This is a genomic window from Sphingorhabdus sp. 109, from assembly GCF_902506555.1.
GTDB lineage: Bacteria > Pseudomonadota > Alphaproteobacteria > Sphingomonadales > Sphingomonadaceae > Parasphingorhabdus.
In genome coordinates this window covers 2069290-2126820 of record NZ_LR732707.1, presented here as the reverse complement: position 1 = coordinate 2126820, position 57531 = coordinate 2069290, and the positions used below count along the sequence as shown (strand labels likewise).

The 57531-nt window shown below is 54.7% G+C and carries 53 protein-coding genes (1 of these 53 only partly in view); 23 read left to right on the top strand and 30 right to left on the bottom strand.

What is annotated here, in order from left to right:
- The 12 genes from dmeF to BOSE62_RS09955 all read right to left on the bottom strand — a co-directional run.
- On the bottom strand, positions 1 to 951 hold the 5' portion of the coding sequence (gene dmeF / locus BOSE62_RS10005; RefSeq protein ID WP_159645586.1) for a CDF family Co(II)/Ni(II) efflux transporter DmeF. 9 nt of this gene lie to the left of the window's left edge; 951 of the gene's 960 nt are visible here — the first part of the coding sequence; its start codon is at positions 949 to 951; the stop codon falls past the left edge of the window.
- A complete protein-coding gene (locus tag BOSE62_RS10000) occupies positions 948 to 1223 on the bottom strand; it encodes a metal/formaldehyde-sensitive transcriptional repressor (RefSeq protein WP_159645583.1) in 276 nt (91 codons plus the stop codon). Before BOSE62_RS10000 ends, dmeF begins: the two co-directional genes overlap by 4 nt.
- Before the next feature lie 120 nt (positions 1224 to 1343).
- Positions 1344 to 2012, bottom strand: coding sequence for a phosphatase PAP2 family protein (locus BOSE62_RS09995; RefSeq protein ID WP_100093794.1), 669 nt, complete (start codon positions 2010 to 2012; stop codon positions 1344 to 1346).
- 126 nt (positions 2013 to 2138) lie between these two features.
- A complete protein-coding gene (locus BOSE62_RS09990) occupies positions 2139 to 4130 on the bottom strand; it encodes a heavy metal translocating P-type ATPase (protein ID WP_100093795.1) in 1992 nt (663 codons plus the stop codon).
- Positions 4127 to 4465 carry a DUF190 domain-containing protein gene (locus BOSE62_RS09985; protein WP_100093796.1) on the bottom strand — a complete coding sequence of 113 codons (339 nt, stop codon included), beginning with the start codon at positions 4463 to 4465 and terminating at the stop codon, positions 4127 to 4129. The genes BOSE62_RS09990 and BOSE62_RS09985 overlap by 4 nt, the downstream gene beginning before the upstream one ends.
- A gap of 13 nt (positions 4466 to 4478) precedes the next feature.
- Entirely contained in the window at positions 4479 to 7748 is a 3270-nt protein-coding gene (locus BOSE62_RS09980) for an efflux RND transporter permease subunit (protein ID WP_100093797.1), read from the bottom strand.
- A gap of 28 nt (positions 7749 to 7776) precedes the next feature.
- The gene (locus BOSE62_RS09975) at positions 7777 to 8928 is read right to left on the bottom strand and encodes an efflux RND transporter periplasmic adaptor subunit (protein ID WP_100093798.1); all 1152 of its coding nucleotides are present in this window, start codon (positions 8926 to 8928) and stop codon (positions 7777 to 7779) included.
- 1 nt (position 8929) lies between these two features.
- Positions 8930 to 9139 carry a hypothetical protein gene (locus BOSE62_RS17375; RefSeq protein ID WP_100093799.1) on the bottom strand — a complete coding sequence of 70 codons (210 nt, stop codon included), beginning with the start codon at positions 9137 to 9139 and terminating at the stop codon, positions 8930 to 8932.
- Positions 9140 to 10369 carry a TolC family protein gene (locus tag BOSE62_RS09970; RefSeq protein WP_236553972.1) on the bottom strand — a complete coding sequence of 410 codons (1230 nt, stop codon included), beginning with the start codon at positions 10367 to 10369 and terminating at the stop codon, positions 9140 to 9142.
- A 65-nt stretch (positions 10370 to 10434) separates the two neighbouring features.
- Complete coding sequence (locus tag BOSE62_RS09965; RefSeq protein WP_159645580.1) at positions 10435 to 10800, bottom strand: hypothetical protein; 366 nt, start codon at positions 10798 to 10800, stop codon at positions 10435 to 10437.
- A 140-nt stretch (positions 10801 to 10940) separates the two neighbouring features.
- Positions 10941 to 12857 carry a cytochrome c/FTR1 family iron permease gene (locus tag BOSE62_RS09960; RefSeq protein WP_236553971.1) on the bottom strand — a complete coding sequence of 639 codons (1917 nt, stop codon included), beginning with the start codon at positions 12855 to 12857 and terminating at the stop codon, positions 10941 to 10943.
- A 16-nt stretch (positions 12858 to 12873) separates the two neighbouring features.
- Positions 12874 to 13509, bottom strand: a complete 636-nt coding sequence (locus tag BOSE62_RS09955) for a cation transporter (protein ID WP_100093802.1) — start codon at positions 13507 to 13509, stop codon at positions 12874 to 12876.
- An 82-nt stretch (positions 13510 to 13591) separates the two neighbouring features.
- Here BOSE62_RS09955 and BOSE62_RS09950 point away from each other — a divergent pair, with 82 nt between their 5' ends.
- The 10 genes from BOSE62_RS09950 (at position 13592) to BOSE62_RS09905 (ending at position 23484) form a co-directional block, all read left to right on the top strand.
- The gene (locus BOSE62_RS09950) at positions 13592 to 14047 is read left to right on the top strand and encodes a MerR family transcriptional regulator (RefSeq protein WP_100093803.1); all 456 of its coding nucleotides are present in this window, start codon (positions 13592 to 13594) and stop codon (positions 14045 to 14047) included.
- A 55-nt stretch (positions 14048 to 14102) separates the two neighbouring features.
- Positions 14103 to 14495: a MerR family transcriptional regulator gene (locus BOSE62_RS09945; protein WP_100093804.1), complete on the top strand. Its 393-nt coding sequence runs from the start codon at positions 14103 to 14105 to the stop codon at positions 14493 to 14495.
- 339 nt (positions 14496 to 14834) lie between these two features.
- A complete protein-coding gene (locus BOSE62_RS09940; protein WP_123906290.1) occupies positions 14835 to 15842 on the top strand; it encodes a hypothetical protein in 1008 nt (335 codons plus the stop codon).
- Positions 15843 to 15981: 139 nt separating this feature from the next.
- Positions 15982 to 16485 carry a hypothetical protein gene (locus tag BOSE62_RS09935; protein WP_100093806.1) on the top strand — a complete coding sequence of 168 codons (504 nt, stop codon included), beginning with the start codon at positions 15982 to 15984 and terminating at the stop codon, positions 16483 to 16485.
- A complete protein-coding gene (locus BOSE62_RS09930) occupies positions 16482 to 19100 on the top strand; it encodes a relaxase/mobilization nuclease domain-containing protein (RefSeq protein ID WP_100093807.1) in 2619 nt (872 codons plus the stop codon). The genes BOSE62_RS09935 and BOSE62_RS09930 overlap by 4 nt, the downstream gene beginning before the upstream one ends.
- Positions 19101 to 19235: 135 nt before the next feature.
- Entirely contained in the window at positions 19236 to 20126 is an 891-nt protein-coding gene (locus tag BOSE62_RS09925) for a 3'-5' exonuclease (RefSeq protein ID WP_100093808.1), read from the top strand.
- Positions 20127 to 20196: 70 nt separating this feature from the next.
- The gene (locus BOSE62_RS09920; RefSeq protein WP_100093809.1) at positions 20197 to 21039 is read left to right on the top strand and encodes a hypothetical protein; all 843 of its coding nucleotides are present in this window, start codon (positions 20197 to 20199) and stop codon (positions 21037 to 21039) included.
- Positions 21040 to 21204: 165 nt separating this feature from the next.
- Positions 21205 to 21783 carry a hypothetical protein gene (locus BOSE62_RS09915; protein ID WP_100093810.1) on the top strand — a complete coding sequence of 193 codons (579 nt, stop codon included), beginning with the start codon at positions 21205 to 21207 and terminating at the stop codon, positions 21781 to 21783.
- Between the two features lie 200 nt (positions 21784 to 21983).
- Complete coding sequence (locus BOSE62_RS09910) at positions 21984 to 22664, top strand: hypothetical protein (RefSeq protein ID WP_100093811.1); 681 nt, start codon at positions 21984 to 21986, stop codon at positions 22662 to 22664.
- Between the two features lies 1 nt (position 22665).
- On the top strand, positions 22666 to 23484 hold the full coding sequence (locus BOSE62_RS09905) for a hypothetical protein (protein ID WP_100093812.1): 819 nt from the start codon (positions 22666 to 22668) through the stop codon (positions 23482 to 23484).
- Between the two features lie 839 nt (positions 23485 to 24323).
- Here BOSE62_RS09905 and BOSE62_RS09900 read toward each other — a convergent pair.
- From BOSE62_RS09900 to BOSE62_RS09890, 3 genes are all read right to left on the bottom strand, one after another.
- Positions 24324 to 26138, bottom strand: a complete 1815-nt coding sequence (locus BOSE62_RS09900) for a site-specific integrase (RefSeq protein ID WP_236553969.1) — start codon at positions 26136 to 26138, stop codon at positions 24324 to 24326.
- Positions 26139 to 26783: 645 nt separating this feature from the next.
- Positions 26784 to 28823 carry an oxidoreductase gene (locus tag BOSE62_RS09895; protein ID WP_328799775.1) on the bottom strand — a complete coding sequence of 680 codons (2040 nt, stop codon included), beginning with the start codon at positions 28821 to 28823 and terminating at the stop codon, positions 26784 to 26786.
- 31 nt (positions 28824 to 28854) lie between these two features.
- Complete coding sequence (locus tag BOSE62_RS09890) at positions 28855 to 29133, bottom strand: hypothetical protein (protein ID WP_159645577.1); 279 nt, start codon at positions 29131 to 29133, stop codon at positions 28855 to 28857.
- 569 nt (positions 29134 to 29702) lie between these two features.
- Between BOSE62_RS09890 and BOSE62_RS09885 the strand changes: the two genes are divergently transcribed.
- Genes BOSE62_RS09885 through BOSE62_RS09875 form a run of 3 tightly spaced genes read left to right on the top strand, consistent with a single transcriptional unit; the run spans position 29703 to position 34091 of the window.
- Positions 29703 to 30398, top strand: coding sequence for a response regulator transcription factor (locus tag BOSE62_RS09885; RefSeq protein ID WP_159645574.1), 696 nt, complete (start codon positions 29703 to 29705; stop codon positions 30396 to 30398).
- Positions 30399 to 30400: 2 nt separating this feature from the next.
- Positions 30401 to 31768, top strand: coding sequence for a FecR domain-containing protein (locus BOSE62_RS09880; RefSeq protein ID WP_159645571.1), 1368 nt, complete (start codon positions 30401 to 30403; stop codon positions 31766 to 31768).
- Positions 31769 to 31817: 49 nt separating this feature from the next.
- Positions 31818 to 34091, top strand: coding sequence for a CHASE2 domain-containing protein (locus BOSE62_RS09875; protein WP_159645568.1), 2274 nt, complete (start codon positions 31818 to 31820; stop codon positions 34089 to 34091).
- Position 34092: 1 nt separating this feature from the next.
- Here BOSE62_RS09875 and BOSE62_RS09870 read toward each other — a convergent pair whose 3' ends face one another.
- From BOSE62_RS09870 to BOSE62_RS09850, 5 genes are all read right to left on the bottom strand, one after another.
- Positions 34093 to 34644, bottom strand: a complete 552-nt coding sequence (locus BOSE62_RS09870) for a hypothetical protein (protein WP_159645565.1) — start codon at positions 34642 to 34644, stop codon at positions 34093 to 34095.
- 84 nt (positions 34645 to 34728) lie between these two features.
- Positions 34729 to 34962, bottom strand: a complete 234-nt coding sequence (locus tag BOSE62_RS09865) for a hypothetical protein (RefSeq protein ID WP_236554210.1) — start codon at positions 34960 to 34962, stop codon at positions 34729 to 34731.
- 2 nt (positions 34963 to 34964) lie between these two features.
- A complete protein-coding gene (locus BOSE62_RS09860; RefSeq protein ID WP_159645562.1) occupies positions 34965 to 36338 on the bottom strand; it encodes a class II 3-deoxy-7-phosphoheptulonate synthase in 1374 nt (457 codons plus the stop codon).
- A 116-nt stretch (positions 36339 to 36454) separates the two neighbouring features.
- Entirely contained in the window at positions 36455 to 37846 is a 1392-nt protein-coding gene (locus BOSE62_RS09855; RefSeq protein ID WP_236553967.1) for a cell wall hydrolase, read from the bottom strand.
- A gap of 61 nt (positions 37847 to 37907) precedes the next feature.
- Positions 37908 to 39341, bottom strand: coding sequence for an MATE family efflux transporter (locus tag BOSE62_RS09850; protein ID WP_159645559.1), 1434 nt, complete (start codon positions 39339 to 39341; stop codon positions 37908 to 37910).
- Between the two features lie 38 nt (positions 39342 to 39379).
- On the opposite strand from BOSE62_RS09850, the gene BOSE62_RS09845 reads away from it, so the two are divergent.
- The 3 genes from BOSE62_RS09845 to BOSE62_RS09835 are packed head-to-tail and all read left to right on the top strand — an operon-like array spanning position 39380 to position 42521.
- Entirely contained in the window at positions 39380 to 40585 is a 1206-nt protein-coding gene (locus BOSE62_RS09845; protein WP_159645556.1) for a DUF2891 domain-containing protein, read from the top strand.
- Positions 40586 to 40599: 14 nt separating this feature from the next.
- A complete protein-coding gene (locus BOSE62_RS09840; protein ID WP_159645553.1) occupies positions 40600 to 41757 on the top strand; it encodes a sensor histidine kinase in 1158 nt (385 codons plus the stop codon).
- Between the two features lie 2 nt (positions 41758 to 41759).
- Positions 41760 to 42521 (top strand): LytR/AlgR family response regulator transcription factor, encoded by a 762-nt coding sequence (locus BOSE62_RS09835; RefSeq protein WP_159645550.1) that lies wholly within the window; start codon positions 41760 to 41762, stop codon positions 42519 to 42521.
- Here the strand turns inward: BOSE62_RS09835 and BOSE62_RS09830 are convergent.
- From BOSE62_RS09830 to BOSE62_RS09810, 5 genes are all read right to left on the bottom strand, one after another.
- Positions 42479 to 43519 carry a CaiB/BaiF CoA transferase family protein gene (locus tag BOSE62_RS09830; protein ID WP_159645547.1) on the bottom strand — a complete coding sequence of 347 codons (1041 nt, stop codon included), beginning with the start codon at positions 43517 to 43519 and terminating at the stop codon, positions 42479 to 42481. The genes BOSE62_RS09835 and BOSE62_RS09830 overlap by 43 nt on opposite strands.
- Before the next feature lie 88 nt (positions 43520 to 43607).
- Positions 43608 to 44018, bottom strand: a complete 411-nt coding sequence (locus BOSE62_RS09825; protein ID WP_236553965.1) for a PilZ domain-containing protein — start codon at positions 44016 to 44018, stop codon at positions 43608 to 43610.
- Between the two features lie 192 nt (positions 44019 to 44210).
- Positions 44211 to 44678 (bottom strand): RNA polymerase-binding protein DksA, encoded by a 468-nt coding sequence (dksA, locus tag BOSE62_RS09820; RefSeq protein ID WP_159647998.1) that lies wholly within the window; start codon positions 44676 to 44678, stop codon positions 44211 to 44213.
- 343 nt (positions 44679 to 45021) lie between these two features.
- The gene (locus BOSE62_RS09815; RefSeq protein WP_159645544.1) at positions 45022 to 45396 is read right to left on the bottom strand and encodes a hypothetical protein; all 375 of its coding nucleotides are present in this window, start codon (positions 45394 to 45396) and stop codon (positions 45022 to 45024) included.
- Between the two features lie 12 nt (positions 45397 to 45408).
- Entirely contained in the window at positions 45409 to 46134 is a 726-nt protein-coding gene (locus BOSE62_RS09810; protein ID WP_159645541.1) for a hypothetical protein, read from the bottom strand.
- 62 nt (positions 46135 to 46196) lie between these two features.
- On the opposite strand from BOSE62_RS09810, the gene serS reads away from it, so the two are divergent.
- From serS to BOSE62_RS09785, 5 genes are all read left to right on the top strand, one after another.
- The gene (serS, locus tag BOSE62_RS09805) at positions 46197 to 47477 is read left to right on the top strand and encodes a serine--tRNA ligase (protein WP_159645538.1); all 1281 of its coding nucleotides are present in this window, start codon (positions 46197 to 46199) and stop codon (positions 47475 to 47477) included.
- Complete coding sequence (gene surE / locus BOSE62_RS09800) at positions 47477 to 48241, top strand: 5'/3'-nucleotidase SurE (RefSeq protein WP_159645535.1); 765 nt, start codon at positions 47477 to 47479, stop codon at positions 48239 to 48241. The genes serS and surE overlap by 1 nt, the downstream gene beginning before the upstream one ends.
- Positions 48242 to 48357: 116 nt before the next feature.
- A complete protein-coding gene (locus tag BOSE62_RS09795) occupies positions 48358 to 49407 on the top strand; it encodes a M23 family metallopeptidase (RefSeq protein ID WP_236553963.1) in 1050 nt (349 codons plus the stop codon).
- A 7-nt stretch (positions 49408 to 49414) separates the two neighbouring features.
- Entirely contained in the window at positions 49415 to 50476 is a 1062-nt protein-coding gene (locus tag BOSE62_RS09790; RefSeq protein ID WP_159645529.1) for a potassium channel family protein, read from the top strand.
- Positions 50477 to 50552: 76 nt separating this feature from the next.
- The gene (locus BOSE62_RS09785) at positions 50553 to 51272 is read left to right on the top strand and encodes an esterase/lipase family protein (protein ID WP_159645526.1); all 720 of its coding nucleotides are present in this window, start codon (positions 50553 to 50555) and stop codon (positions 51270 to 51272) included.
- Positions 51273 to 51285: 13 nt separating this feature from the next.
- Here BOSE62_RS09785 and BOSE62_RS09780 read toward each other — a convergent pair whose 3' ends face one another.
- The gene (locus tag BOSE62_RS09780) at positions 51286 to 51546 is read right to left on the bottom strand and encodes a hypothetical protein (protein ID WP_236553962.1); all 261 of its coding nucleotides are present in this window, start codon (positions 51544 to 51546) and stop codon (positions 51286 to 51288) included.
- A 203-nt stretch (positions 51547 to 51749) separates the two neighbouring features.
- Complete coding sequence (locus BOSE62_RS09775; protein WP_159645523.1) at positions 51750 to 52163, bottom strand: DUF1761 domain-containing protein; 414 nt, start codon at positions 52161 to 52163, stop codon at positions 51750 to 51752.
- Positions 52164 to 52399: 236 nt separating this feature from the next.
- On the opposite strand from BOSE62_RS09775, the gene rimO reads away from it, so the two are divergent.
- A complete protein-coding gene (gene rimO / locus BOSE62_RS09770) occupies positions 52400 to 53782 on the top strand; it encodes a 30S ribosomal protein S12 methylthiotransferase RimO (RefSeq protein ID WP_159645520.1) in 1383 nt (460 codons plus the stop codon).
- Between the two features lie 155 nt (positions 53783 to 53937).
- On the opposite strand, the gene BOSE62_RS09765 is transcribed toward rimO, so the two are convergent.
- A complete protein-coding gene (locus BOSE62_RS09765) occupies positions 53938 to 54936 on the bottom strand; it encodes a hypothetical protein (protein WP_159645517.1) in 999 nt (332 codons plus the stop codon).
- A gap of 169 nt (positions 54937 to 55105) precedes the next feature.
- On the opposite strand from BOSE62_RS09765, the gene BOSE62_RS09760 reads away from it, so the two are divergent.
- Positions 55106 to 55768 carry a hypothetical protein gene (locus tag BOSE62_RS09760; RefSeq protein WP_159645514.1) on the top strand — a complete coding sequence of 221 codons (663 nt, stop codon included), beginning with the start codon at positions 55106 to 55108 and terminating at the stop codon, positions 55766 to 55768.
- A gap of 115 nt (positions 55769 to 55883) precedes the next feature.
- On the opposite strand, the gene BOSE62_RS09755 is transcribed toward BOSE62_RS09760, so the two are convergent.
- Together BOSE62_RS09755 and BOSE62_RS09750 are read right to left on the bottom strand one after the other, a co-directional pair.
- The gene (locus BOSE62_RS09755) at positions 55884 to 56444 is read right to left on the bottom strand and encodes a hypothetical protein (protein ID WP_159645511.1); all 561 of its coding nucleotides are present in this window, start codon (positions 56442 to 56444) and stop codon (positions 55884 to 55886) included.
- Positions 56441 to 57295: a DUF4747 family protein gene (locus BOSE62_RS09750; RefSeq protein WP_159645508.1), complete on the bottom strand. Its 855-nt coding sequence runs from the start codon at positions 57293 to 57295 to the stop codon at positions 56441 to 56443. The genes BOSE62_RS09755 and BOSE62_RS09750 overlap by 4 nt, the downstream gene beginning before the upstream one ends.
- Positions 57296 to 57531: the final 236 nt, after the last annotated feature.

Genomic DNA, 57531 nt, shown 5'->3' with positions numbered 1-57531 from the left:
ATTCACTTCCACGGTGATATGAGAAAGCCCCACGGTTTCGGCCAGTCTCTCGCGATAAACAGCGGGGGCTGTATCACTTTCCGTAATGACTGCTACAATAGCGGCATGGTGTCCTGGACCCAGTTGCCAGACATGCAGGTCGGAGATTTTGTCTCCAGCTTCCTCGATGATCGAGCGGATTTTTGCTGAGACTGGGTCGCCCGCTTTTCTGTAATCCAGCATCGTTGAGCCGGTATCGCGCATCAAACCCCATGACCAGCGCGCAATGACAAGCGAACCGACGATACCCATGAGCGGGTCAAGCCATATCCATCCGTAGATGCTGCCGGCTATCAGCGCAATTATTGCCAATACCGATGTTAGAGCATCAGCCAGCACATGGAGATAAGCAGCGCGCAGATTTTGGTCCCGGCCATGGTGTTCAGCATGATGGTCGTGATCGTGGCTATGATCGTGATGATGGCTGTCCCCATGATGATGATCATGATCGTCGCGGAGAAACCAAGCACTGACCAGATTCACAATTAGGCCAATGATGGCCACGAAGATTGCCTGGGGGAAGCTGATCGGGATCGGATTTGCCAGTCTGACGACACTTTCCCATCCTATCAGTAGCGCAACCAACGCCAGAACAATTGCGCTGGCGAAAGCTGCAAGGTCCCCCACCTTGCCGGTGCCGAATGTGAAGCGGGGGTTCTTGGCATTGCGGCGTGCATATAGATAGGCGAGCGCAGCGATCAGCATCGCAGCGGCGTGCGTGGACATATGCCAGCCATCGGCGACCAGCGCCATCGAACCGTAAATTGTCCCGGCTGCAATCTCGACAACCATCATCACGCTGGTCAGGGCAATAACGAACCAGGTCCGGCGTTCGTTCCGTTCGTGATTTTGGCCTAAAAATACGTGATCATGTTCGTGTCCGGCTTGAGTTGCAGCTTCGGAGGTTATCATTTCAAATATGTCCGGATAACCTGGATCAGATCTGTCGCGCCTTGAGCGCGCGCTTCATCAGTGTCCGTTTCAGGATTGGAGACATGTTCGCGGACATGATCCTCAATCAATTCCACGGTAAGCCCATTTACGGCTCCTCGAACCGAGGCGACAAGATTGAGTATCTCACCGCAAGGAGCCTTGTTTTCCAAAGCCCGCTCAATGGCTTCTAGTTGCCCTTTAAGGCGGCTGACGCGCGCCAGAAGCTTTTTATCATCCGATGTATGTGACATAGCATAGGGGGCTACCCTATATTCTGAATTTTGTAAAGGACCTGTTGAATCGCAATAGATTATGTCCCCCGTCAGCGATTGATTGAGTGTTCATCGCGTTGGCTTGGCGTGGCAGTGGTTTTAGATGTATTGCGCATCTGTTCTACTATTTTTCAATAGCCACAAACAGCACCAACTGAGCCCAAAAATCCAACCGCCCAGCACATCGCTTGGCCAATGGACGCCCAAGGCAATCCTCGACGTGCCGATCAAGACAGCCAATAATAGCGCACCACAAATCAGGGAAAAACGTGCATATCGGCCTGGCACGAGTTTAAATAGCGCCAGTGCGGTAAGGATATAGGCGATAGTCGAGTTCGCGGCATGGCCGCTTGGAAAACTCGCTGAATTGGGAACAGAAAGATATTCTACAATCGCAGGTCGCGGCCTGCCGAAAAAATCTTTTAATAAGGATACTGCCCAAAATCCACTGAGAGACAAAGCGGGCAACAAGAATGCATTGAAATAGGCTTTTTTGGCGATCAGAAAGAATGATACGGCAAATATGACCAGAAGCAGGAAGGTTGAATCTCCCAAAAAGGTGATATTGCGGACAAATTGGAGCAGCCAGTCCGGGCCCATCAGTATATCCGAATTTCTCGGCGATCGAAAAGCAAGCAAAAGGGTTCTATCTATTGCATCTAAATGACCTTTCGCCACCTTCGACCAGAATACCAAGAAAATTCCGGCTAGAATGAATGATGGTATCAATTCGAAACCGCGCTGAAATATCTTTAGACGAACGCTCATATCTTCACTCGTTTTTTGCGTTTTGGGTCAACCCTGCTTGATTGCATTAAACTCGGCTCAAATCTGATATTCAACAGGCTCTCGCTCTTCCATCCATGAGCACGACCGGCATGATGGCCGCACCGATTAACTTTCCTTATATCCCAGCAGCCGCAAGGCATTTATGACCACGACAAGCGTCGATCCTTCATGCATCACGACAGCGGGGCCGATCCCCAGGCCGAAGAGTGTTGCCGGGATCAATACGGCCACCACGCCGAGACTGATCCAAAGATTTTGACGGATAATGCTACTTGTCGATCTGCTGAGACCAACGGCAAAAGGCAATGTTGCCAGATCATCTGCCATTAACGCGATATCTGCCGTTTCAAGCGCGACATCGGAACCGGCGGCTCCCATGGCTATTCCAACAGTCGCATTTGCCATCGCGGGGGCATCGTTCACACCATCACCAACCATCGCCACTCCGCCCTGATCGCTCAGTTGAGCAATTTTCTCGACCTTGTCATCCGGCATTAGGTCACCAAAGGCTTCGTCAAGACCTACTTCCAGGGCGATCGCGTCGGCGACTTTCTGATTGTCGCCAGAAATCATCATCATCCGTGAGATTCCAATAGACCGGAGCTTGTTTATCACTTCGGACGCTGCAGCGCGGGGCGTATCCATGAGGCCGAGAACGCCAATAAATTTGCCGCCACGCCTGACAATCATGGTGGTGCGACCGCGTGAAGACATTTCGGTGACTTTTTGGGCGACATCTTCAGGAAGCGAATCCTGATCATCGTCGAGAAACAGCCCCGCTTTTCCTATCAAGACCTTTTCGCCATTGATTTTGGCAGTAACGCCTTTGCCCGTTATGCTCTGAAAATTTGTAGCGATCAGATCCGATGATCCGAGGCGTTTTTCTGCAGCACGCACAATAGCTTGCGCCAGAGGGTGATCACTATGCACTTCGACAGCGGCAGAAATAGCGATGAGTTCGTCTGCTCCAATTTCTCCGAAAGGCACCGTTTCGACTAACTCCGGTTCGCCAATCGTAAGGGTCCCGGTTTTGTCAAAAGCGATCGAATCAAGCTTACCCAGCATCTCGAGAGGCGCGCCGCCCTTTATGAGAACGCCGCCCCGCGCTGCACGGGCAATCCCGCTTAAAACAGCGCTGGGTGTTGCAATAGCCAGCGCACAGGGGCTGGCGGCAACGAGGACTGCCATCGCCCTGTAAATGCTATCGGAGACTGGCTCGTCTATCACCAACCAAGAAAATCCAGTTGCGATTGCAAGCAGAATGACAACCGGCACAAAAATCCGCTCAAACTTATTGGTGAAGCTCTGCGTTGGCGATTGACGCGTCTCCGCATCGTTCACCATTTCGACAACCCGGGCCAATGTGGTTTCCGACGCCAATCGGGTGACTTGCACTTCGAGGCTACCGCTTCCGTTTATGGATCCGGCGAAAACCCTATGTTCGGATTTGACTTTATCGGCTGCTTTGGCCGCCGCTGCAGCATTGTCGACCGGACGCTTGTCGACCGGGACGCTCTCACCGGTTATGGGAGCCTGGTTGACGCTGCTCGCCCCTTTGACAACAAAACCGTCTGCTGGAAGTCGCTCGTTGGAGCGGATGATTACAATATCGCCGATTACCAACTCGGCCACGGGCAATCGCAATTCCTCTCCATCCCTGCGGACCACCGCCTCCTCGGGAGCAAGGTCAGACAGTGCGGATATGGCATTGCGCGCGCGGGCCATTGCATAATTTTCAAGTGCATGGCCGATGCTGAACAGGAATAATAGAAATGCTCCCTCTGCCCATGCCCCGAGCCACGCCGCCCCGCCGGCGGCAACGATCATGAGAAAATCTATTTCAAATTTTCGATTTCTGATTTTTTCGAAGGCTTCCAATATCGTAAAATAGCCGCCGAAAAAATAGGCCGCTACCAAAAACCAGAACCCAATATTCGCCGGCAGAAGATTGATTTTTGGTCCCAGCCATCCGGCAAGAAGGGTTGCACCGCAAAGGCCTGCAAATACCATTTCTGCACGGCCACCAAGCAGCCTGTCGATTAGCCCTCCGTGCGAGTGATCCGAATTTTCCGAATGCTTGCTGTGCTCATCGGTCATTTCTGTTCTGCCGCTCGCGTGAGAACATCAACCTTTTCGAGGCTGACTAGCCCGATCCCCCGCAGATCGTCTAGCTGAGTGTAGAAATCTTCCAGTCGTGCCCGGGCATCGATTATTTCGATCACCACCGGTGGATTATCGCCAATTCCGAACGCGTGATGTTCATGAACAATGGAAGACGAGGAGAACCCCAATATTCCTTTCAGGACGGTGCCTCCGCGAAGGCCATAAGATCTGGCCCGATCAATAATGGTGGTAACAACTGTCTCGTCCCCATGCATTGCGGCTTCATCGGTATAAATCCGCATGAGTGATATTTGTTGCGGCTTTTGCATTATGCACTCCTTCTCATTCTGGCTTTGGACGGAAACGTTGCAGGATTGGAAATTTGTCCAAAGAGGGCGTGAATCGCTTGATATGCGGCCTCAAATCGGGAAATTCGCGCTCAAGCATCAACCGTGTCACGGCGGGCAACACGAAAAGCGTCAAAATCGTTGCGGTGATCAAACCGCCGATAACCACGATCGCCAACGGCTTTTGCACCTCAGCGCCTGTGCCAGTCGCGATTGCCATCGGAACGAAGCCCAATGACGGCACGATGGCTGTCATCAGAATGGACCTGTAGCGTTCGACTGCGCCAGAGTAGATGGCCTCAACCAATTCCACGCCAGATTCAAGACGCCCCTGAATGGCGGTCATCATCACAAGTCCATTGAGCACCGCCACGCCGGCCAGAACAATAAAGCCCACAGCAACCGAGATAGAGAATGGCAGACCCGTTGCTGCTAGCGAGAATATCCCGCCTGCAATTCCCAGAGGGACTGTGACAAATACTGCGGCAGCCATACGGAAGTTACCGAGAGCCATGACCAGCAGACCAAAGATCAACAGCGCTATGACAGGAACAACAAGATTGATTCTTGCCTGAGCGGCCTGCAGGCTTTCAAATTGCCCGCCCCATTCGAGGATGACTCCTGATGGTAGAGCGACATCGCGCTCAATTTGGGACTTCGCTTCGTTCACAAAGGAGCCAACATCGCGGCCTCGAACATTGAGCTGCACAACAACGCGCCGCTGTCCGTTTTCCCGGCTGATCTGATTGAGGCCTTCGGTTTCTTTCAGGGTAGCCAAGGATCGGAGTGGAACCGACGACCTTTTCCCGAAACCATTTTCCGGCAAAATAACTGGTAGCGCTCCGATAGCGTCGATATCGTTACGCACTTCGCCAGGTAGCCTCACAACAATATCAAACCTGCGGTCGCCCTGAAATACCAGCCCGCTTTCGGCGCCGCCCAATGCGGCGCTGACGGTTGCGGCCACTTCATCAACGGTGAGACCATGGGCTGCAATTGCCGAATTATCGAATTGCACGTCCAATGTCGGAAAGCCCTCGGTTTGCTCGACGCGGACATCCGCAGAACCTTCAATACCCGAAAAAACGGTCGCAAGCTGATTGGCAGTGGCCGACAGCTGCTCGAGGTCGTCGCCAAATACCTTGACGGCAACATCACCCCGCACACCTGCAATCAACTCATTGAAACGCATTTCAATGGGCTGACTGAACTCGTAATTCTGGCCGATGAGATTGGCTAGTTTCGCTTCCATCTGTTCCACCAGCTCTGTCTTTGAAAGCGACGGGTCGGGCCATTCATCTTTCGGACGCAAAATGATAAATGCATCGGAAATATTGACCGGCATGGGATCGCTGGCCACTTCAGCTGTTCCGGTTTTTGAATACATGAAGCGGACCTGTGGAAATTTGGAAATCTCCCGCTCGATCTGTTTTTGCATTGAAACAGATTGATCCAGCGAAGTGGACGGTATTCGGATCGATTGAAGGGACAGATCCTGTTCGTCGAGTTGCGGCATGAACTCGCTACCGAGAAAGCCGAACATACCGATCGACAGTCCAAATACGGCAAGGCCTGCCAAGGTTGCCCGTCCGGGCCATTTCAGTGCTTTTCGTAATGCCGGTTCGTATTTGCTTTTGCTCCAGCTCACCATCCGAACCTCTTTTTCAGAAACACGGCCGCTTATCAGCAGAGCCAATAATGCCGGGACCAAGGTCAGTGAGAGAATAAACGCCGATATGAGCGCAAGCATTACGGTGATGGCCATCGGCGAGAAGGTCTTTCCTTCAACACCCTGGAAGGTGAGCAATGGCACGAAAACCAGCAAAATTATCGCCTGGCCAAATAGCGAAGGCCTGATCATTTCTCTTGTTGATGCGATCACTTCTTCCAGTCGTTCGCCTAGAGATAGAAGTCGCCCTTCTTCATGTTGCCGGCCTGCCATCCGGCGCAGGAAATTTTCCACGATGATAACACTGCCGTCAACGATCAAGCCGAAATCAAGAGCGCCCAAGCTCATGAGATTTCCCGAAACGCCAAATCGATTCATGCCGATTGCCATCATCACAAAGGAAACGGGAATGACGAGCGCGGTAATCAGCGCTGCCCTGAAATTGCCAAGGAGCAGGAATAGCGCGACGATAACCAACAAAGCTCCCTCGGTCAGGTTTTTTTCAACCGTGCTGATAGTCGCATTGACCAGTTTCGAACGGTCCAGAACGACTTCTAATTTTATGTTGGGAGGCATTGTCTTGACGATTTCTGCAAGCCTTTCACCGGTTGCAGCGGCAACCGCACGGCTGTTTTCACCAAGCAGCATCAATGCGGTTCCGACAACGACTTCTTCGCCATTCTCGGTTGCCGCGCCGGTTCGCAAATCGCCGCCATTGCTGACGGATGCAACGTCACGGACGCGAACAGGAATGCCTTCGCGTGTCGCGATGATCGAATTTTCAATTTCTTCCAGCGATTTGAGTCGTGCGTCTGCCCGCACCAGAAATGCCTCTCCGCCGCGTTCAACGAAGTTTGCGCCAACAGAAAGATTGACCCTTCCAAGCGCTTCGGAAAGATCGTCAAAACCGATACCGTAGGAAGAAAGCCGAGCCGCCGAGGGGGTAACGACAAATTGTTTGGCGTAACCACCAATCGAGTCAACACCAGCGATGCCCTTGACGTTGCGCAATTGCGGTCCGATTACCCAGTCTTGAAGCGTGCGTAGATACGCCGCCTTTGAGACTTCATCGTTCAAGCGTTCACCTTCGGGAGTCAGGTATGAACCATCAGATTGCCAGCCAGAACCGCCCGCAGCTTTTCCTTTTTCAAATGGCTCGTAGCTGACCGTCCACATCAAAACCTCGCCAAGCCCTGTGGATACCGGTCCCATTGCCGGTTCGGCAGTGGCCGGCAGGCTATTGCGAACAGTGGTCAGTCTTTCGGCCACCTGTTGACGAGCAAAGTAGACGTCGGCGCTATCGTCGAATATCGCCGTAACCTGCGAAAAGCCGTTCCGGGAGATGGATCGGGTCGTCTGCAGTCCCGGAATGCCCGCCAGCGATGTTTCAACCGGATAAGTCACCAAGCGTTCAATATCGAGCGGTGAGAGAGTAGGGTCGACAGTGTTGATCTGGACCTGATTATTGGTGATGTCAGGGACAGCATCAATTGGCAGATTAACCAGATTAAAGACTCCGAGTGCCGCGACTGCAGCAAGAAACAATACGGTAAGATACCGATTGCGGACGGACATTTCGACGAGACGTGCAATCATAGCCGTTGCTCCAATGGGAATGTATTAATCAATGTTCTGCTTCGCCGCGGCCAAGTTCAGATTTCAGGAGAAAGGCGTTTTTACCGGCGATTTGTTCGCCGGACTTGAGACCGTCGACAATCTCGATTCTACCGCCGCTCTTCGCTCCGGTCGTAACGGACCGTGCACGGAAACCAGATTTGGTCTTTACAAACACGACGTTGCGTCCTTCGACGGATTGGACAGCCTCTGCGGGAACAATCAATGCCGTAGACTGATCGCTTGTCGCCTGCTGAAGTATCCGCACCCGCACATATTCTCCGGGGACGAGTCTGGCGCCTGAAGCAGGGGCAAGCACGACAATGGCCGCTCTGTTTTCCGGATCGGCAGCTGGCGTAACCGCCAATACCCGAGCGGAGATTTCACCCTCGGGCGTTTCGACCGTGGCCGCTGCTCCAGTGCTGATCTTGCGCGCATCTTCCGCAGGAACTGCCGCCTCAATTTGAATAAGGTTCGGATTGGCGATACGGAAAAGCTCATCCTGTGCGGTGACATAGGAGCCGAGAATTGCCGGGCTTGACGTTATTCGGCCGCCAATCGGTGAGCGCACAGCAATAAATCGTCCGCTGACACCTGACGCAGTGGCCGCCTGGCTTGCCCGTCTTGCTTCTGCGGCAGCCTGTTGATTTTCTGCTCTCGCCGTTTCAAGATCTGCCCGTGCGGTGATTTTCTCATCGAAGAGGCGCTGCTCACGGTTCAGCTGCGACCGGGCAAGCGCGGCCCGAGAAGCTGCCGATGTAACTTCGGAACTAATTGCGGCGGCTTCGCGGCTCTCTATGGTAGCTACTGTCTCGCCGCGCCGAACCGCATCTCCCAACCTCTTTTTGATGTTCGTGACCCTGCCTTCAGCGCCTGCACTCAATATGGCCTGCCCTTGGGGAGACGGTGCAACACTACCCTGCGCAATAATCTCGGCATCAAGCGAACTTGGAGCCACATCGAATATTCCGATTTCAGAGGCGCGCAGCTGTTCTTCTGTCATTTCGACAACGCCCTCTTCTTCGGAATGATTTTCTTCTGTGGTGTTGGCAGCGCCCTGATTTTCCGCGCTACCGCCGGTTGAGCCATTGAAAATTACTCCCAGCACAACCGCAAACGCGATGGCCAGGCCAGCGATTATGATCCATTTTCTGTTGTTCATTTTATATATCCCTGCTCGAATTTTGTGACCGTCCCGCAGTCAAACTCTGGTTTTGTGGAGGCCCGCTGTCACCGGAAAAACTGGTTTCTGTAGTGACGCAATCTGGCACCGCTATTGCGATCGACGTCAGCATGAACAGGCCGGTTAGAACAGTCAGCATGGTGAAGATGCCAGCCAATATTATGACGTGATCTACTTCCAGTTTTCTCATCTATCTGGCCGCCAATCTCAGCAGTGTAATCACCGCCTCCGCTCTCGCTACCTTGGCTTCCAACAGGCCGAGTTCAGCCGTGTCTCTTGCTGCTGCAGCGTCCAGGACATCCAACAGGGTAAATTTTCCGTATTGATATCCCAGTTGGGCCAGCCTTGATGCTTCTTCAGCTTGGGGCAGTGTCTGGCTTTCCAGAGTTTCCACCCGGCTTTGCGTTGCTTCCAGTTGATTGCTGGCAATATTATATTCCCGGTTGATCGCTACCAACCGCAAAGCGCGACGCGCCTCAGCTCCGCGAACGCTCGCTTCTGCCGCTTGAATGCTGCCCTGGTTGCGATTTCCAAACGGTATGGCAATCGAAGCACCCACGATGAACGCAGTATCCCCGCTTTCTTCAAAACGTCTGGCGCCGCCGCTTAACGTTAGATCCGGAACAGCATTTGCGCGTTCGCGCGTGACAATGGCACTGGCAGCGTCCCGGTTCGCTTCTGCGGCTTTGATCTGTAGGGATTGGGACAGGTCGGCCTCAAATTCTACGTCACCGCCGCTGAGCCAGACCGGCTCAACTTCCTGAGGTGGTGTTTGCGAGCCCCAAAGCGATGCAAGTAGCAATCTGGCGGAATATTCCTCTGCCCTTGCGGCTTCCAGTGCTGCTTCCGCTTCGCCAAGCGCAGCGTCAGCGCGCAATGCTCTAAGCGGCGGGTCACGGCCAGTTTCAACGAGGATTCTAGCAATTCTTGACAGCTCCCGGTTGCGACCGACGACGCGCGTTGCAAAGTCAAGGCGGCTCTGAGCAGCAACTGCTTCTGTATATGCCAAACGCACGGAGCTGGCCAATTCGGCCTGAGAGATAGCAGCTTCTACCTCTGCCAGGCTTGTCTGCGCTCGCGCCGCACGTGTTCTGGCTCCGCGTTTACCGCCGAGCTCCAATCTTTGCCCAACAGAAACTGTATATTCGGTTGAACGCAGGCCTTTGAAAACGCCGCTCCCGGCGACGTTTTCAACCTCTACCGAGACCTCGGGATTTGGTCCGAGGCTCGCTTGTTTTTGGTTTCCGCGCGCGATATCAATCTCTGCTTGGGAAATTTGCACGGCAGGCGATTCAGCTCCAGCGCGCACTAAGGCCTCGTTTAAACTAACACTCTGATCCTCGGCCAGAGCGGCAGTGGCAGGGCTCGCGGCAAATATCATTGCCGCACAGAGGCGCAGGCGCGCCATTTTCTTCAACATTTCTGAGAAATCCTCGCTTAACTAATTGAAATAACGCCATGAGTCTGGCGCAAGTCAGAATTAGTTCAGACGCGAGGTGGTCGTTTTAAACGGGATGAATGCGCAGACAGCGCAAATTGATCGGCATTGCTGCTGAAGCTGGAACTTACCAGATTCACTGAACCGTCGAAGCCCAGCAACCGTTCTGTGGTAACGCTGCCGTTATGGCAATGACCATGCGGACAGATTCCATGTTTACCGGCGTCATTATCCGAAGGGGCTTCATCCGAGTGTCCGGCGTCGGAAATCAACATCAGTTCGGCGTTTTGTGGTTCGCTGGCGCATTCAGCTGCTTCGGCTACCGTCATGCTCGACATAATCAGAACGAGCAAAACCGCCATCAGGCGAAAGAGCCCTGACGTTTTTTCATTTATGCCGCTGCGTTCATTCATGGTTCCGCCCAATACATTATCTCGTTAGTTCATCAAGTGCTTTTGAACAACATTTCCAATATTTCATGCAGTTAGATATGTAATATCATCAAATTTTGTGGTCTTTGATCGGTTTAAGAATTAGTAAAAATCACGAAGAATTAAGTCTTCCTAGCATTATACCAATAGCCGATAGCGATGACTCCCATTGCCACAATCTGGGCCAAAATAGACTGAACCGCAGGGAAAATTCCCAACATCGAAATCTGCAGAAAATCAGGAAGCGGAGTCACGCTTATGAAACCGGCTTCCTGTAACGCAGCAATTCCTTTTCCGGTGAGAACCACTGTCAGCACGACCATCAATGCTGAGCTGTAAGCGAAAAACTTACCTATCGGCAATTTCCGGCTGTAGCTTAGCATTGCCCAGGCAATGGCCATAAGCAAAAAGATCGCGGCTCCAGAGCCAACCAGAATGATCATACCATTGTCCGCAGTCCAGAGCGCCGCAAAAAACAGTATTGTCTCAAAGACCTCACGGTAAACGACAATGAATGCTAGCCCAAAGAGAAACCATGCAGATCCCCGCGACAATACTTTGCTCATTGTTTCGCGGATATAGCGTTGCCACTCATCGGCGCGGGACTTGCCGTGCATCCACAAGCCCACAAAAAGCAGGATTACCGCTGCAAATAGCGAACCAAAGCCTTCGGTCAGTTCACGGCTAGCGCCGCTGATACCTATGAGATAGGTGGCAGCGAACCATGTGATGCCGCCTGCGAGAAGCGCCGTTATCCAGCCCCCATGCACATACAACATGACTTCGGGACGTTCGGCTTTGCGCAGAAACGCAATCATGGCAACCACGATCAGTAATGCCTCCAGCCCTTCGCGCAGCAATATCGTGAAGGCTCCTACGAAAGCCGATGCCTGGCTGGCTTGATCGGCGTCCAACGCGGACTCTGCTTCCGAAAAAAGCCGATCAAGCGCGTCGATCCGGCTCTCCACCTCTGCTACAGGAAGATCGTCACCGATAGCAGCGCGGACACGGGCCATCGAGCGTTCAATGGCTTTTAGCAAAGAGGGATCGCGAGAGGCCAGCGCAGGTTCCAGAGGTTCAAAGCCGTCAAGATACGCAGATAATGCTAGAGTTTCTGCCTCGTCTTTTCTGCCTGCTTGATAAGCAGCAAAACTTTCTTTTAGTTTGGTCCGCGATAGTGCCAGAGAACCGCTTGAGGTAGCCCCAATGGCATCCGGGTGGTTCCGCAGGAATGCCATCACCGCATCTGCTTTTTCTGGTCCAATCTGCTTTCCAAGATTGGCAGGAGTCATGCTTGCCAGAGCTGCGAGATCAGGAAACAGAGCGCGAATAGACGCGTCATTTTCCCAAAGCTCTTCTCCCTTGGATGCCTCAGCAAATGCAAAGCCGCCCACATAGGCGGCCATGTCCCAAAGATCCTGAGCAGGCAAATCGGCAAAACTCTGCATTGCTGTCCCGTCAAGCCCCTGACCTATAACCTGATAAAGTGCGAACAGGCTGCGTTCTCTTGCTCGAGCGCCATCGGTAAAAGCAATAGGAGCGGGGTCGAGCTGCTCTGCATTCGGCCCTTGGCCGTTACCAGACATGCCGTGGCAACTGGCACAATTTTGAGCATATAGCCGTTTGCCATTTTGTATGTTTGGTGCAATTTTGGGTGCAAGTGGAACAGGATAACTGCGTAGCAACTCCGTTGCCAGCAGGCGTGCCTGCCGCGCGACTTTATCCGGAGACGTTTTATTATCAATGGCCGCATTAAGCTCGTCACCTTTTGCAACCAGGTCGGCTCGACCCGGCTTTGGTGGCAGCTTTGCCAAACCGTCGACGACAGCTCCCGAAAACTCCTCCATTTCGGAATATTCAGCGTCGTTTGTCACCTTGCCTTTATCTACTGCGCCGGGATAATCGACCGCAATATAATCCAGCAATCGCCACAGCGTTTCAACCTCGGCAATTTTTACCTGCGCATAAGCCGGAATAGAAATGGCGGCCAGCATCAAGAGCGATATCAGAATGAATGATATTCTAGCAAAATGACGCATTAGGTTCGCAATTCTCTCAGGCATTTTGAAGCTGCATTTCGGCAACCGCGTTTTGTATGATTTGGTATGCTGAGTGAATGAAAAGCATCGCAATAACGGCAGCCACGGCGATATCGGGCCAGGCTTTTCCGGTCCACGCCACGAGACCGGCAGCACCTATTACAGCGACGTTTGCGATCGCGTCATTGCGGCTGAACAGCCATATGGCTTGAACATTTGCATCACCATCACGAAACTGTGACAGAACGTAAGCCGACGCTATATTTATCCCGAGCGCGACAAAACCAATTACCCCCATAATACCGGCTTCTGGCATTCCCGGACTCATAGCCCGCCAGATGGCAAACCCGATCACGCCTATACCTAGCAGTCCGAGAAAAATGCCTTGGACGAGCGCCACACGCGAACGCGCAAGCGCTGTCCACCCAAGTGCGAAAAGCCCGATCAGCGTGATTGAGCCATCACCCAGAAAATCGAGCGCGTCTGCCTTGAGTGCCTGACTATCAGCAACAAATCCGCCAATAATCTCGCATAGCCCAAACCCGATGTTGAGGATCACAACAATCCACAAAGCACGCCGGTATGCTGGATCATCCTGAGCCCTTACGGCATCACCAGCGCAGGCGCAGCCATCTTCATCATTCTTACTCATAGGGTTGCTCTACAACCTCTAGTGACTGTAGAAGCAAGCAGTTTTTGCAAATGCAAGTCATTAGGAGGTTATTTTGGCAAAGATGATGATTGGCGAACTTGGAAATCGCACAGGCACCAAAGTGAATACCATTCGGTATTACGAAGATATCGGGATATTGCCCCCACCTGTGCGGACAGATTCAGGGCGACGCACCTATGCTGAATGCGACGTAAAAAGACTATCTTTTATAAGGCATAGCCGCAGCTTCGGCTTTTCCCTTGCTGAAATTAGGTCGCTTCTAAGTCTATCAGATAGTCCAGAACAGGATTGCACTCTGGCATCGACCATCGCAAAATCGCATCTTGAACGAATTGATATGAAGATAAGCCAGCTTGAAGGATTGCGGCATTCGCTCTTGGCGTTTGCGATATCTTGTTCCGGTGGGCGAGCGGAGAATTGCGAAATCATTGGTGCACTCTGCGAAGTTTCACTTCCCCAGCGGACCCCCGGTTCCACAGGCATCGGCGCAGCAATTATCAGGCCTGATTTTTCATAGACAAAATTTGATTCGCCGACACTTATGCACCCTGTAGTAACTATAGGATCAAACGATGAAAATTGGAGCACTGGCAAAGGCGACAAAGACAAAAGTTGAAACCGTCCGCAACTATGAGAAATTCGGCCTGTTACCGCCCCCAGCACGAACGACTTCAAACTACCGGGATTACGGAAGCGACCATCTCGCCAGGCTTCCGTTCATCCGCCGTGCCCGAAATCTCGGCTTTACCCTGAAGGCACTGCGCGAATTGCTGGAATTATCGGACAATCAAGATCAATCCTGTGAAGCAGTTGATGATATTGCGAGCAGGCACCTTGCCGAGATTGATCAGAAAATTGACGACCTGACCACGCTACGTTCTGAGCTGGATCGCTTGATTGGTGCTTGTCAGCATGGAACAGTAGGGGAATGCAAAATCATTGAGACGCTGGCACCGAGAATTTAAAGATGGCAGAAAGGATCTGGCGCATCGCGAGTTCTGTCAACGAATTCCAGTATTTGCAAATATTCCCGTGACCGCTTTCGGCCCCGCCGGAGCTACATGTGAATGACCTAAACGAGGGCGCGAAGTAGCCATCCTATCGCACTACTGATCCCCCAGGAGGCCACCCGCTTCCAATAAATATCGACCATAAATTGCGAAACATAGTCCTTTGTCCACGGTGCGGAATCTATCTTGCGACTAGCCAAGCAAAATTATCCGAAAAAATTATTCACCAGAACCTTTGGGTGTTTTTTTACCACGTCCTATAACCTTTAGATAACTATGTAATCGAGGTATATTATGGACAAAAACTATCCGGATGAGAACGCCAAAGGCCAAGTCTCACCGCCCGCTACTAAGAGGAAACCCCTATCAAAAGCTGCAAAAGAACGTCGCCGTATTAAAAAGCTGCAGCGCCAATATCCGACGGGTAAATTCTCTCAAATTGGTTCTGACCCTGAACCAGGTTTTCCAAATTTGCCACCGGAAGCCAATGCCTACATTCTCAACGAACTACGCAGGACACTCCGGTCCGGAAGAACGGCCTACGGAAAAAACATGGCAAAGTCCGTCATGAAAGTTTTCGGCCGCTTGCCCAGCGATGAACCTGCTGAACTTGAAAACTGGATCAATTGGCTTTGCCGGAACCGGGAAGAATTGATCAGCGGCAAATATTCTCCCAGTAAACTGAATGATGCATCGCAAGATCCTGAAGCGAGCAGAGCAGTCCTGGATGAAGGAAGCTCACTAAAGTCGGAATTTTCCGATATGCACAACCAACGTTCGGATCTCGGCAAAGCTCCAGAGAATTTGGCAATAACTGATGAGGCTCCACCCCCCAAGGGTCAAAATAGCTTGCCCGATCAGGACCATGATCAAATGAAAAACAATTTGACCGAGGGGGAAGAGGTCAAGCGTTTTGAAGACGTTCCAACGCCGACCGCAACTCAGGATCGCGGGGCAGCAACTTTGGACAAGGTGTCTAAAGAACCATCATACCAACCTGCGAATTATGCGCCCAGCGATTCTGCCGTTCAACCGCATATCGAATATGTGGAGCATGCTACCAACGGGTCAGTCGCTAAAATGCCGGACAAATTCGACTTTTATTTCAAGAAGGATGGTGCTGGCAAAGCAAACAAATTCTTTGGAAGCATCCGGTTTAACGAGAGCCTAGAACAAGTCCTCGAGAACGCTGGTGCTCTTGCGTCAGACAAAGCGGCCGTAGATGAGGTTTTAAACCGAGGCCCGACAGAGCGGGCTTATCTGATTAAAGCGATGCGCGAACTACAGGTCCCTTTACCATGAGAAACCATGTCCAAAAGGGGCCTAAACTTAAGCAGGATGAATGTGGGATTCCCACATTTTATTGCCATCGTGTCGCTACGCTTCGTGACGGCATGCAGGTTTTCAGTTCGTTACTAGATTTTAGCGGAGGAGAAATCTGATGTCAGGCGGTTCCAAGCCGAAGCGGAAAGACCTTCGCACTTCGCGGCCCCGTATCGTTGTCCATTTTGGAAGCAAAGAAGAGGTCGAGTTCGTTAAAAAGTCAGCGCAGGGTGCCTCAACCTCTGAATATTGCCGCGAGCGCATCTTATTGTCAAACGGCTTCCGAGATCCCGTATACGACATAACGTCGAGGTTGTTGGTTACAGTAAATCTCGTTCAGAATGATCTATTCACAATTTGCGACGTTATCCGGGCCCTTACTTCGTTGCGTAAAGCTATCCCGAAGCAATCCGATGGTAGGCCAATCCAAACCCCTGAGATGTCCCGTCTGATCCAGCAAGCGAGCGATGCAATCGCCACAATGATTGAGAGAAACAGCGAGCGAATGGAGATAGATCACGATCTGGTCAAAATTTCTCGGGAGATCGTCAATTTACTGACCGACCGCGAGATCAACAATCGTTCTTCTGCGATCACTGACTGGCGTAAGCCGACGCCATGATCATCAAAATCTGGCAATATCGCGATCAAATAAAAGATCTTGTAGGCGGAGCGGCAAAACAAGCGCGCAGCTTTGATATCGCGATAGGCTGCTCCTCATACATAATCGGGCTCGCTGCCTCGGGCGAGCACCATCATGCTTTTGTGACCGCAGAACGAGTTGGTGAATATGCAATAATGGACCCGGAAGGTGAGGGGTCGCATCGTATAGTAGAGCGATACGCCGACAATCTGTCTTCAAATAAGGTCCAAGATCATGTCAGAGATATGGCCGTATATGCAGCTGGCGCAGGTCTCGACCGCCTTTGGCACATGACATGGAGCCATCGCAAAGGCGAAGCGGTCGACAGCGCATCAATGAGGCGTCAGCGAGCAACGATCTGCCGTATAATGGGAATCGAAGAATGTCCGTCAGTAGGCGCATTTCACGGTGATACCCCAAACTCCCACGGTCATCATCTCTCTGTTTCTATCAATGCCGCAACTGGCGGCAATGTAAGTTTTGGATACGGCTGGTGGAAAGAAGCCGCACAAATCGCGATCGCTGTTTGTGAATATCAAGAGGGCCTCGGGCCCGAACCGAACAGGAGATATGTGGCAGACGAAACCGGCGTCTATCATACCTTCTCAGACATAAAAATTGCAGACGCGCGCGGTTCAATAATCAAAAATGCTGATGGGAAGGTTGACCATCAGCTCATTCATAGCATCCAGAGCCAGCATGAAATTATCTTTGATAACAACAAAGCGGGACCAAAAGACCTCGCCGGTGAAGAATGGCCTATGTCAAGAGTTGCGCACATTCTTGCAGCACCCCGGATACAAAATGCGAAAGACTGGCCTGATCTCCACAGTAGGCTGGCGCGAGTAGGACTTCGCTATGTTAAAGTTGGTAACACAGCTGTTCTTGAAACCGTGCCGCAAAATGGAAAGCAGAAATCTTTAAAAATTGCAGCAGGAAAGGCTTACTCGAACGCAGCGTTAGGCAAGCTGCAGGCCAAGTTCGGCACACCCTATGTTCCGCCTTGTCCAAGCCTAAAAATCAGGCCGTTCGTAATGCCGCGCTTCGACAAGCCAACCACCGATGCGAAAAAGGAAAACTCGGCGGCAAGATGGGACCTTTCCCAGGAAGCAAAAAAACTCACCTCTCACATGCAAACCGATAATCTTCATCGACAGGAAGATTATCGTGATGGCAAAAAGGGCGCAAATTACAATTATCTAGCAAGCAGGCAACGTCAAATGGCTGAAGAGGAGCTATCCGTTGCCAAGCAATTTGCTGTAGCCATCGGAGCGAGACGAGCCCGCCGCAAGCGATCGCCGGACACGGGCAAGCTGCTGCCAAAACCTACAATATCCACACAATTTTTGGCAATTATATGGAGCAGGTTCAAGCCAGATAATGGAAAGGTCAAAGCTGATATCAAGGGCAAGTTGGCAAAGCGATACCAGATTAAGAAGCGGCTTGGCCGGATTGAATATTACGAAGGTATGCGGCTGATGTTCGTAGAGACTCAAAACATGATCGCCATCAGATCAACTGCGCGGCGAGCGCAGATTGATGCGCTTCGTCTTGCCGCAGCGAAACTTTCATCGGTTCGAATTTTTGGCAAACCTGCTGCAATTGCCAACACTGTATTTTTGGCCGCTGAACTTGGGCTGCAGCTCGAAGACCAGCAAAAGTCTTCCGGTGAAAAACACTGCGACAAGATTGAAAGGGAACGTCATCGCGGGATTCTAGAACGACACCGAATTTGGCTCGATTTGGTTCCAAAACTCAGGATTTATCGGGATAAAGAGCGAGCAGCCAAACAAAAGCGGCGCAAGCAAGCTGAGTTGTTCACAGATTCCAAAATTGAGACTTTAGGAATGCGCAATCAGATCGCGCGGGAGGCGGCACGAAACAAACAATTGAACGATCCATTGCCAGGAAGGGCCAGCCGAATATTAGACAATATGGATCGAAACACCTTGCTTCTGGCCTCTTCGCGGGGAACACGCGGCGGCTATCGCTATCTCGATGATCCTGCACTGTTTAATGCTTTTTCAAAAACTCCTGAGGCGTTGCTTTTATCGGAAACACAAATGCGGCTCGAAGCAATCGAGCATATACAAATGGAGCAACGAAAATGGTTTTGCGCCGCTATGCATTCAGATCGGATCATTGTTAAGGAGGGCAAGGTTGAAATTTCCAAACCAGAGGATCACTGGGTTATGGCGTTTTACGAGCAACAAAAAGATGATCCGACGTTCAACCGCTTAATAGCAGTATCTTACCTGCGGCCAGACCGCTTTAAGTTTGATACTGATATACCGCCGGAAATTGTTACATGGCGCTCCGCGCGCGCTACCAATAAACAACAAATGGCCGATTATATTGCCGATGAACTGCATCTGCGGGCAAGAACCGATAAGCGCGATCCTAAGAGCGGAGCCGAAGAATGCAGGCGGATATTTAATCTCATACCGTATGAAGCGCAGGCCTTGCGCGATACGCCGGGACATTTTCTCAGCCAGTATAAAAACTGGTCCTTTCGTAAACCTGACGAGAGTGAAGCTCAGTGGGAGCGTAGACGTAAACTAATTATCCGTAACAATAATTCTTGGGGCCGCTGACGCTTCAGCGGACATCTGTGTTGTAGAAGAAAAAATACATTGAAAGTGCTTTGCCGGTGAAGCCGGCAGGTGAGAGGAAAAAAGAGCAGTAGCGCTCGGCAAAGCCTCGCCGGTTTCCCAACAGGAGAAACCAAAATGAACATGTTACAAAACCAATCAGAGCTGGAGGAAATTTCCAGACGGCTTGACCGTGAAGAAGGCTACCGCGTGCTGCGCGCCGTCCCGAAACGCTTTTCTCATATGCCGGAAGACGGCGTGCCGCCCGATGGCAGATGCATTGCAATTTTAGACACTGAAACTTCGGGACTAAACGTTCATGAAGACAAGCTGATCGAACTCGCGATTATGCTGGTGTGGGTGGATGATGACGGAGAGGTCAGCGGGCACATGGGGCCGGTAAGTTGGCTGCAAGATCCCGGAATAGAACTGGAACCGGAGATCACGTTGATCACCGGCCTTGCCAATCATCATTTGGCCCACAAGCAGATTGATGATGCAGCAGCATTGGGCTTCCTCGATCGAGCGGATCTGCTGGTCGCCCAGAACGCAAAATTTGATTTGGCTTGGATCGAGCAGCGCTATCCAAAACTGAAAGGCAAGGCCTGGGCTTGTTCCTGCAGCGAGATCGACTGGTTGAAGCTTGGCTACGAAGGACGCTCGCAACAACATCTGCTGGCTCAGCATGGCTGGTTTACCAATGCCCATAGGGCTGAGGCAGACGTCTGGTCATTGTTCTGGTTGCTGCAGCAGCGTCAGCGGGGGCCAGGCGACAGTCCGGTCCAGAGCCATCTGCAGCGTCTGCTGCAAGCTGCCGAGACGCCGACCGTGCTCGTTGAAGCGTTGCGCGCGCCATATTCTGCAAAGGATAAGCTCAAGGCTCGAGGTTATCGGTGGGATGCTGGGCGCCGCATCTGGTGCAAAGAAATGGCAGAGGAAAAGCTGGCTGTTGAACGCAGCTGGTTCCGAACCGAGGGACTTCCACTGTTCGGAGCTAAAACGATGACCGCAACTGAGCGTCACCGGTAAAAATTAATCACAAGCCTCAACAACCACGGCCTGCCTTTCGGCGGGCTTTTTTTATGAAAGAAATATACTCATGACCAACCCAACAGAAATTGAACGACAGCTGTCACGCGAAGCCAATCTATTTGCAGCGCGCGGCAGTGCAGCCCATCACGACAGAACCCGCACCTATATCGTTGCTGACTTTGAATATGGCTATGACCGGGACCGCCATAACGGATATGGCGTAGCTGAAGGCAAAGACGCCGAGGAAAAGATACGTTGGCCGTTTCACCGCGTGGCGGCGGCATCTTGGTGCGTGATGCGCTTCAAGCGGGGTTCGGATATTCCCGAGATCCAAGGTCCGATTGTTCTCTCTGCCAATGACCACAGCGAAAAGGAAATGGTCTCTGTTTTCTTTGATGCCTTGGACCAGGAACCAGGCGCTGTGCTGGTGACATGGGGCGGGGAGCATAAGGATCTGGCCGTTCTGCGCCGAACCGCTGGTGAGCTTGATCTGATCATGCCCGGGCAGCTGCGCGAACTCTCGCCAGTCTCTGACCGTAGGATCGATCTATGCGGCGCCGTCTCGATCCGCGCGGAATCGGTTCATCTTCCGGAATATGCAGCAGCTTGCTCGATACCGGCAAAGCCGTCGCCATCCAAAACCATCGGCGAGCTGGTCGAGAAGGGGATGTGGGGGGATGTCGAGGAGCAGGTGCTGGCTGACGTCATGACGACAGCGATCATCATGTTGCGCCATCTCAAATCCCACGGGCTGATCCGCTGCGCCATTCCAGCATGCAGTTTGGCGCTGGCAAATGCAGCGACGAGCGCGAACCCGGAGAGCGAGTTTCTGAGGCGAACGTTCAAGCCCTGGGCTCAGCTCAAAGATAGCACAGCCAATTATACCTGTCCGATCTACCGGGCAGCGTAGCTTCTATTCTACGCTCCATCACGAGCGTGGACATTTTTAAAGTCGAGCCGGCGTGATCACGGGCAGCGCTCTATTGACGACTGGCTCTACCAATATCTTCTAACCAATCCTCAAGCGGGCGGCATCTCAGGATGACCGCCCGCTTGGCATTTCAGGATAATTTTTATGAAACTTCCCATATATTCGGAGCGGATCGTCACCTTCTCCGTCGTCTATCATCCCTATCGCCGCAACACCGAACGGTTCATACGCGCCTTTGGTGCCTTCGAAGTCAATTTCCAGCCTGGTGATGACATATTGTTCACGCGCCATCATCATACATATCCGGATAAGGATCGAACCGCTCCTTTACTGGAAATGACGAAGCTGCTCGATCAACAGACCGACTGCGTTTGCGCGGTTCTGGAAGCTCCGGGCGGGTCTCACCGGCCAAAAACCAAAGCCGACTTTGCGAAAAATGTCCTTGATGCACTGCCGATCTTCAATCTGGGTCTCCACCGCAAGATCCATGTTCACCGGACAGAAGACCAATATGTCAGGGTCAGCGCCGAACTGTTTGGCATAACTTTGGCGTCCAAGATGGCCGGGCCGTCAGAAAAATCCCGGCGAGCAGCAGACCACGCTCAAGCGCTGTGGCTGTCCTGGGTGTTCAATTGCCTTGCTGAGGATCCGGATCAGGCGAACCTGGTTGCGGCCTTTCAGGCTTGGCGCTGCGTCGACGACCTGCGTCCCGTGATATTTTAAAGAACAGGCATTCGCGTAGCGGCCACTGACCTTCGGGGCAGCGTCTGCCGCGCGGCATCATCAATCAATAACAGCAGGAGCAGAAATCATGTAGTAAACTCACCAAGACCCTGCAGCGGGCAAAACGCTGCACACATCATCAACCAAGTCGCTCGACATTTCGTCGTTGCGGCTTTTTTTATATCTAAAGGAAATATATCATGGCGAAGAAGCCAACCAATAATCGCGCGCCGACAAAGGCCGAGCCCAACAAGCCTTATAAAATCGCGGGCACTTCCATCGTCCCGGCCCAGCTATTCCATGTTCCCTCGCTTCAGCCAAGAAAGGAGGGGCCGTGGCGCGATGAACCCGATAAGCTTTCATGGACTGATAAAGCCACCGGTATGCCCTGCATAATGCTCCGCGCCCGGCTTGGCACTTTATCAGGCTATGTCGCGGTAAACACCGAGCATCCTCTGTTCGGCTTCGACTACCGCGCTGTTCCAGCAGACCTTGGCATTCAGCCTCACGGCGGCCTGAACTACAGCGCGCCCTGCGATGAAGAAGCGGACGAACGCGTTTCTGTCTGCCATATTTCACAGCAGCCCCGGGAACGGGTCCGCCATCCGCGCGGCAAGCAGGAGCATCCTCCATTCAGTGAAGAACTATGGTGGTTCGGGTTCGCCTGCGACAAATCCTACGATTTGGTTCCTGGCTGCTACCAAATCCATATGTCGGCTGAAAACGGGCAGACTTATCGCGGCGAGGATTACGTATTCACCCAGTGCACAAATCTCGCGCATCAGTTGGCTGCGGCTGGTGGCGAGATGGGTTCGGGCGTTCCCATCGATACGAGCAGCTTTACCGTGCCGCCTGTCGGTCTTGATGCAGGGGAGAAGTAAGATGGACGAGAACATTCCATACGAAAAACGCCGCAATCCCAATCTGCCTTGGGGATACTGGATGGCAGCTCCAGGTGAAACCACAGGCGATCAGGTTCTGATCGATGAAGATGGCAGCCGGTGGGCGTCTGTTCGTGAATGTCTGTGGGTCAAGCGCTTTAACATGGCGATGCCCGAGCATCTTCCGTATATTGACCTCGAACTGGAGTTCCTGCTCACCTTTCTGGTCATCACGGAACGCCGGATCATTCGGGTTGAGGAGAAGGCCATTGACATATTTGGTGACCATGACAGGGCCCGGTTCTACCAAAGCTGGCTGATCGACAAGAAGCTCATGACGTATGATCGGGGCGGTTGCCTATTTCCCGAACTCACCCCGGAAGCCTTTGCTATCTTGCTGATGCTGGCCAATACACGCAGCCTGAGGAACCAACCGCTGCCGGTCGGCCTGCCGACGCTGGAGCGATGGCATGGGCTCGACCCGGAAGCCATGACGCCCGAATGGGAAGCAGCGCTGCAGAAACTGGAGCGCTATGCCGACCGGCTGCCATATCGGTTTGAGCGGGTGATGATCGGCAAGCTTAATGCCATTAGGCTGGTCGGTGATGGACTGGGGCCGAACATCCCGCTCCGCCGGACCTTGTGGTCGCTCACCTTCCGGGATCAATATGCGCGGGACCGGTTCTACTACTGGCTTTGCCACCGCGTCGATCGGTGGAGCGATTGGGGGACGCGCGCTTGGGAAAATGGCCCCCGAGCGCTCAGCGAATATTTGCTGCAGCTGAAATTTGCAGATGAACCGGCCGTGATGCCAGACTGACCAAGCAGCATGATGCCAAGAACAACGGGCGGGCTCTTCGGAGGCCGTCCGTTGTCATTTACCTAGGCGTAAATTTACCAAAAACCCGCTTCCCTCTAGTTCATCCGGAGCACCTCGCCATCTAGTCTCCCATGCTTCGTTAGCCTACAAGGTCAGGTGACCAATCGATTTACTCGGTCGCTGCGTTGAAAGTTACCTCTGAATCCGGAGCAGACATGCCCTGAGTTCGACTCCGGCATTTCCGACGTCGGTCCAGACAAAGCCGCAGGCCATGGTCCTCTTTTCAGATTAGCTTATTGAAAGCCGGCAGTCGCGAATCCACCTAGTAATTGCAGTTCTGGCGCGAGCAAATTCTGAGCGCTGGACGGCAGCTTTCAGAATCGAGAATGGGTCGAGGAGACGGCAACAATTGCGCGTAATTTCGGACCGACTGTAGTTGGGCCGGAAGCGACCATAGAACATGATCGCCGTAGATGCACTTATGGAAAGCCGGGCGAAATCTGACAATCGACTTATACTTTCCGTCAATACTGGCTGCGTTGATTGCAGGCTATCTCCGCCAGAGGTCAAATGCGGGTGTCGCGCCGATTTTTGCGTAACGAACAGAGGAACCTGCTCGCCAGCATCTCGTCACGGTTCGCCGAGGCAGCATAATATAGTTGAACGGGGCGGTCTGGAAACATTTTTCCAGACCGCCCAGTCAAAACGAATGTTCAAACCTACTGCCGGTAAAAACGAACGATCCCGCGCAACGAGGTGCGCAGCGGCGCCTAAATTGTCTTCAAGCTCTCCATAAGCCTAGTCGCCAAAGGCATATTATGCAGTTCTGGCGGCAAATATTATTTTACTCGCGCTTTTCTTGGCTCACGAAGTTTTGCAGGAAGCAAAGAAACAGGGAAGGGGTCCAGATGCTTCGTTACTTCCGGTATCGTTGCTACGGCATTACGCAACAGTGCCATATGCGCCTTCGAGTAACGTCCTTCAGTTTCCCCTTTGAGAGCATGGCCAGCAAAATCTGCTCTGATTTCAGATGGGATTCCAGCACCCTTCATTGAATCTATCGCGGTGTGACGAAATGCGTGCATTGCTTGGCCGCCTTTAAGAAATGCTAGTTCCTTGGCTATCTTGGTCCAAATACGTTTATAATAGGCATCGCCCATCTGGCCCAAGCCGCTCTCAGCTACTAGCTCCGGAAATAGGGTCTTCTCTCCCGCTTCGCGTAGCGCCGTCACATAATCAATCAAGCCCAATCGCTGCAATTCCTTCGCCACCGGCACTTTGCGTGCCGAACTAATGGTCTTCACCCGGCGCACGTCATTGGCGCGAACGTTGAAGAACCAAAAACCATCTTCCGTTTCCACATCATTGACGTCCAGGCCGCAAATTTCATCGCGGCGCATCCCTGAATACCACGCGATCAGGGGCACGAAATACCACGCATCGTGAACGAGCAAATCGCCTGGCTGCATACGCCGCGCATGTGATTTTGAACCTGTCCATGGCGGGAGATTGAAAATCTCCCTGCCTTGCTCCACGGTATAGACCGATTGTAGTTCACGTTGGTTACGAGTGTCGTTCATAATGAATGCTCCATAGTCAAGTCGTCCCAATGGGTGGTGTTTGTTAAACCAGCCAGTGAGCTGGCGCAGGAAGCCCCAATGCCGGTTGGTCGTAACAACGCCCAACCCAAGTTCTTTTCGAGAAAGGTGCTCGGCCGGCTTAATTTTTGTATCTGTAACTCGCCCTTTCCGCTTCGCTTCTTTTTTCATCGCTTCTTCACCAGCAACGACTTTGGCTTCGGTTTCGTCGATGATTTGCCAGATCGTCATATCGCGATGCTTGGGGGATTTACGAAAGGAGGGGCCGTGCAGCTTTTCGAAACACTGGTCTAGTTTGACGAGATCGTCATGCGTGACGGTCGCCAGCGCTCGCCCGTCCATGACCTGCTCGAGAAGCATTGCAGGAAGTTCGAACTGGTTGCGCGTTTTCAAGGTCCAAGGTTCGCCTTTTTTTCGCGAATTGCCGTCCTTGCCGCCTGTGCGCGGATTATGCTCAAAAAATCTGAGCACTGCTTCGCTTGGTGTCATGGTGACCCACTCGTTAGCTACAGGCTGGTGAGAAGTTACGGTAGGTGAAGAATTTTGAGGGTTTATTGGTTCATAACCCGCCACTTGGACCGGAGCATAAGCCGTGCTTGGATCGGCGAGAACGCGGCGGAATTCCCGGACTGCCTCAATGCGCGCCTGATTGACCACTTTGCGCGCCATGGCTTCACGCAATACAGTTTCTTCCACGCCGATTTCGGCCAGTCTTGTGACGGCTGCCTCCTCAGCGCCATCCTGCTGAATTGATTCGGCAAGGTCCGACCAAGCCATGATGACAATGGGTTCATCGTCGTCGTCGGGATCTATCCGGGCGATCAGGAAATCATCGATTTTGCCTTTTACGACGCCGTCACTTGCTGCTGATTCGCTAGCGCCCAGACGCAGCGAGAGCGCTTTGTCTATATCGTCGTGATCTTCTGGAGGAATAATGTGGAGGTTTGCGTGCATGACTTCGAGTCGATCGCGCTCAATCAGCATTTGGCGGCGATAGATTTCCGCCCGCTGAGCGCTGGTCAGTCCGTCGCTCCTAATATTCGTCATCATGTTCATCGCGACCCTCTCGCAAATCAAAGTCAGCGCTGGAGCGAGTAACGCTGCATGCCTTCGATTCGTAGTCTTGAGGGACATCCTTAACCGAAAAGGCTTATCAAGCCCTAAACGTATGAGGCGGCGATAATAATAGGTGCCGTGCTTGCGAGTGACGTTTTGTATTCCGCACATGGGTGGTGGTATCCTTCCGTGGCACCCTGTCGTGGCGAACCACGACGGGGTAAGAGAAAGAAACCAAATATTTCAAGAGCTTATGTCATTGTTGGCTGGGGCTCCTGCCACCCCAACCAATTTCAGTGCCTTGCGCTTTTCTGCGGTTGTTTTTCAGATTGATTGTACATCGCTATCGAGCTGACGAACGCTCGTGTCGCAATTGCTCAGTGTCTCTGGACGCTTTGTTCCTTGGACCGAGACGGTTGCCTGGGATGACGTGACGCCGGGTTGGATCTTGTTGGAGAAGTAACTTCGAGTTCCACAAGCATGCTCTAAAAAATTTTCTGTCAACCGGTCGTTAGCAGAAGGACAGGGGCCCGCCCTTCTGCTCGAAAAACCTTCTGAACTGTCTTCCTCCGGATAGCAGAAGCAAAAGGCATAAGCGCGATAGTAGGCGCACAGGCGGAATATTATTCTGTCGAAGATATTCCGTCAGATCGCGGCTGCCATATAGCTGGCTTGATTGATCGCTGCTTTTGCATCCAGTTCCATCGCTTCAAAGGCGCCGCCGACGAGTTCGGAAGACATCCCTTCTTTCTGCAGGTCGTCATGCAGTTCGCGCAGCGGATCCTGGCCAGCGCAAATGATAATCGTATCGGCCTCGAGAAGCACCGGCTGACCGCCCTGGAGGATATGCAACCCATCATCATCGATTTTTACATATTCGACGCCGTTCATCATGCCGACGCCGCGCCTTGTCAGCGTCATGCGGTGGGTCCAGCCGGTTGTTTTGCCGAGGCCTGCGCCAACCCGGCTGTCCTTGCGCTGCAACAGGGTGATTTCGCGATCGGACTTGACCACCTTCGGCTCTACGCCGGTTACGCCCCCACGCGGGTGGTTTTCGAAATCGACACCCCATTCTGCGGCAAACACATCGCGGTCGAGGGCACCCGAAACGCCGGCATGGCTGATCAGTTCGGACACATCGAAACCGATGCCGCCGGCGCCAATGATGGCGACCTTTTTGCCAACCGGCCTGACGCCTTTGATGACGTCAATATAGCTGACGACCTTTTCGTGATCGATGCCCTCGATGTCCGGCGTTCGCGGCTTGATGCCGGTCGAGACGATGACATGATCAAAGCCTTCGGCTTTCAGTCCCGCTACATCCGCTCTTGTATCCAGACAGAGGTCGATTTCATGAACCTCGATCATCCGGTTGAAATAGCGCAGCGTCTCGTAGAATTCCTCCTTGCCCGGAATGGTTTTCGCCAGATTGAACTGGCCGCCTATTTCGGACGATGCTTCGAACAATGTCACCGCATGACCGCGCTGGGCCGCCACCGTAGCATAGGCAAGGCCGGCGGGTCCGGCCCCTACTACCGCGATCCGCTTCGCATCAGTGACCGGTTCGTAATTCAAAATGGTCTCGTGGCAGGCGCGCGGATTGACCAGGCAGGTCGTCAGTTTGCCCATGAACGTATGATCGAGACAGGCCTGGTTGCAGGCGATGCAGGTGTTGATTTCATCTTCGCGGCCCTCGACCGCCTTGCGCATGAATTCGCTGTCGGCGAGCAGAGGCCGGGCCATGGAGACCAAATCGGCATCGCCGCGTGCCAGAACCGCCTCTGCAACATCGGGCATGTTGATCCGGTTGGAGGTTATCACCGGAACCCCAACCTCCTTGCGCAACCGGCCCGTCACCGAAGTAAATGCCGCGCGCGGTACCATTGTCGCGATCGTCGGCACGGCGCTTTCATGCCAGGTAAAATGGGTGGAAATGATCGTGACACCGGCTTTCTCCAGAGCTTTGCCCAGAGTGACGATTTCTTCCCAGCTCATGCCTCCGTCCAGCATATCCATCGCGGCGATCCGGAAGATCAGGATGAAATCCTCACCCACCGCAGCGCGGGTCTTCTCGACAATCTCGATGGCAAAACGCATCATATTCTCGAAAGAGCCGCCATAGTCATCGTCGCGCAAATTGGTCTTCCGCACCAGGAAGGTGGATATCAGATAGCCGGCCGATCCGATGATCTCGACTCCGTCATAACCCGCCTTCTGTGCCATCAGCGCGCAGTTTACATGATCATCAATCTGTTTCCGGATACCGGCTTTGTCGAGTTCGTTGGGAGCATGTCTGGCGATCCGGGAGCGCACGGCTGATGGCGCGACCATGGCCCTGTTATTGGCTAAAGGGCCGGGATGCAGGATCTGCATGCATATTTTTACGTCGGGTGCGGCCTCGTGCACGGCATCGGTGACCAGCCGATGCTTGGCAGCTTCTTCTTCGCTGGACATAATCGCCCCGCCCGCGGACGCTTCGGCATTGGGGGCGATCCCGCCAGTGATTATCATGCCGATATTATTGGCTGCCCGTTCGGCAAAATAAGCGGCCATCCGCTCGAAGCCGCCATCCATTTCCTCCAGACCGGTATGCATGGAGCCCATGATCGAGCGGTTCTTGATGGTGGTGAAGCCGAGATCGAGTGGCTCGAGCAATTTTGGATATTTCATATTGTCGTTTTGCATAGATAGTATCCCTATCACATTATCCAATCTGTTAAAGCGACATCTCAACAGGCTTTACTGCACGAGTATTGCGCGCGACTTTGCCGTCGAGCAACGGCAACGCCGGGAAATACAGAATACCTTTGGTCAATATCTTTCCCCGGCGATGGCCAACCGGATCACAGCCGACCCCAGTTTGCACAATCTTGGCGGGAAGCGCAGGGATATGACCACTTTGTTTTCCGATATCTGCGGATTTACACCGATCTCCGAAGCGATGCAGGGCGACCGAAACCGGGATGGTATCGACCCACGCAGACCGCTCGGTCATGCCTTTCTTCTATCACCCGCCCAATCCGTCCTCCGACCTTCGGACAATCGGCGGTTGCCCCCTAGGCCCGCGAGCCGCCAGAAGCGCAAATTTTGGTGGCGGCCAATGGAGAATTCTGGCTCACGGGAGATCGATGCAGCAAAGCAGCACAATGGATTCAGCTGAAAATTGTAAACTGGGGTTTCGGCTCCGCTAGCTGCCGTGCCGGTCGCATCGTGGGGACGGCGCGTGCGTTGGCCGCTATCAGTCAGCAACATAATGTTCATGTCACCGGTGATACCCGTCATAAAGGAAAGAGCCGACTATGGCGGATTTCAGGGCGAAAAATGCCTTGCGCAGGGCCGGTAGAAAATGAACCGGCTCGCCGGATATTACTCCCGGAGCGGCGGCTTTCCGCGCTACGGCGCTGTGTGATGGGGGCTGGTCCAAGAATGGGATATGTAAATCATTGTAAATACACATTCAATCTTCTGGTAAAGCTTCTGTAAATGATAGTAAAACGCAATTCATAAACCGATGAATAAAGGCAATGTTACCGTATCAAGGCTAGCACCTCTGGGGGAATTAAAATGCGTATAGCGATAGCGGACGATGATTCGGAAATCATCGAATTTTTGGGGAAAATCGTAGAAGCACAGGGCTATGTCTATGTCGGCTACCCGGACGGAACCGCCCTGTCCAACGCCTTGCTGCGCGATACGTTCGATCTGGTAATTCTCGACTGGAACATGCCCGGCAAAAACGGGTTGGAAATTCTGCAGTGGATGGAAGAGGCGATTGAAGATCGTCCTCCGGTGATCATGATGACCAGCCGTTCGGCCAAGCAAGATATCAGCGACGCACTGAACGCGGGTGCCGATGATTATATTACCAAACCGGAAGACAAGAATGTCATTGCCGCTCGGATCAATGCCCTTTTGCGCAGAAACAGCGGCGCCTCGGCAATGGAAACCACGGCTGAATATGGCGACTATCTGCTCAATCGTATCGAGCAGACGGTCAAGCATGGCGACCAAGAGATCGCCCTGACCGCAAAAGAGTTCGAACTCACCGATCTCATGTTTCGCAACCGGGACCGGACCTTGTCGCGGCGATATATAATGGAAACGGTCTGGCGGACCAACGCGCATCTCGCAACGCGGACGCTCGACATGCACGTCTCGCGAATCCGCTCCAAGCTCGCGCTGAAACCGGAAAACGGGTTTCGGATTTTCACGGTTTTCGGCTATGGCTACAGGTTGGAGACGTTCAGTAACGGAGGGTGATAGTGTTTGAAGAATTCCGGAATTGGATGCCTTCGTCGGGCCTTCGCCTGTTGCTGGTGCTATCTATCTGCGCTTTGGCCATTGCCCCTGGTGAAGCTGCAGCCCGGAAAAACTCCGATTCGGAGCAGATCACCTATGTCTTCAAGCGTGGAGACACGCTGTACCGTCTTGCCAATAATTATCTGCGCAAGTCGTCGGACTATCGCGCCGTGCAACGGCTCAACCGCGTTGCCAACCCGCGTGTTATCCCCGTAGGCACATCGCTGCGCATTCCTGTAGCCTTGCTGAAATACCGTCCGAGTGAAGCCCGGCTGAGCGCGTTCCGCGGGAATGTTTCCATTGCTTCGGATGGCCAGAACCGGACACCGGTTACGGGTATGAACATCGGCGAGGGCAGCAATATCAGAACGGCTGCGCGGAGTTTCATGACGTTGCAACTGGAAGACGGGTCGCAGGTTTCCCTGCCATCCAACAGCCACGTCCGGATTACCCGCCTGCGCCATATCCTGCTGACCGACAGCATCGACTATGAATTGGCCGTCGACAAGGGGCGCGTGCGCTCGAAGGTAGCGCCGTTGGACAAGAAGGCGGACCGCTATCGGGTCCGCACTCCGGTTGCCGTCTCCGCTGTTCGCGGGACCGACTATCGGACCAGGGTGGATGAGATGTCCGGCACCGCCTTTTCCGAAACGGTTGAAGGCGAAGTCGTGGTCGCGGCGGGCGAGAGGCTGAACGGGGCGAACCTGGTTACCATAGCCGCAGGTACCGGTGCAGCAGCGACGGCGTCAGGTGCGATTGCGAAAGCGCAATTGCTGTCACCGCCCGAACTGCTTGATCCTGCGAATGTACAGTCCGAGGCGGAATTGCACTTTGCCGTTGAACCGCGCGAGTCGGCTATCGGTCATCGTGTCAGCATCGCGTCCGATGCCGGCTTTGTCGATATCGTCGCCGAAGCAGAGGTGCGGGGCACGGTGCTGGAATTGCCGACGATCCCGAATGGGCGCTATTTCGCCAAGCTGACGGCGCTGGCGGCGGACGGTTTCGAGGGGATGCCCGCTACGTATAGCTTCAAGCGCCAGCTGAGTACGCTGGGCGGTAGCGCCGACGCCGGCGATTTCGGCTATCGCTTCAAATGGTTCGGCAAAGGCGAGGGGGAACGATTCTACCGGCTCCAGATCCTGAAAGACAGCAAGACATCCGTACCCATTATCGACGAAGCGGGCCTCTCCGCCGACACCGTCACTCTGTCGGATCTGGCCGATGGGGAATATTTCTGGCGCGTTGGCGTGATCCAGTTCTCCAGTGATCCCGACGATCCGGCAGCGATAGAAAAATGGACCGATTTCGAAAAAATGACCGTGGCCAACTAGCGGTCCGGATCCGGCTTTTGACCGACCGTCCGATCAGGCCCAGGCGCCGATGAGACTACGCCAGCGTCTGGTTGTCGAATGGCTTGCGGTAGCATTGCTAGCGTCCTGCATGGTGGTGGCACTGGGTTATTGGGATAGCCTGTCGCGCTTCGACAATCTGGTCTACGACCAACTGTCCGGCATTGATCGGCCGGAGGCATCGCCGGACATAATGATCGTCGAGATTGACGAGGAGAGCCTGCACGCCTTCGGCAAGTGGCCATGGCCCCGCGAACGGCATGCCCAGTTTTTCGAGCAGCTCGCGATCGGCACCCCGAGAGCGACTGGTTTCGACGTCCTGCTCAGCGAACCGGGAGAACCGGAAGGTGACCAACTGCTGGCGCAGGCGATGGCCGATCTGCCAAATCTGTTCCTGCCACTGCATTTTGTTTTTCCTGGCAGCAATGGTGCAGAATTTGATGTTAGACAGCCGATCGCGCCGTTCACCGCGGCAGCAACCGGTCTCGGCCACGTGAATCTGCTTTTCGACGCTGACGGAGTCGTACGTCGCGCGAACCTTTGCTTTGGCGACAAGGATACGGAGGCGGAATGGCCCCATTTGATGGAGGTAATTTACCAGGCGGTCGAAGGAAATATGTCTCCGGCTTTCGACCGGCTGGATGATTGCGATCAGAATCTGTTGATGCCCTATGCGGATCGTGGAGCATATCAATCGATATCCTATGCGGCATTGGCCAAGGGACAAGTGCCGCCTGCATTCGTGCAGGACAAGATAATCCTGATCGGTGCTACGGCCAACGGTATGGGTGATCAATATCCGGTGCCGCTCGGCGATGGCGGTACGATGGCCGGGGTCGAGATCATGGCCAATCTTTACAGCACAATCGCGCGCGATGATTTTATCCGGCCGATCCCTTTGATCCAGCAACTGCTGTTGTCACTGCTGCCGGTCTGGATATTGCTGCTCGGTTTCTGGCGCTGGCGTCCACGCACCACGATCGTCGTCTCTTTCTTCCTGATAGTGACGATATTGCTGGCCAGCGCCGTGCTTGTGCAATTCTCCCTCTGGTTTGCGCCTGGAACCGCCCTGCTGGGTGTGCTGATTGTATATCCCGTATGGGGCTGGCGCCGCTTACAGGCTACCAGCGATTTCATGGATGGCGAATTGGAGCATTTCGGTCGCTCGAAAGTTGATATACCGATCATGCGGACGGAACTGGGACCCGTTGACGTTATTACCGGACAGGCCGAACAACTGACCCACGCGATATCCCATGTTCGCGATTTGCGGCGCTTCATCAGCGATGCGCTCAGGAACCTGCCCGATCCGATGTTCATCACCGATCTGCGGGGCAAGGTTACATTCGTCAACAGGCTGGCGCAGACCGGAATGGAAGACGGCGCTCAGAATCTGGCGCTGGATGACATGCTCGACCGCTTTGTTTCGGCTGATGATCTTCAGGAGGTGAAGGATTATCTCGACCAGAAGAGCCGGCCGACCAAACAGGATTATGTCGAGTTTACTTCCAGCGACGGACGCATTTTCGCTATGCGCCGCGCGCCGGTTGCATCGGATGAAGGATTGCTGAGAGGGTATATCCATTATCTGGCGGACATTACGGAAGTAGCCAATGCGGCGCAGCAACGGGAAGAGGTGTTGCAGCTGCTGTCTCATGATATGCGGGCGCCTCAGGCTGCCATTCTGGCTCTTCTTGACGGTCGCGAGACTGACGAGACAACCAGCCGGATTGAGGGGCATGCCCGCCGGACTTTGGCGCTGGCGGACAATTTTGTCGGATTGGCCCGGATCGATGCGAGCGAGTTTGCCGGCGAGGATATCCTGCTTGCGGAACTGGTTGAGGAGGCCAATGACAGCCTCTGGCCCCTTGCCCAAAAGCGGGGCATTCGCTGTGAAGTCGAAGACCAGTCCGAGGGTGCCTTCGTGCATGTCGAACCTTCGAGCCTCTATCGCTCCTTCGTGAACCTGATCGACAATGCAATTAAATATAGTCCGGATGGCGGTGTCGTGACGATCGGGATCCGGGTAACTGATCTGGATGGCCAACCTTTCGTGTCGGTTGCTATATCTGATCAGGGCAAAGGTATTTCCGAGGGCATCCTCGGCCAATTGTTCGAGCGCTTTGCCAGCGATGACACTATGGCGCATTCATCCATCAAGGGAGCTGGTCTCGGGCTGAATTTCGTCGCCAAGGTGATCGCCAGACACGGTGGTCACATCCGGGGAGAGAACCAACGGGACGGCGGCGCCTGCTTTACCATATTGCTGCCTCTGGCTCCCGATCTTGAGTGCCAGACGGACTGAATCACTCGATGCCCTGACGGGTGCGGAATGTGCTGCGCGGGGTGCTGCTCGGCTTGGTGTCCAGCCCCGAGAGTGCGGAATCAATCAAGAAGGGCAGGGACTGTATTACAGTACCCTTGCAATGATATTCTGCCGCGCTGCCGGAATAGAGCTTCTTTCCGCGGATCTGATCGAACAGACTGACAGTCAATCGATGTTCGCGATCCTTGCAGGACTGGAATCTTTTCTGTTTTTTTGCCGTAGAGATCGATTTTTCGGCATTGTCTGCACCAGCCTTTACCGCGATATCGGCTGGTCGGTTGGAAAGCGCGACATGGACCAGAATCGATGCATCGGAAGACGATTCATAGCCTCTGTCGTTGAGCGATCTGGCGACCATATCCCGGGCGGCCGTCAAGTCACTATGCGCGACGGCATCGGTCGAAGACATGGTGAATTTCTTCTGCGCAGATGCCGCAATCACCTGATGCGTCTGGACCCGGGTTTGTATTGGCCCGGCACAGCCGGAAACCGCCAGTGCGCTCGCCAACATCCATGGGAGTGATCGCATCATCACATGCTCCGCTGAGTTCATTCAATGTAAATTGATAGTCCGCCGGTCCGGAAAAGTCACGCACATTGGCTTCGGTTTTCGGATCTACCGGGTCAACGCGTAGTAGATCACATAAAACCAGGAGAAAAAGCCGTGAATAATCGCCCACAGGATAGACTTGTGCGTGGTGAAGCTGATGGCAATCGCCAGCGCGCTGCCGAACCCCACACCCTTGCTGACGATTTCCTTGCGGACATATGTGGCTCCCCTGCTCATGGGCGATTCTCCAGGTGCATAATCTTCGGGACGCATCCGCTCGGGCTTCGTCTTTCCGACCATGATCAGGCCGCTTCCCGTGCCCGGTCGGACAGTTCCTGATTGAGCATTTCGGCGAGCAGGAAGGCCAGTTCCAGCGATTGCGCGGCATTCAGGCGCGGATCGCAATGCGTATGATAGCGGTCGCCGAGTGACGCATCGGTGATGGCCACGCCGCCGCCGGTACATTCGGTCACATTCTGGCCAGTCATTTCGCAATGGATGCCGCCGGCAAATGTGCCCTCAGCCCGGTGGACGGCGAAAAAGCCGCGCACTTCGCTCAGGATGCGGTCAAACGGCCGCGTCTTGTATCCGCTCTCCGCCTTGATGACATTGCCGTGCATCGGATCGCAGGACCAGATGACCGGATGGCCCGACTTTTTGACAGCGCGCACGAGAGGCGGCAGCCCGCTTTCGATCTTGTCGTGACCAAAACGCGTGATTAGCGTGATCCGGCCGGGTTCGCGCGCCGGATTGAGCGTATCGAGCATTTTCAGCAATGCGTCCGGTGTCAGCGACGGGCCGCATTTCAGCCCGATCGGATTGCCGATGCCGCGCAGGAACTCGACATGGGCAGAGCCCTCGAAACGTGTCCGGTCGCCGATCCACAGGAAATGCGCGCTGGTGTCAAACCAGTCGCCGGTCAGGCTGTCCTGACGGGTCAGGCACTGCTCGTAGGGCAGCAGCAGCGCTTCGTGACTGGTGTAGAAAGATGTGGCTTTCAATTGCGGTACAGTGTCCGGGTTGATGCCGCAGGCTTCCATGAAGGCCAAAGCTTCGCCGATCCGGTCGGCCATTTCCTCGAATTTCTTCGCCCACGGGCTGCGCGCCATGAAATCATGGGTCCAGCCATGCACTTGCTTCAGATTAGCATAGCCGCCGGTCGAGAACGCGCGCAGCAGGTTGAGTGTCGCCGCGGCTTGGTTATAGGCCCGGATCATCCGCTCGGGATCGGGGTCCCGGCGGCTGCTGTCAAACTCGATGCCATTGATGATATCACCGCGATAGCTTGGAAGCTCCACGCCATCCTGCACTTCGACATTGGACGAGCGCGGCTTGGCAAACTGGCCGGCCATACGGCCCACTTTTACGATCGGCAGCTTGGACGCATAGGTCAGGACCACCGCCATCTGGAGGATCACGCGGAACGTGTCGCGGATATTGTTCGGATGAAATTCCGCAAAGCTTTCGGCACAGTCCCCGCCCTGCAGCAGAAATGCCTTGCCGGCGGCGACCTCTGCCAGATCCTGTTTCAGGCTACGGGCTTCACCGGCAAAAACCAGCGGCGGATAGCTGCCGAGCAGCTCTTCCGTTTCCGCGAGTTTTGTGGCGTCTTTATACTCGGGCATATGCAGCCCTTCAAAATCCCGCCAGCTATTTGCCGTCCAATTTGTCGCCATTCGAGCGCTCCGCTTCATTTCCAATAAAATCGAGAGCCTTTAGGCGGGAGTCAAGGGTAATGGCAAGGGAAACCCATTGTTGGTTGCCGGCGCAACTATCGGGGAGCATCCGCTCTCTAGGAGCCGCCGGGTTTTTTCTTCCAGCTGCCGCTTTCGCGGAATTCCGGTTTAATCTGACTCGCATCGGGTAATCTCTGGCCGGCATAAGCTTGATCACCGCCTTTAGCTCTTGCCTGGGCGCTATAGTCGGGGGCCTTGTACGAACGGCCGGCCTGTATATCCGGCGTCCCATAGGGCCGGTTATTGCGACGGGCGTTGTCAGCGGCGAGGGCCGCGGCTTTTTCGGATTGAGCGGCTTCCGCTTCGGCTTTGCGCCGGGCTGCCTCATAGGCTTTCTCCAGCGCAATCGGATCGAGCGTGGAGGCAGAGCCGTTGTCGCGGATGTCAGCTTGCCGGCGTGGCTTTGGCGCAGGTAACGGCTCTCCGCCCCGGTATTTCTGGCCGAAGGCGCTGGCTTTTCCGGCATTGCCTTTCCAGCTGTAAAAGCGATGGGCTCCAACCGTTCCGAGAAACCGCAGGCTTGGTGCCCAATATGGATAGACATAGGTCGCGTGGTAATGGGTGGCTGTGCCGACTGTCGTATAGCTTTTTCCGGCCAATGCTTGCGCTGCGACCTTTTTCGCACGGTTCCAGTGGTAGCTTGCTGCCTTGCGTCGCAGCGAACCGTCGCAAGTATAGGTAAACTGGCAGCCGGTCGTCCGCTCGCTGCCCTGATAGATCACGCCGCATATTGTACCGGGATAGCTGGGATGGCGGACCCGGTTCAGAATTACTTGGGCGACGGCGCGCTGGCCGGCATCGGGTTCCATCCCGGCTTCATAGTAGATCGCCTGCGTCAGGCAATATAGTGCCCGGCTGTCATCCGTCGCCGAGCCACGGAAAGCAACCGGATGGATCAGATGCGCTGTTGATGCCTGATCTGCATCATTGCTGATCAAATCCGGTGTGCCCGCAATAGGTCCGGCTCCGGCCTCAGCGAGCGGATCGGCGCCGAAACCGCCATAATTTTGCGGTATCGCATAATTGGGGTCGAGAAAGTAGAAAGCGGAACCGGCAAAATTTTCTTCCGCTCGCTCGACCGGCTGGAGCCCCGAATCGCTGGGTCTGAATTGCTGGGCGTCGACGCTTGATTGGGGCATGGTGGCCGGTATCAGCAGCAGGCTAGCCAAAAAAAGTGCCGTCAATATGCGTTCGCGGACCGACAATTTGGCAAAAGATCCGAGCGGCTTTCGCGATTGTGAAGCCTCTGTATGTGCAGTGTTCTGGCCGGAATGTGCGCCAATTGCAGACTTGCCCGTGCTGACGAGCGGCTCCGGATGACCACCATCCAGCCCGAAATCGGGGATATTGCTGCTCAGGGGTGGAACATAGGGTGGAGGTACGCGCACGTGGTTTTTCAATGCCTGATTGGGCCCAAGCGGGCTGGTCGTCGTGATATAGCCGGTCATGGCGGCTTCTGCGCGATGCTTGATCGTGCTGTTCCAACATGGGACGCGCCCGTCTGGAATATTAACCGGTTAACGCAGTCTTCTGCGCCTGTCTGCCGACCAGATATTGCGCGAGCGAATAGCCGGCCACGCCGAATATTATTCCGCCGACAGCCGGACCGACGATGATGCCGTCCAACCCGTAATATTCACGACCGAGCCAGAGAAAGGGAACAAGACCCAGCGTATTGCGAAGCCAGTTCATCAGCGTGGACCAGCCGGGATGCCCGAGATTGTTGCAGGCCGCGTTGCTGATGAACAGCATACCGTTAAAGAAGAACAGCGGGGTCAGCATGAGGGCAAACAGCCAGAATACATGCCGCCCTTCGCCGACCAGATGAAACGCATCGCTGATCGGCCCGCTGAGCAGCAAGAGAATTGGCCAGATTGCCAATGTATAGGCGAGGGCGAACAGGGTTGCCTGCTGAATCGTGATCCGAACCCGGTCGAGTTTCAGCGCGCCAAAATTCTGCCCGATGATCGGTCCCACGGCGCCAGACAGTGAAAACATCAGGCAGAATGCTACCGGTACAACCCGGCCAACCACCGCGAAGCCGGCGATCACGTCATCGGAATAGTCGGCGATAAAGCGATAGGAGAGGAAGCCGCCGATCGGTGTCGCGACATTGGTCAGCACCGCGGGGACCAGAATTGCCATGATCGCCCGGATATCGGCCCGGAAGCTTACTAGGGAAAACCGGTCGAAACCGCCATAATTCCGAAAGACTGTGCGGATGGCATATATCGCTGAAACGACGACGGCACAGGCACTTGCAACCGCCGCGCCGTTGATGCCCCAGTCAAGGCCAAAGATGAACAGGGGGTCAAGGATCGCATTGGTTATGCCCATGCTGAGCGTGACGTGCATCGAGCGCCGGGCTGCGCCGTGGGCGCGCAGGAAGCCGGAGCAGACCATGGCCGTGACACTGACCGGCATGAACGGCGCGACGATCCGGATATACCCGGTTGCCGCCTGATTGGCGGCCCCGTCAGCGCCGGCCAAATCCAGAATCGCCGGGGCGAACAGGGACAGGATGAGCGCGAAAGGGACCATCATCACGGTGCTGAGAACCAGAATATTTGTCAGATAGCGCCGAGCCCGGTCCGGATCACCCTGACCGATATGGCGGGCTGCCAGCGCGCTGGTGGCAATCATCAGGCCGATATGGAAAGCCGTGCCGAAAAACAGGATGGTGGCGGCAAAACCCATTGCCGCGGTCAGCGCGCTGTCTGATAGCTGGGCAATGTAGAACAGATCGGCAAAATCGACCAGAAACATGGTCAGCATGCCGATGCTGGCGGTCAGCGACATGGTGGTGATATGCCGCAAGGGACTGCCGGTCAGGAATATGGCGGGTTGGGGCGAGATAAAATCTGTTCCACTACAAACCGCCTGACCGGAACTGGCAATGGCGGAAAAGATATTTTGCCCTATAGTCTTTTGCCAGAGGGTCAATTCCTCTCTATTGGAAAAACATCTTTGGAGAGTGTCTCATGGTCTATCGAAAAACACTGGTTGGTCTGGTGATCGCGACATTGGCAGGATGTTCCGCAGCCGAGGAAGACAAGACATCCTCTCCAGAGGATCGCGGCGTGTTCGAACGTCGCAATACCGCTCCCGATCCGGCGGATAATGCGCTGAAGCCGCGCCGGGCCGAACAGGCTTATGCCCGGATCGCCCTTAACTGCATCAACAAACAATATCCCAGCAAGATCAGTCATGTCCTGAATAGCGCCGCCGATGTCGCCGAGCCGGCAAAGCTGACGCCGCTATTCTACGGCTGTTTCGATTGGCATAGCGCTGTCCACGGCCACTGGTTGCTGATCCGGCTCTGGGGTCAGGATCTGGTTCCCGATATGGATGACGAGATTGCTGCCGCGCTGGCAGCGAATTATACGGCGGCGAAGGTTGCCGGTGAACTGGCCTATTTCCAGGGGGCGGACCGCACGGCTTTCGAGCGGCCCTATGGCATCGCATGGTTTCTGCAACTGACTGCGGAACTGCGCGATATTGCCAAGGGCGAGGGTAGCAAGGCCGAACAGGCGAAGCTTTGGCTGGACCGGCTGCAGCCGCTGGAAGCTCTGATCGTCGACAATATCAAGAACTGGCTGCCGAAACTCGCCTATCCCGTCCGGCTTGGGACCCACAACCAGTCCGCTTTTGCTTTTGGCCTGTTCCTCGACTGGGCTGCACGTAGCGGTGATCGCGAAATGACTGCCCTAGTGCGCGAAAAAGCCTTGGATTTCCATCGCCAGGACCGGGATTGTCCGATGGCATATGAACCTTCGGGTGAAGATTTTCTGTCATCCTGTCTCATGGTGGCCGATCTGATGCGGCGATTAATGAATCAGAGGGAATATGCCGAATGGCTTTCGGGTTTTCTTCCCGCGCTACCAACCGATGGAAGGGGCGACTGGCTCGAAATGGGCGTTGTGAAAGATCCGACCGACGGGAAACTGGTCCATCTCGACGGTCTCAATCTGTCGCGGGCCTGGGCGCTGGAAGGCATGGCTTCCGCACTTCCGGACGACGATCCGCGGCGCGCAGCGCTTCTCGCATCCGCCAGACTACACGGAAATTCCGGCGAGCAAGCCGTGCGAACACCGCATTATTCGGGCAGCCACTGGCTCGCCAGTTTCGCGACTTACTGGCGGACCCGGCGGGGGATCGACAAAAATAGCAGCAATCCGGCTTCGTGAACCCGCATCCGTCCATGCAACCGACACAAAATGCCGAGTGCCGGACGCTGTCCCTGTTCAGCCGGCTGTTTCCCGTCAATCGCGATCTTGCGATCAAATCGATTTTCGGGATCTGGAGCGCCTATTTCTTGTTCGTGAGCAGTCGCATCTTATATGTTCCCGAGATGAATGCAGACGCCCTGTTCCTGCAGCGCATTCTGATGACCATCATCTGTATCACTTTTACCTGGATGCTGTATCGGCTGCTGATTGCAGTCCGGTGCAAGGGGATGGGGGCTGCCATATTCATGTTGAGCTTGCCGACCATGATCCTCGCCAATCTTATCGCGCTAATCGATCAGATCGTCTTTGATCATGACGCCCGGCTGTTCGACTTTTCCTATCTTCTCGAGCCGGTTGATTTCGCTTCCTTTGACTGGACCTATGTTCTGGACGAGGCTTTTACCCGCTATTTCATTCTGGTCAGTTGGGGGGCATTATATCTGGCCCTTTCGCACAGCAAAAACGTGCAGAGAATGATGGAGCACAGTCGTCAACTGGAGCGGGTCAACCGGGCGAGTGAGTTGCGGGCGCTCCGTTATCAGCTCAATCCGCATTTTGTCTTCAACGCGCTGAATTCGGTCAGCAGCCTTATCATCGATCGGCAGAACGAGCAGGCGGAGAAACTGGTCGATGACCTGGCCGACTATATGCGTGCTGTTTTGACCGGTGGCGCGCAGGATATGATTACGGTGGAGCAGGAGATTGCCCAGCAGGTACGCTATCTGGAAATAGAACGTATGCGTTTCCCCCAGTGGCTTCACTATTTTGTCGATATCGAACCTGCTGCAAATGGCTGGAGCATTCCGGCACTGATCATCCAGCCGCTGATCGAAAATGCCATCAAGTTCGGCGTTTCGGGAGCGGACCAGCCGCTTAATATCATCATATCCGCACGTATCGAGGGAGATCGTCTGCGAATCAGCGTCGCCAATGACGGCAGGGTGGAAATTCCGCCTGCGCAGCCACATGACCGGGCTGCCGGGACCGGGACTGGACTGACCAATATCCAGAGTCGGTTGCGAGCGCTATACGGGCAGAATGCGTCGCTGCTCCTGGCCAATAGCAAGGACGGGATGGCGATCGCCACTATCATCTTGCCCGATCCATCCCTGATTTTCCAGGATATATGAGAATGGCCAGGAAGCCGCCCTCGGTGTTGATTGTCGATGATGAACCGCTGGCCCGCACCCGGCTTAAGGCATTGTGCAAGCGAATCCGGTTGTTCGGGGAAATCGCATTGGCCAATGGCGGTCGCCAGGCGATCGAGAAAATCAGACTGAACCCGCCAGACATCGTGCTGCTAGACGTCGATATGCCAGAATTTTCCGGGCTCAAGGTGGCGGAATTCTGTCAGGGTCTCGGGCATATGCCGGAGATTATCTTTACAACGGCCCACAGCACTTACGCGGTGCAGGCTTTCCGGCTGGAAGCCACAGACTATCTCCTGAAACCGGTGAAGGAGTCGCTATTGCGCGAAGCGGTAGAGCGGGCCATCGCAAATCGGACACGAGCCGGGAATGATCGGGGAACGGAGACGGTTGACCGCCTGTGGGTGCAGGACGGGAACGGCGCCCTGCAAATCATGGTGTCGGATATCGAATGGGTCGAGGCGGAGCGCGACTATATGCGCCTAAATCTTCCTGATCGCAGCTTTCTCGTCCATCAGTCGATGCACTCGCTGGACAAAATGTTGCCGCACGATCTGTTTGTCCGGGTTCACCGGTCAACCATTGTGCGACGGGACTGTATTACCGAGGTGCGTCGCAAAGGCCGCAAACATTATGTCATATTGAAGGATGGCAAGCAATTGCCGATTGGCCCCCGCTTTGCCGACAGAATCGCCGGTTCGGCTCAAGCCGGGCGCCTGGGCGGATCGGACACCGTAACCGAATAGCGCGGCGCTGGTGCCGGTTGTTTCAGTCCACCGACATCGACAAACGCCTCTCTTTCGATATTATGGGGATGCTCCTTGGCTTCTGCCAGCGACAGTACCGGCGCGAAGCATATATCCGTTCCCTCCATCAACTCGCACCACTGGTCGCGGGTTTTGGTTTTGAACAGATCTGTCAGTTTCTCCTTCAGCATCGGCCACTGTTTCGGATTCATCTGGGCGTCGAAATCGCTATCGTCTGCAATACCGGCCACTTGCCGCAGCTCTGCGTAAAATTGGGGTTCGATTGATCCAATCGAGATATATTTGGCATCAGCCGTTTCGTAGGTGTCATAGAAATGCGCCCCGGTATCGAGCAAATTGACACCTCGCTCGTCCTGCCACTGGCCGATATTGTGAAAGTCGAAGATCATCGCCATCAAAGCGGCGGAACCATCGGTCATCGCACAATCCACAACCTGGCCCGTGCCGCCGGTCTTGGCGTGGAGCAGGGCGGATACCATGCCGAAGGCCAGCATCATGCCGCCGCCGCCAAAATCGCCAACCATGTTGATCGGGGGGGTCGGTTTTTCACCCGCTCGTCCGAACGCATGCAAGGCACCGGATACGGAAATATAGTTAATATCATGGCCGGCTGCGGCGGCGAGTGGCCCATATTGGCCCCAGCCGGTCATCCGGCCGTAAACAAGTTTGGGATTGTCGGCGAGCAATATATCCGGCCCGAGGCCGAGACGTTCCATGACGCCGGGGCGAAAGCCTTCGATCAGGCCGTCGGCAGTTTTGACCAGATCACGGGCAGTCTTGATGCCGTCTTCTGATTTCAGGTCGATCTCGACCAGATTACGGGAACGGGACAGGGCAAGGCGTGGATCCGGCGCCGCTCCCGGGCGGTGCAGAACGGTAACGTTCGCCCCCTGGTCGGCGAGCATCATGCCGCAAAAGGGGCCGGGACCAATGCCAGCGAATTCGATAATATTGATACCTGTAAGTGGTCCAGCCATGTCCTGCTCCCGTTTAATCGAATGATTAAACCGTCCTATGCAGGGAAGTAGTTCTAATCAAGTCTAATATTGAGCCTTGACCGGAAGATCAGCGGGAGCGTTGTCTCTTGTGCAAATGCGGGGATTTTTTTCCATGCTGGCGCAGATAGTGCGGTAATTCCAACTTTTTCTGACCGACAGGTTGCCGTGCGAGCTTCGGATCGATGGGATGGTCAAACGCCACGCCGAATCTGCCCTGGGCTACCCATGCGACATGTCCGGTCACCTGACCAATATTGCGCAGCTCCAGCTGGACCTTGTCGCCCCGCTTGGCAAGTACCGGTGCTTCGGCCATCAGGCCGCCGGCTGACAGGTTGCGAATCCGGACTTCGCCGCAATCATCACCATCGACGAAGCTCAGAGCAGCCTTCAAAAACAGGCTGTCGCGCTCCAGCTCCCGCTTCGAATGGCCGAGGGCCTGACTGTTCATTTTCAGACTATCGTCAAATGGTTCGTTCATGAGCTTCCCGTAGCCGGTAAATGTAAATACATGTGTCGCAAAGGAAGTAGTAGGGTAAAATTGGTGCAAATTTCGTTAATAGTAAGCATTGTTTCTCGCAAAAGCGCTGGATTAACGCGGTAAACCGAGCAGGCCAGTGCCGTTGCCAAGGCGCCAGAGAGGACCTCTGTTTTGCTCTAGAGAAAAATCAAACTACTGATCGCGCGAGATTTTCTCGTTCCGCTCGTGCGCTTCCTGGGCCTCCACGGTCATCGTCGCAATTGGCCGGGCTTTCAGCCGGTCGAGCGAAATCGGTTCGCCGGTAACCTGACAATAACCATATTCGCCTTCGTCAATCCTTCGCAAAGCCGCATCGATTTTGGATGTTAGCTTGCGTTGACGGTCACGGGTCCGCAGTTCCAGGCCCCAGTCGGTTTCACTCGACGCCCGGTCATTGAGATCGGCGTCCTGGATCGGACCGTCCTGCAGATGGGCAAGGGTTTCCTTGGATTCGTCGATGATTTCCTGTTTCCATTTTTTCAGGGCTCTCCTGAAATAGGCGAGCTGCCGCTCGTTCATGAACTCTTCGTCTTCGCTCGGTTCATACCCGTCCGAGAGGACCATATCTGCGCCATTTTCGCTATTTTTTGCGGATGCTTTTTCTACCGAGGATGCCAACATACTCTCCAAACATCATGCCTTACCCGAATTTCGGAAGGCGGGACCATATATAGGGCGGGCCTATACCCAGCGTAGTTATTGGAAACAAGGCGCAAAATCGCTGTTCATGCAATAATCCGGATTTTGTAAAATTCCGGACCCGGTCAACCCAATATGAGGTTTGATTTTGCACCGGAAAATAAGCTTGGGACCGCAATGGTCCCTGCGAAAAATTCGATTTCTAAAAGCGATATGACAAGAAAGCGGTCCGTATGAGTTCCAATTCGGGACATTAACCCTGAATGGGTACGATCTGTTAACTTATTTTCGCGTTTCCCACTCTAAAACAGCGTTAATGCAATTGTTATTTACCATTTCTTCTGTCTTTCTGAAGCATGTCGAGACGGCAAACAGGGGCAAGGCTTCGAGAAGCCTGCTGTTTGATAATGTCTGAAGCGGAAGAGAGATAGATTATGTCGGTACGTATGGCTTTGGCAAAATTATGCGCTTGCACCTGCGGGGGAGCGCTGATCGGAGGCGGCGCAGTGCATGTCTCTGAGGCACCTGCGGCTCCATATGTTAAGAAGATGTCGAAGAAGAAACCGCTGCGGGCTCGTGCAATCAAAAAGGGTGAGCCCGCCCGCAAGATAAAGCGGACCAGGCGCACGGTCACCAAGACGACGACGGCCTGCCAGCCATCGGTAGTCACGATCGCCCAGACGCCGGCGCCACAGGCCATTCCTCTTCCTCCTTATATTCCGCCTGCTCCCCCTGTCAGCAGCACCGGTGGTTCGATCCCGGTTGTAATTGGTGGCAGCAGCGGCGGCGGCAGTGGCGGATTTTTCGGCGGCTTCTTCGGTGGGGGCAGCACCGGTGGCGGTACCGTGGTAATTTCATCGACCAGCAGCGGTGGTTCGTCCAGCACCTCCTCGGGAGGTAGTTCATCCTCGTCCAGTTCTTCATCTTCGTCGTCCAGTTCCTCGTCGTCGAGCTCGTCCAGCAGTTCGTCCGGATCGAGTGGTGGCAAGCCAGGGCATGGTTCCAGCGGCGGGGGACACGGCTCAAGTGGAGGGGACGGAAGTTCAGGATCATCGGGTAGTTCCAGCTCGTCGTCCGGCAGTTCCAGCTCGTCTTCGTCGAGCTCGGGCGGTTCGTCCACCAGCAGCTCGTCCGGGGCGACAGGCGGTTCTACCAGCAGTTCGTCTGGCGCAACCGGCGGCTCCTCCAGCTTCGGCGGAACGTCGAGCGGCTCTTCGAGCAGTTCGTCCAGTACCAGCTCATCGAGCAGCAGCTCCAGTTCGTCTTCTGGCGGAAGCACAGGCGGATCAACCGGTGGTACGGATGTCCCGGCGCCACCCATTGTATTGCTTTTTGGCGCAGCAGCAGCGGCATTGTTTGCCCGCCGTCGCAAAGCGAAAAAGGCGGTTGCTGCCTGAGCAATACAGAGCAGGGAAAACAGAAAAAGCGGCCGGTGCACTCCGGCCGCTTTTTTCTTTGCAGTCTTGCAAGTGAAACCGACGCTCGGCATAGGCAGTGCTTATGCATGATATAAAATTTATTCGCGAAAATCCGGAAGATTTCGACGCTGCGCTGGCAAAGCGCGGAGTCGAGGCGGTGGCGCAGAACATCCTCGCGCTGGACGAGCAGAGCCGCGCTCTGAAAACCCGGATCCAGGAAGGGCAGGCGCGCCGCAACGAGGCGTCCAAGGCAATCGGCAAGGCCAAGGGGCAGGGTGACGAGGATACGGCGCAGGCGCTTATGGCCGAAGTTGCCGATCTGAAAAGCAAATTGCCCGGGATAGAGGAAGAAGAACGGGAAGTTTCCGCGCGGTTGCAGGGCTTGCTAGCAGCGTTGCCGAACCTTCCGGCGGACGGTGTCCCGCCGGGCGAAGACGAAGACAGCAATGTCGAAGTCGATCGCTGGGGCGAACCACGCAATTTTGATTTTGACCCGAAGGACCATAGCGACATCGGTCCGGCGCTCGGGCTTGATTTTGAAACGGCTGCCGCAATGTCCGGTTCGCGGTTTGCTTTTCTGCGCGGGCAGATCGCGCGTTTGCAACGGGCAATCGGGCAGTTCATGCTCGACCAGCAGACAGTCGAGAACGGCTTCGAGGAATGCGCACCGCCGGTGCTGGTTCGCGATCAGGCCATGTTCGGAACGGGGCAACTTCCGAAATTTTCGGAGGATTCCTTTCATACCACCAATGGCCATTGGCTGATTCCGACAGCAGAAGTCAGTTTGACCAACAGCGTGAGCGGCGAGATATTGGACGAGACGCAGCTGCCTATCCGGCTGACGGCGCTTACCCTGTGTTTCCGGAGCGAAGCCGGGTCGGCCGGCAAGGATACCAAGGGCCTGATCCGTCAGCACCAGTTTGAAAAGGTCGAGATGGTAGCTATTACCCATCCGGACAGCAGCGACGCCGAACATGAGCGGATGACGGAAGCGGCTGAATCAATTCTCAAAGCGCTCGAATTGCCCTATCGGAAAATGCTGCTCTGTGCCGGTGACATGGGCGCTACGGCACGCAAGACCTATGATCTGGAAGTCTGGTTGCCCGGCCAGAATATGTATCGCGAAATTTCAAGTGTCTCGACGTGCGGCGAATATCAGGCGCGGCGGATGAATGCCCGTTTCCGTCCGGAAGGAGAGGAAAAGGGTACGAGATTTGTCCACACGCTCAACGGTTCCGGTCTTGCCGTCGGCCGAACATTGGTCGCAGTTCTCGAAAATTACCAGCAGGCGGACGGATCGGTTACAATTCCATCGGCCTTGCTTCCCTATATGGGCGGAATCGACAAGTTGGAGCCGGTGTAATGCGAATATTGCTAACGAACGATGATGGTTTCGATGCGCCCGGGATGAAAATCCTGCTGGATATCGCTTCGCATTTTTCCAATGATATCTGGATTGTCGCGCCGTCCGACGAAAATTCGGGTGCCGGTCATTCGCTAACGATCACCCGGCCATTGCGCATACGCAAGCGCGGGGACCAGCAATATTCTGTTGATGGGACACCAACCGACAGTGTGATGATGGCCGTCGCCAAAATCATGAAGGACGGGCCGCCCGATCTCATTCTATCGGGCGTCAATCGCGGTGCCAATCTCGGCGAGGATGTGACCTATTCCGGGACCGTGTCGGCAGCGATGGAAGGGGCGCTCGCGGGCATTCCCTCGATTGCGTTAAGCCAGGCTTATGCGCGAGGCGATCTTGGTGCTGATGTGCCGTTTGAAGCGGCCGTCCAGTGGGGAGAACGTGTGCTCCGGCCGCTGATCAAGCAAAGCATGGATCACCGGACACTGGTCAATATCAACTTCCCGGCTCTCCCTGCCAGCGACGTCAAAGGCGTGCAGGTCGTATCGCAGGGAATTCGCGATTATGGACGGTTACAAATTGTCAGCAATCGTGACCCGCGCGGTTTTGAATATCATTGGTTCGGACTCGGGCCGATGGTGGAGACGCCGGCGCACAGCACCGACCTGGAAGCGATCGCCGACGGTTATATCTCGGTCACACCATTGCATCTGGATCTTACCCATTATGATTCCATGGATGGTTTGAAAAAACTCTATCCCTGACCGGTTTCCGCTCTCCCGAGAATTTACTAGGCTTTGACCAGCAACGCTGGCAAGCTGTGCTTTTGCTGCTAATAATCGTGTTTCCGTAGGGAAGAAGTTGGCCAATGGGAGCCTATATGCGTGATATTGCGATCCTGATAATGCTCTTGGTGGTAACAGCCTGCATTCCGCCGGGGCGCACCGACTATACTCCGCCTCCGTCCGCACCTGAATTGGTTACGGACCCTGTTGTGTTCGGGACCGCACCAGAGAAAGCGCCTCTATCGACCTGGCAGGCAAGTCCGGTCACCGCGAGCGCGCAACAGGTAAATTCGGGAGCCTATATCGTGCAGCCGGGTGATACTTTGCGCGGGATCGCTAACAAGACTGGTACCGGATCGCAGATCATCGCATCGGCCAATGGATTGTTTGAGCCTTATGTCATCCATCCCGGGCAGCGCTTGAAAATTACCGGCGGCCGGTATCATGCAGTCAAGCCAGGCGAGACCGGTATTGCCATTGCCCGTGCTTATGGTGCGCCGTGGCGCGACGTCGTGGCGCTTAACGGGCTGGAAGAGCCTTATATTCTGCGCGTGGGGCAAAAATTGCTGCTGCCGGCCACGGCTCCGAGCGATCCCGCGAATTTGAGTATCGAGCAACGAGCCGCTGCTTTTGATTTGGAAATCGACGATATTGTTACCGGCAGCCAGCCAGCGCTGGCCGATGGTGCAGTCGCAGGAGAGGCCTCCGACTGGCGGAAAGCCACAACGCCGAATGTCGCTATAGCCACGCCGGCAAATTTCTCCGGACAATTCCAGTGGCCGGTCGATGGACGGATAATCTCCGGTTTCGGAAGCAAGGGGGGTGGCAAGGTCAACGACGGTCTCAACATCGGCGTATCCAAGGGGACTCCCATCCGGGCGGCGGCAGACGGGGTGATAGCTTATAGTGGCGATGAAATCGGTGTATTTGGTGGCTTGATCCTGATCAATCACGGATCCGGCTGGGTCACGGCATATGGCCACGCCGACAAGCTTGACGTAACGCGGGGCCAGAAAGTCAAGGCCGGTGAGATAATCGGTCTCGCAGGGGAAAGCGGTTATGTTCAGGAGCCGCAACTGCATTTCGAAATTCGCAAGAACCGCAAGCCGGTAGATCCCAGCATCCACCTGCCGAAACGCAGCTGAATCGGCTATGGCAAGCAGCAACAACCGCAAGCTTTCAGACTATTTTACGCTCCGGCGGCGACCCAGCTTGCCGGTCTGGGCCGATATTGCTTGGCGAGTGACCTTTGTTCTGGCTCTGATCGGCATGGCCGTGGCGGTACACTATTTCGACCGCAATGGCCTGCAGGACAGTTATGACGGGGATGTCAGCTTTCTCGATGTCGTTTATTTTACGATGATCTCGATCACCACCACCGGCTATGGCGACATCGCTCCGGTGACGGAAAGGGCGCGCATGTTCGATGCGCTGGTTGTGACTCCTATCCGTATCTTTGTCGTGCTAATCTTTGTCGGCACGGCCTATAATTTTGTTTTCAAACGAACCTGGGACAATTGGCGCATGAAACTGATTCAAAGCAATTTGCACGACCATATCGTGATCGCCGGCTTTGGCACGAGTGGCAGTGAAGCAGTACACGAACTGCTTGCTCGCGGCACCAATCCAGAGGAAATAGTCGTGATCGACTCATCGGACGATGCCTTGTCGCAAGCCGAAAAACTGGGCTGTGCGGTGATCAACGGCGATGCCACACGCGACAATGCCTTGATGAATGTGAAAATATCGCGTGCGCGGTCGCTGATCGTTTCGGCCGGACGGGACGACACCAGCATCCTGATCGTACTGACCGCACGCCATCTGGCCTATCATCTGCCGATCAGCGTGTCGATCAAGGCGGCTGATAATGAACTGTTGGCGCGGCAGGCAGGCGCAACCACTGTCATCAATCCGGTCAGCTTTGCCGGGCTGCTGCTCGCCGGCAGTTGCGAAGGGGCCAAGATTTCCGATTATCTCAGCGATCTTGCTTCTGCTACTGGCCGGGTCAAACTGGTCCAGCGGTCGGTGTCCGAGGATGAAGTCGGCATGGGGATGAGCGAAGTCGTCGGCAACGGTCTGGGCGTGCGGATCTATCGCGGGGACGCGGTATTCGGTTTCTGGGAGCCGGAAGCGAAACAGCTGGAGGCCGGCGATATCATCGTCGAGATCATTCCCGGCAACGGTGCCGAGACGCCGGAAAAGGATGAAGCCTGAACCGGACTACAATTTGGTTCATGTTGCGCCTGCGAAATAAACCACTATCTTGGCAGCTCACTGACGGAGCTTGCTGATGGTCGACACACTAGACATGCCTACCGGACTTCGTCCGCCGCACAGACTAGCACAACTGGGGGAACTGACCCTGCCGTTCGATCTGATGCGCTTCGGCCTGCAGTGGCCGCGGCTGGTCACCGCACCGCGCGGCGATGGCCGGCCGGTCTATCTGATCCCCGGCTATGGCGGCAGCGAATTGTCGATGCGCCCGCTGGAAGCCTTTCTCCGGCGGATCAATTATGACGTTGCCGACTGGTCGCTAGGCCGCAACAAGGGCTCGGTGGACCGCGATGTGGCGCGGTTTAGCGCAGTCGCGGAAGAGCGGTTCGCGACCAATGGCGAGCAGGCGTTTACTCTGATCGGCTGGTCGCTTGGCGGGATCATCGCCCGTGAAACCGCGCGCCTGTCGCCGCATCTGGTGCGCGAGGTGATCACCATGGGCACCCCTATCATCGGCGGTCCCAAATATACCACGCCGGGACAGCGCTACGCCAAAGCCAATGATCTGCGCCTCGACCAGTTCGAGCGCGAAGTGCACCAGCGCAACAGCATCGGCTTCGATCAGCCGCTGACCGTGCTCTATTCGAACCGAGACGGTATCGTCGGACCCGACATCGCCAAGGATATCTACAATTCGCAGGCCCGCAACATCCGCGTCGATGGCGGGCATATGGGGCTGGGCTTCAACCCCCGGGTCTGGCGGATCATCGCCGATACGCTCGCCGGGCGGACCTGAGCAGCCTTTCGGTTCAATCCGCCGTCTTTTCTTTCGGTTTACGCCAGAGATAGCGGTAGACGCCGAACAGATTGATCCCGAGCAGGACAATATTCTGGATCGCCAGCGGATTGTTGCCATCAAGCAGCGAGGCGCTGATCCAGACGATCGATGAGCCGCAGAACAGGACGAATCCGTATCCGCTGACCTTGGCGCCCGCGTTGAGGGAGACCATGGCAGCCGCGATCATGCCGCTGATGCTTGCGGTCCATCGCAATATGTCGACCAGTTCCATTTCTTTACTCCGGCTGTTGCATCGGCTGTCACTATGGAAAGCCTACGCGCGGACCGGACATATCGTTCAATTCTCTTCAAATTTTCCCGGCTTGGGGGGAACCCGCCGGCGCTTCGTACGTAAGGTCAGCAAGCCGGGTGTTGCCACTCCCTCCCAATCTTTGGCAGCCCCGGCGTCCCCCCACTTGGTCCAGCGTCCTCTATTCATTGGCCAAACCAGGCGTGCACGGCGCCCATGGCGATGTAGAAGAGCAGCCAGTAGCCTGCGTCGATGAAGAACAGGGTCTTGCTCTTCTGCGAGAAGAGATAGTTGGTGCCGATTGCCGGGACGATGAAGCCCAGCGCCACACCAAAGGCGGTCAGCACCTTCACGCCGAAATCGAGATTTACGGCATAAGTCGCGAATGTATGGGCGAGCGTCCACGATGCGACCAGGCTGAAGGCAAAGGCCCCGCCATAGATCATGCCCATATTGCCCTGCTTGATCTGCTCTTCGGTAAGACCGACCGCGCCCATCCACTTCCTGCCCATGACCGGCCCGTACCAGATGCCGCCGACGACAAAGCCCGCCAGCGCGGCTACAACAACCGCGATCCAGTTCACATCGAATATGTTCATGTCATCCTCCCCAGAATGTGCCCCGGCCCAGGCCGGGGGCTGTCTTCTGTACCAAAATCCGGATGTTTCGGCAATTGCCGCCCGATCGGGCGTCGCGGGGCGTTCCGCTTCGGCCCTGGTGCAGGATTTGCGTTTCCCGGATGGGGCCCGGCCTGCGCCGGGGCACGGTGCCGCCAGCCATTGCCGGCAATATTGATCGTGACTCGGCGCGCAAACAGGCCTAAAGGCCGCGCCCTATGGCTACCCAAATCCCTTCTCCGCCCAAAGTGGGCATGGTTTCGCTCGGCTGTCCCAAGGCATTGGTCGATAGCGAGCGCATCCTGACGCAGCTCAGAAGCGACGGCTATGACATGTCGGCCGACTATGCCGGCGCCGATGTCGTGCTGGTCAACACCTGCGGTTTTCTCGACAGCGCCAAGGAAGAGAGCCTCGAGGCGATCGGCGAGGCGATGGCCGAGAATGGCCGGGTGATCGTCACCGGCTGCATGGGCAACGAAGCCGACGTCATCATGAAGCGCTTCCCCGATGTGCTCGCCGTCACCGGCGCGCATCAGTACGAGGACGTGGTCACCGCGGTCCATGCGGCGGCGCCGGCGGCGCGCGGCGCCTTTGTCGATCTGGTGCCCGAAGCGGGCCTCAAGCTGACGCCCCGCCATTACAGCTATCTCAAGATATCCGAGGGCTGTAACCATCGCTGTTCCTTCTGCATCATCCCCAGCCTGCGCGGCGACCTTGTGTCCCGCCGCCCCGACGCGATCCTGCGCGAAGCGGAGAAGCTGGTCGCCGCCGGCACCAGGGAGCTTCTCGTCATAAGCCAGGACACTTCGGCTTACGGCGTCGATATCCGCCACCAGTCCCGCCAGTGGAACGGCCCCACCGGCCAGGGCCGCGAAGTCCGCGCCCATATGACCGATCTCGCCGCCGCGCTGGGCGAGCTCAGGACGCCGGACGGGCAGGGCGTGTGGACCCGGCTCCACTATGTCTATCCCTACCCCCATGTCGACAAGGTCATCCCGCTGATGGCCGAGGGCAAGATCACGCCCTATCTCGACATCCCCTTCCAGCACGCCGCGCCCAACGTCCTCAAACGCATGAAGCGCCCGGCCAACGAGGCCAAGGTGCTGCAGCGGGTCAAGAGCTGGCGCGACATCTGCCCCGATCTCACCATCCGCTCGACCTTCGTCGTCGGCTTCCCCGGCGAGACCGAGGACGACTTCCAATATCTGCTCGACTGGCTCGAGGAAGCCCAGCTCGACCGGGTCGGCGCCTTCCGCTTCGAGCCCGTCGAGGGCGCCGCGGCCAATGCCCTTGACGGCGCGGTGCCCGAGGAGGTCAAGGAAGAGCGCTACCAGCGGATCATGGACGTCACCGCCCGGATCAGCGCCGCCAAGCTGCAGGCCAAGGTCGGCCGCACGCTCCCCGTCATTGTCGACGACATCGGCACCCCCGACGAGGATGGCGACATCGGCGCGACCGCTCGGTCCGAGGCCGATGCGCCCGAGATTGACGGCAATGTCTTCCTGCGCAATGTCCGCGCCGATCTGGCCGTCGGCGACATTATCGACGCGGTGATCGAGGACGCCGACGACCATGATCTGTTCGGGGTGGCTGCGGGCTAGGCGTGCGGTTCCTTAGCTTAAGCCCCTCCTCTGAAGATGAGAGGCTTCGATCGGGTTGAGCCGATCTTCCGGCTCAGTCTCACGAGATCCGGAAATAGATTCCGGATGACGGGGAAGCGTTTTCATCGCACCCGAACTTTACAAACTTTACACGGTTATAGATAAATTCCCTGTTCTGCCGCGTCGCTCCCGTCTTCGAACGGCGCTTCCCTGTGCCAGGGCAGCGCGTTGACCGCCGCGTCGCTGCGGATGCCGGTGGGGGTGACGGTAACGCCGGGACAGTCGCGCTCCATTGCCGCGGCTTCCTTGGGGGTCATGCGATAATAAGAAGGCGCATCGTCAAGGTCGGGATCGCAGAGCGCATAAAATTCCGGCAGGTCCGCCTCGTCCGGCCCCGAACCGGGCCCGGAAACCGGCCCGGCGTCCGTTAGCGTTTCGGCCGCGGCGGCCGCTATCGCCAGCTCCTCCTCGGTCGGCGTGGCGATCAGCGGCGCGGTGTCCTCGCCCTTGCCAATCGCGTCGAGCATGTCGCCAAAGCGTGCCGCCCCGCGTTGCGCCGGGATTTGCGCGGCAATCTTGTCGAGCCGGGCGAGATGGGCGAGCAGCAGCCGGCTGTCATAGCGCCGCCGCGTCGCCACCACCTCGCCATGATAGAAAATCTCCTCCTCGACGCCTTCAATGGCCCGCTCCTGCAACTTGTCCTGCGCTTCCTCCCGCGCCAGCACCAGCGCCGCCAGCCACGCCCGGGCAAAATCCCGGTCGCGACGTTTCAGGTCATAGGCCGACTGGCGCGACCGCTGGACAAAATAGGCCGACGCCTGGACATTACCGGTGCGGGAGAGCGCCTCGAGGAATTTTACGCGCAGTTCAGGGTGCCAGCCGTCGTGGCGGGTGGCAGGGGAGGGGGTGTTGGCGCTTAGGTCCGCTCGTCCTGAGCCTGTCGAAGGACAGTGTCCGTCCGAGAGGCGCCCTTCGACAAGCTCAGGACGAACGGTTCTATATTGTTCGTCATCCTGAACTCGTTTCAGGACCCCGTGCCTCGCACCCCGGCCTTCCGGCTCACTCTCCCGAGATCCTGAAACAAGTTCAGGATGACGAATATGCTCTCCACCCCCACCACCGTTCCGCTGCGCAAAATCATCCTGATAGTCCATCACAATTCTCCATATATGGTTTGCTAAATGGAAAAAATATAACCTATATGGTATGTTGTAGGAAAGGGGGCTGTTTATAGTTGTTTGTGCAGATTTATGAGGACTTTCGCCGAATTTACATATCAATAAATTTGTAGTAACAATCGGAAGAAGATTGGAAACTATAGATATGTCGATAGAACTAATTCACCTAAGAAAACTTCTAAAAATTCTTTACAGTGAGCCCGGTCAACGAACTTCCTTACTTAGGGCTGATATTCGTGAGGAAATAGCTCGTGAGTCTGGAGAAAATGGAGGAGGTGGGGACTTTTACGCACCTTTTTGGAGTGACGCGAAGAATCATGCTTTCAACAGATTGGATCTACACACTGCGACGGAAAATAGAATCGGAGGGAATCCTAGGCGTGCCCGATTATATCCGGTTCTTCGCGATGGGTTTTTGGAATGGTGGAATAATAATCGACGTTGGACAAACGAACCCTTTCAGGAAGTCGATGCGCCGCACGCAAGGCACTCCTTCAATGGCATGGGAACCATAAAGGTCGAAAATATGCTGGCAGTGCTGGATGCAGGCGATGAGAGGCATTTTGTATACCCCTATTTTTGTGAATTTCCAATTCTCACTGATGAGGCTGCTAGGGTTGGCCTATGGTTTATTGGGCAATCTCTGCCGCAGCATCCATTGAGGGAAATACGGATTTTGGACGTTATGAGAGGCCGAACTTATTCCATCGATCAATCACCATTGCAGGGTAACGAAGAGGATATCTTGACCAGACGATACCGCGCCACGTTGAACGATTGGCTGCGCTTGAGGACGGAGTACCGGTAAATCGTCTCTTACGATAAGATAGAAAAGGAAATCTTCACTGCTCGGCTATCGATAGTGTAATGTAGGACGATCAATTGGCTAAAGATTAGGTTTGATGAACCACAGGTGTTGGAGCTTAATTGGGTTCTTTTATCATCGCCAAACGATACACGACCATAGCGGCGGCAATGATTAGCGTGGTTGAATAGACCAATAAGAGCATTCCGATAAAGCCACCGGACATTTTCAGGGCGAAAAGCACTTGGACAAGAACTTCAGGTTCGAGTTTCGCGTAGGTAAGAATGTCGAACCAGAGCGTTCCTGTATATATAAACGTCCAAATCAGAGCCACAACTTGTGTAATTAAAAAATGGAAGAATGTAGCATTCATTTCAAATAGATAAGGTATTCCCCGACTGTTAGGGACTTCTCTTAGGGCTCGTTTAAGCCGGTTATTGATGATGCTAAAAAGAATTGCGTAAGTGCCTAGGCTGAATCCGAGGAGGTTCGGTAACAAGCTTTGTGCTAAAGGAAGCCAAGCTTCGCTATCCCACATAGTATAATTTATCATGCAAATAAAAAAAGCTAACCAAAAGAAAGGAGAGCTAAATATTGCACTCCATCCACCGTAGAATTTTATATATTGTTTCAGTCGCCTTGCAAGAGTGCCATACTGAGAGGGTGAAATATCTGTCATATATTTCTAGCTAAATCGCCGAAAGCCTGACTCTCACTTTTAACTTCCTCATCATATTTGTCTTGCTTTATTTTCGGATAATCAGCGGTTGATCGCTTTTCCGGAAGACCGTTCATTTTGCCCTCGACCCTTATATGCCCATTTTCCAATGCCGGTTCACTAACCATTTTAATTTCGTCCGAAATTACCAAGGACTTACCTTTTTCAGCTGTGTATTTGAGTTCCAATTCTCGACTGTGTAATTCCTCTAAATGCTTTTCTATTTTTCCTTCGAAATCATCATCAAAAACATCAACATTTGGTTTGGCGATAGTGATAATGATCTTGCTGATCGAAGTTAGTCCGAATACCTTTTTTAGAGAAGCTCGTGATTGTACCACATTGATTTTTATATCACCAAATTTTCGCTCAATTGTGGGGTTCGCAGCGAGGCCTTCAAACAGTCTTGCGGCCGAGTTAACCGAAAATGTATCTCCTTTGGAATAAGTTTGCACAGCAATTTTGTGCGTCTTCAAGTTAAAAACGAAGTAAAAGGCCTTTGAGTTTGGGAACAAGTTTTCAGGAATAGAAATTTTTGAAATATCATCAGCATTCGCGTCTTGCAGGTTTTTAACATCAAACCAATTTCCATCCGCATCAATTTTTGTAAATGTCGTTATGACGCCTTGAATCTCACCATCCTCTCGGCCCGATTTGTCGACCAATGAAATAATCCCATACCTGTCACCACGTGTTTTGACGGGCTCTTTCATCCTATAGAAATCCATAATAAGATCGAAGTATATTTCTTCGTTGTGAGGGTGTGCTCTTATATTGATTTGACCACCGCTAATTTTCAAACTTTTTCCCACAGTATTTCTCCCTTAAGTACAGGCAATTAGAGCCTATTGAATTGACTTCAGCAAGGTAAATTTCGAAAGAAAATGAGCACATCTGAATTCTAAGTCTAATTTGGAAATTTCCAATCGTCTGGAGGCGCAAGGAAAATAACGGAATGTCCCTAGCCTTCTCCCTCAAGGCCGAACAGAATCGCTCACCCCAACCCCGTAACCGCCATCCCGGCCCGCACAAACACCAGCCCCAGCAC

Excerpts from the sequence above, each read along its gene's own strand:
- BOSE62_RS09885 (WP_159645574.1), top strand. The coding sequence starts at position 29,703 with ATGCGTATAGCGATAGCGGACGATGATTCGGAAATCATCGAATTTTTG.
- BOSE62_RS09845 (WP_159645556.1), top strand. The coding sequence starts at position 39,380 with ATGGTCTATCGAAAAACACTGGTTGGTCTGGTGATCGCGACATTGGCA.
- BOSE62_RS09980 (WP_100093797.1), bottom strand. The coding sequence starts at position 7,748 with ATGATTGCACGTCTCGTCGAAATGTCCGTCCGCAATCGGTATCTTACC.
- BOSE62_RS09775 (WP_159645523.1), bottom strand. The coding sequence starts at position 52,163 with ATGAACATATTCGATGTGAACTGGATCGCGGTTGTTGTAGCCGCGCTG.
- BOSE62_RS09815 (WP_159645544.1), bottom strand. The coding sequence starts at position 45,396 with ATGGCCTGTGGCGCCGGCGTCTGGGCGATCGTGACTACCGATGGCTGG.
- BOSE62_RS09870 (WP_159645565.1), bottom strand. The coding sequence starts at position 34,644 with ATGATGCGATCACTCCCATGGATGTTGGCGAGCGCACTGGCGGTTTCC.
- BOSE62_RS09950 (WP_100093803.1), top strand. The coding sequence starts at position 13,592 with ATGATGATTGGCGAACTTGGAAATCGCACAGGCACCAAAGTGAATACC.
- BOSE62_RS09860 (WP_159645562.1), bottom strand. The coding sequence starts at position 36,338 with ATGGCGACAAATTGGACGGCAAATAGCTGGCGGGATTTTGAAGGGCTG.
- serS (WP_159645538.1), top strand. The coding sequence starts at position 46,197 with ATGCATGATATAAAATTTATTCGCGAAAATCCGGAAGATTTCGACGCT.
- BOSE62_RS09790 (WP_159645529.1), top strand. The coding sequence starts at position 49,415 with ATGGCAAGCAGCAACAACCGCAAGCTTTCAGACTATTTTACGCTCCGG.
- BOSE62_RS09970 (WP_236553972.1), bottom strand. The coding sequence starts at position 10,369 with ATGTTGAAGAAAATGGCGCGCCTGCGCCTCTGTGCGGCAATGATATTT.
- BOSE62_RS09830 (WP_159645547.1), bottom strand. The coding sequence starts at position 43,519 with ATGGCTGGACCACTTACAGGTATCAATATTATCGAATTCGCTGGCATT.
- BOSE62_RS09780 (WP_236553962.1), bottom strand. The coding sequence starts at position 51,546 with ATGGAACTGGTCGACATATTGCGATGGACCGCAAGCATCAGCGGCATG.
- BOSE62_RS09765 (WP_159645517.1), bottom strand. The coding sequence starts at position 54,936 with ATGGACTATCAGGATGATTTTGCGCAGCGGAACGGTGGTGGGGGTGGA.
- BOSE62_RS10000 (WP_159645583.1), bottom strand. The coding sequence starts at position 1,223 with ATGTCACATACATCGGATGATAAAAAGCTTCTGGCGCGCGTCAGCCGC.
- BOSE62_RS09855 (WP_236553967.1), bottom strand. The coding sequence starts at position 37,846 with ATGACCGGCTATATCACGACGACCAGCCCGCTTGGGCCCAATCAGGCA.
- BOSE62_RS09930 (WP_100093807.1), top strand. The coding sequence starts at position 16,482 with ATGATCATCAAAATCTGGCAATATCGCGATCAAATAAAAGATCTTGTA.
- BOSE62_RS09755 (WP_159645511.1), bottom strand. The coding sequence starts at position 56,444 with ATGACAGATATTTCACCCTCTCAGTATGGCACTCTTGCAAGGCGACTG.
- BOSE62_RS09865 (WP_236554210.1), bottom strand. The coding sequence starts at position 34,962 with ATGGTCGGAAAGACGAAGCCCGAGCGGATGCGTCCCGAAGATTATGCA.
- BOSE62_RS09935 (WP_100093806.1), top strand. The coding sequence starts at position 15,982 with ATGTCAGGCGGTTCCAAGCCGAAGCGGAAAGACCTTCGCACTTCGCGG.
- BOSE62_RS09960 (WP_236553971.1), bottom strand. The coding sequence starts at position 12,857 with ATGCGTCATTTTGCTAGAATATCATTCATTCTGATATCGCTCTTGATG.
- BOSE62_RS09990 (WP_100093795.1), bottom strand. The coding sequence starts at position 4,130 with ATGACCGATGAGCACAGCAAGCATTCGGAAAATTCGGATCACTCGCAC.
- BOSE62_RS09965 (WP_159645580.1), bottom strand. The coding sequence starts at position 10,800 with ATGAATGAACGCAGCGGCATAAATGAAAAAACGTCAGGGCTCTTTCGC.
- BOSE62_RS09925 (WP_100093808.1), top strand. The coding sequence starts at position 19,236 with ATGAACATGTTACAAAACCAATCAGAGCTGGAGGAAATTTCCAGACGG.
- BOSE62_RS09840 (WP_159645553.1), top strand. The coding sequence starts at position 40,600 with ATGCAACCGACACAAAATGCCGAGTGCCGGACGCTGTCCCTGTTCAGC.
- BOSE62_RS09785 (WP_159645526.1), top strand. The coding sequence starts at position 50,553 with ATGGTCGACACACTAGACATGCCTACCGGACTTCGTCCGCCGCACAGA.
- dksA (WP_159647998.1), bottom strand. The coding sequence starts at position 44,678 with ATGTTGGCATCCTCGGTAGAAAAAGCATCCGCAAAAAATAGCGAAAAT.
- BOSE62_RS09975 (WP_100093798.1), bottom strand. The coding sequence starts at position 8,928 with ATGAACAACAGAAAATGGATCATAATCGCTGGCCTGGCCATCGCGTTT.
- BOSE62_RS09900 (WP_236553969.1), bottom strand. The coding sequence starts at position 26,138 with ATGAACATGATGACGAATATTAGGAGCGACGGACTGACCAGCGCTCAG.
- BOSE62_RS09760 (WP_159645514.1), top strand. The coding sequence starts at position 55,106 with ATGTCGATAGAACTAATTCACCTAAGAAAACTTCTAAAAATTCTTTAC.
- BOSE62_RS09910 (WP_100093811.1), top strand. The coding sequence starts at position 21,984 with ATGGCGAAGAAGCCAACCAATAATCGCGCGCCGACAAAGGCCGAGCCC.
- surE (WP_159645535.1), top strand. The coding sequence starts at position 47,477 with ATGCGAATATTGCTAACGAACGATGATGGTTTCGATGCGCCCGGGATG.
- BOSE62_RS09795 (WP_236553963.1), top strand. The coding sequence starts at position 48,358 with ATGCGTGATATTGCGATCCTGATAATGCTCTTGGTGGTAACAGCCTGC.
- BOSE62_RS09835 (WP_159645550.1), top strand. The coding sequence starts at position 41,760 with ATGGCCAGGAAGCCGCCCTCGGTGTTGATTGTCGATGATGAACCGCTG.
- BOSE62_RS09825 (WP_236553965.1), bottom strand. The coding sequence starts at position 44,018 with ATGAACGAACCATTTGACGATAGTCTGAAAATGAACAGTCAGGCCCTC.
- BOSE62_RS09940 (WP_123906290.1), top strand. The coding sequence starts at position 14,835 with ATGGACAAAAACTATCCGGATGAGAACGCCAAAGGCCAAGTCTCACCG.
- BOSE62_RS09875 (WP_159645568.1), top strand. The coding sequence starts at position 31,818 with ATGAGACTACGCCAGCGTCTGGTTGTCGAATGGCTTGCGGTAGCATTG.
- BOSE62_RS09915 (WP_100093810.1), top strand. The coding sequence starts at position 21,205 with ATGAAACTTCCCATATATTCGGAGCGGATCGTCACCTTCTCCGTCGTC.
- rimO (WP_159645520.1), top strand. The coding sequence starts at position 52,400 with ATGGCTACCCAAATCCCTTCTCCGCCCAAAGTGGGCATGGTTTCGCTC.
- BOSE62_RS09895 (WP_328799775.1), bottom strand. The coding sequence starts at position 28,823 with ATGCAAAACGACAATATGAAATATCCAAAATTGCTCGAGCCACTCGAT.
- BOSE62_RS09955 (WP_100093802.1), bottom strand. The coding sequence starts at position 13,509 with ATGAGTAAGAATGATGAAGATGGCTGCGCCTGCGCTGGTGATGCCGTA.
- BOSE62_RS17375 (WP_100093799.1), bottom strand. The coding sequence starts at position 9,139 with ATGAGAAAACTGGAAGTAGATCACGTCATAATATTGGCTGGCATCTTC.
- BOSE62_RS09995 (WP_100093794.1), bottom strand. The coding sequence starts at position 2,012 with ATGAGCGTTCGTCTAAAGATATTTCAGCGCGGTTTCGAATTGATACCA.
- BOSE62_RS09890 (WP_159645577.1), bottom strand. The coding sequence starts at position 29,133 with ATGACCGAGCGGTCTGCGTGGGTCGATACCATCCCGGTTTCGGTCGCC.
- BOSE62_RS09945 (WP_100093804.1), top strand. The coding sequence starts at position 14,103 with ATGAAAATTGGAGCACTGGCAAAGGCGACAAAGACAAAAGTTGAAACC.
- BOSE62_RS09985 (WP_100093796.1), bottom strand. The coding sequence starts at position 4,465 with ATGCAAAAGCCGCAACAAATATCACTCATGCGGATTTATACCGATGAA.
- BOSE62_RS09905 (WP_100093812.1), top strand. The coding sequence starts at position 22,666 with ATGGACGAGAACATTCCATACGAAAAACGCCGCAATCCCAATCTGCCT.
- BOSE62_RS09920 (WP_100093809.1), top strand. The coding sequence starts at position 20,197 with ATGACCAACCCAACAGAAATTGAACGACAGCTGTCACGCGAAGCCAAT.